This is a genomic window from Rathayibacter sp. AY1D1 (assembly GCF_002932635.1).
Lineage (GTDB): Bacteria > Actinomycetota > Actinomycetes > Actinomycetales > Microbacteriaceae > Rathayibacter.
Map to the genome: position 1 here is coordinate 1 of NZ_PSVY01000015.1, position 55415 is coordinate 55415.

A 55415-nucleotide genomic window follows, 5' to 3' on the forward strand; every position below is an offset into this window, starting at 1 on the left:
CCCCTAGAAATCGGAGAACACACCACATGACAACGACGTCAGCGACGTCGACGCGCGGTGGAGCGCGCGTCCACGTCCAGCGCTTCGGCACCTTCCTCTCGGGAATGGTCATGCCGAACATCGCGGCCTTCATCGCCTGGGGCTTCATCACGGCCCTCTTCATCCAGACCGGATGGCTCCCCCTCCTCGGCATCGACGCCACCTGGGTCCAGCAGTTCGGCGGCTGGAGCACGGATCCCGACGTCGTCAACACCGGCCTCGTCGCCCCGATGATCACCTACCTCCTCCCGCTCCTCATCGCGAACACCGGCGGCCGCATGGTCTACGGCGCCCGCGGAGGCGTGGTCGGCACCATCGCGACCATGGGCGTCATCGTCGGCGCCGGCATCCCGATGTTCATCGGCGCCATGATCATGGGCCCGCTGTCGGCGTGGCTCATGAAGAAGGTCGACTCGATCTGGGACGGCAAGATCAAGCCCGGCTTCGAGATGCTGGTCAACAACTTCTCCGCCGGAATCCTCGGCCTCCTCCTCGCGCTCCTCGCCTTCGCGGGCGTCGCGCCGCTCGTGGTCGGCCTCTCGACCGCCCTCGGTGCGGGCGTGGAGTTCCTGGTCAACGCGGGCCTGCTCCCGCTGACCTCGCTCTTCATCGAGCCGGCGAAGATCCTCTTCCTGAACAACGCCATCAACCACGGCATCCTCACGCCGCTGGGCGTCCAGCAGGCGGAGGAGGCGGGCAAGTCCTACCTCTTCCTCCTCGAGGCCAACCCCGGCCCCGGCATGGGCGTGCTCCTGGCCTTCGCGTTCTTCGGCGTCGGCGCGGCCCGCGCCTCCGCTCCCGGCGCGGCGATCATCCACTTCATCGGCGGCATCCACGAGATCTACTTCCCGTACGTGCTGATGAAGCCGGCGCTGCTCGCGGCCGTCATCCTCGGCGGTGCGACCGGTGTCGCGACGAACGTCGCGTTCAACTCCGGCCTCCGCGCCCCCGCCTCGCCCGGCTCGATCATCGCGGTGCTCCTGCAGACCGCGAACGACAGCTTCCTCGGCGTCATCCTCTCGGTGATCCTCGCGACCGCCGTGTCGTTCCTGGTGGCCTCGGTCATCATCCGGTCCGGCCGCAAGCGCGACCTGGCCGCGGAGCAGGAGGGCGACGACAAGCTCGCCGCCGCCGTCGCCGCCAACGAGGCGAACAAGGGCAAGGAGAGCGCCGTCGGCTCGCTCATCAACGCCCGCGGCGCCAACGCTCCGCAGGACTCGGCCGGCGCCTCGACCGCGGGGGCCACGGCCACCGCGACCCAGGTCCGGAACATCGTCTTCGCCTGCGACGCCGGCATGGGCTCGTCCGCGATGGGCGCCTCGGTGCTGCGGAACAAGATGAAGAAGGCGGGCTTCGAGGACGTCACGGTCACCAACAAGGCGATCGCCGCTCTCGAGGACGACGTGGACCTGGTCATCACCCAGGCCGAGCTCACGGAGCGCGCCCGCCAGCGCACCCCGGGCGCGATCCACGTCTCCGTGGACAACTTCATGAACAGCCCGAAGTACGACGAGGTCGTCTCGCTGGTCGCGGAGCAGCACCGCAAGTAGTACGCCAACCATTCGGAGGGAACCCGTAGGGTGCGACAGGGCGGACACGCTCCGCTCGCCCCTGCGGGTTCCCTCGCTGTCAGCACCTCCACGGAAGGACGCACCCCATGAGCGACGTGCTCACCATCGGACAGATCGACGCCTCCGGCACCGCCACCACGAAGGAGGCCGCCATCAAGGAGGCCGCCGACATGCTGGTCGGCGTCGGCGCGGTCACCCCCGCCTACTACGAGGCCATGCTCGCCCGCGAGGCGACCGTCTCGACCTACATGGGCAACCTGCTCGCCATCCCGCACGGCACCAACGACGCGAAGGACGAGATCCGCTCCTCCGCCCTCTCGTTCGTGCGCTATGCGCAGCCGATCGACTGGGACGGCAACGAGGTGCGCTTCGTCGTCGGCATCGCCGGCGTCGACAACGAGCACCTCGAGATCCTCTCCAAGATCGCGATCATCTTCTCGGAGGAGGACGAGGTGCAGAAGCTCCTCGACGCCCCGGACGCGCAGTCGCTCTACAGTCTGCTGGGCGAGGTCAACTCCTGATGCCCACCGCCGTCCACTTCGGCGCCGGCAACATCGGCCGCGGCTTCGTCGGCCTGATCCTGCACGGCGCCGGCTACGAGCTCGTCTTCGCCGACGTCAACTCCGAGCTGATCGGCCGCCTCGGCGCTGCCGACAGCTACGAGGTGCACGAGGTGGGGGAGGAGGCGGCCACGCACGTCGTCGACCGCTTCCGGGCGATCGACTCGGCCGCCGACGAGGAGGCTCTCGTCCGCGAGATCGCCGCCGCCGACATCGTCACCACGGCCGTCGGCCCGAACATCCTGCGCTTCGTCGCCCCCGTGATCGCGAAGGGCCTCGCCGCCCGCGACGAGTCGGCGCCGCGGCTGGCGGTCATGGCCTGCGAGAACGCGATCAACGCCACGCGCCTCCTGCAGACCGAGGTCGCCGCGAACCTCGGCGCGGACGAGTGGGAGCGCCTGCGCACCCGCGCCGTCTTCGCCGACACCGCGGTGGACCGCATCGTCCCGAACCAGGACCCGGGCCAGGGCCTGGACGTGACAGTGGAGAGCTTCTTCGAGTGGGTCGTCGACCGCACTCCGTTCGAGGGCGCCGAGCCGGAGATCCCGGGCGCGACCTGGGTCGACGACCTCGAGCCCTTCATCGAGCGGAAGCTCTTCACGGTGAACACCGGCCACGCGACGGCCGCCTACACCGGCTTCGCGGCCGGAGCGCACAAGCTCTCCGACGCGCTGGCGATGCCCGAGGTGCACGACGCGGTCAAGGCAGCGCTCGAGGACACCAAGGCGCTCATCGTGGCCAAGCACGGCTTCAGCGACGAGGAGCAGCAGGCCTACCTCGAGAAGACGCTGAAGCGCTTCGCGAATCCGTACCTGACCGACACGGTCGACCGGGTGGGACGCCAGCCGCTGCGGAAGCTGTCGCGGCACGAGCGCTTCATCGGACCGGCGGCCGAGCTCGCCGAGCGCGGGCGCACGCCGGAGGGACTGCTCGCCGCGATCGGCGCCGCGCTCCGCTTCGACGTGCCCGAGGACCCCCAGAGCGTGGAGCTCCACGAGAAGCTGACCGCGCTCAGCCCGGAGGAGTTCGTGGCGGAGATCACCGGCCTCACGCCCGAGCACCCGCTCTTCGACCGGGTCGTGGCGGTCGTCCGCGGCTAGTCCCGTGGCCGCACGGCGGTGAACGACGACGAGGTCCCCTGCTTCCGGCGGGGGACCTCGTCGTCTGCGGCGGCTCGGGTGGAGCGCTAGAACAGCCGCCAGCGGGTGAGCGGCCAGGCCACGGCGAAGACGCGTCCGGTGACCCTGTCGATCGGCACGGTCTTCACGCACGTGTCGATCGGCCCGCCGGCGCCGCGGCACTCGCCGAGCGAGTCGTTGGAGTTCGACCGGTGGTCGCCCAGGACGAAGAGGGAGCCCTCGGGGACGGTGTACTCGTCGAAGCAGCGGAGGGACGCGGGGCTCGTCGTGCAGTCGAGGGTCCCGGCGGTGAAGGGGAAGTCCTCGAACACGTAGGACTCGTCCAGCGGCTTCCCGTCGACCAGCACGTGCCCCTCGGCGTCGCAGCAGGAGACGGTGTGGCCCCCCTCGGCGATCAGCCTCTTGACGAGGAACTCCTCGTGCGAGGGGCCGATGCTGGTGACGTCGCCGAAGGTCTTCACGATCTCGGAGAGGGGGCTGCCGGCCTCGTCGCTCGCGCCCCAGTCGGCGTCGCGCGAGAAGACGACGATCTGCCCCTCCTCCGGCCCGCCCTGGAGGGCGAGGGTGCGGTCGACCAGGATGCGGTCGCCGAAGAACCCGCCGCCCTGGAGGGTGTTCTCCATCGAGCCGGTCGGCACCGTGTACACCTTCACGAAGAAGGTCTGCACCAGGGCGATGACCGCGATGGCCGCCAGGATCGTCACCACCGGGTGCGAGTACCAGCTCCGCCTCGCGGTCGCGGACCTCGTCGTGCGCGCCATGTGCTCTCCCTCCGGCTCGACGGAGCCAGCCTAGGCGGCGGCGGACGCGGGGCCCGGCAGGGGGCGCGCGTCGGGCGCGGAGGCGGAGGAGGGGGCGACACGCCCGAGGTGGCGGGACGGCCGCGATTCGCGTAGCATCGACCCTTGGTGTTTTGCGCGTGCTCCGGCATGCCCGCGAACCCCGATCCGGGCTCTCGCCCGGTGGTGGCTCGTCGCGGAAACATTCGCACGACCAGTACACACACTACTTCCGAACGACAGTGAGGCTATGGCCAAAAAAGACGGTGTCATCGAAATCGAAGGTGCGGTTGTCGAGGCGCTCCCCAACGCGATGTTCCGCGTGGAGCTGACCAACGGACACAAAGTTCTCGCCCATATCTCGGGCAAGATGCGTCAGCACTACATCCGGATCCTCCCCGAGGACCGGGTGATCGTGGAGCTGAGCCCCTACGACCTGACCCGCGGCCGGATCGTCTACCGCTACAAGTAGGCGTTCGCTCCGCTGACGTTCGCGACGTGCGTGTCCTGTAAGGAACGGCCCCGGCATCCGCCGGGAGCACGACGCCAGCGAAAACAAGGACAAGAACAATGAAGGTCAACCCCAGCGTCAAGCGCATCTGCGACCACTGCAAGATCATCCGCCGCCACGGCAACGTGATGGTCATCTGCAGCAGCAACCCCCGCCACAAGCAGCGCCAGGGCTAGTCCCGCTGCTTCCGCGAGGGAGCGCAGGGGCGGCGTGCCGCCCCCACTGCACAACTGAACACACCCGCAGCACCAGAAATCGCGCAGCACCCCGGCGACCCCGGGGTGGACGGCGAGGACACCTTCGGTCGGAGGCCGAGGCACCGGTGCTGCTTCACACCTCCACTCACTCACAGGAGAAGCCACAATGGCACGTCTGGCAGGAGTAGACATCCCGCGCGAGAAGCGCGTGGAGGTCGCACTGACCTACATCTACGGTGTCGGCCGCACTCGCGCGCTCAAGACCCTGAGCGACACCGGGATCGACGGCAACATCCGCGTCAAGGACCTCAGCGACGACCAGCTCGTCTCGCTCCGCGACTACATCGAGGGCAACTACAAGGTGGAGGGCGACCTCCGCCGCGAGGTCGCCGCCGACATCCGCCGCAAGGTCGAGATCGGCTCGTACGAGGGCCTCCGCCACCGTCGCGGCCTCCCGGTCCGTGGACAGCGCACCAAGACGAACGCGCGCACCCGCAAGGGACCCAAGCGCACCGTCGCCGGCAAGAAGAAGGCCGGCCGCAAGTAACGCGGGCGACACGGACCTAGAGGAGATACAGAATTGGCTACCCCCAAGTCGGCCGCGCGCAAGCCGCGCCGCAAGGAGAAGAAGAACATCGCTGTGGGCCAGGCCCACATCAAGTCGACGTTCAACAACACCATCGTCTCGATCACCGACCCCTCCGGGGCCGTCATCAGCTGGGCCTCGTCCGGCGGAGTCGGCTTCAAGGGCTCGCGCAAGTCGACGCCGTTCGCCGCCCAGCTCGCCGCCGAGTCGGCCGCGCGCCAGGCTCAGGAGCACGGCATGAAGAAGGTGGACGTCTTCGTGAAGGGCCCCGGCTCGGGTCGTGAGACCGCGATCCGCTCGCTCCAGGCCGCAGGCCTCGAGGTCGGCTCGATCAACGACGTCACCCCGCAGGCGCACAACGGCTGCCGCCCGCCCAAGCGTCGTCGCGTCTAAGCAGCACTCGCAGCCGTCGGTCGGCCGCACGAACCGCCTCCGGGCGGGGAGTGCGGCCGACCGGCGGATCGCGCATTTCTTTCACAACTCCACACCTCGCAAACGCACGTGTCATATAGCGGACACGTGATCGAAAGGAATCATCAGTGCTTATCGCACAGCGTCCGACGCTCACCGAGGAGAACATCTCGGAGTTCCGTTCCCGCTTCGTCATCGAGCCCCTCGAGCCCGGCTTCGGCTACACGCTCGGCAACTCGCTGCGTCGCACCCTGCTGTCCTCCATCCCCGGCGCTGCTGTCACCAGCATCCGGATCGACGGAGTCCTGCACGAGTTCACGACCGTCCCGGGCGTCCGCGAGGACGTCACCGAGATCATCCTGAACATCAAGGGACTCGTCGTCTCCTCCGAGCACGACGAGCCGATCACCGCCTACCTGCGCAAGCAGGGAGCCGGCCAGGTCACCGCCGCGGACATCTCGGCTCCGGCCGGTGTCGAGATCCACAACCCGGAGCTCGTCATCGCCACGCTGAACGACAAGGCGAAGTTCGAGCTCGAGCTCACGATCGAGCGCGGCCGCGGCTACGTCTCGGCGACCCAGAACCGCAGCGAGTTCTCCGAGGCCGGCCAGATCCCGGTCGACTCGATCTACTCGCCCGTGCTGAAGGTCACCTACCGCGTCGAGGCCACCCGTGCCGGCGAGCGCACCGACTTCGACCGCCTGGTCGTGGACGTGGAGACGAAGGCGGCGATCTCGCCGCGCGACGCCATCGCCTCCGCCGGACGCACGCTGACCGAGCTGTTCGGTCTCGCCCGCGAGCTGAACAACGCGGCCGAGGGCATCGAGATCGGCCCCGCGCCGGTCGACGCGGTCCTCTCGACCGAGCTGTCCATGCCCATCGAGGACCTCGACCTCTCGGTGCGCAGCTACAACTGCCTCAAGCGCGAGGGCATCAACAACGTCAATGAGCTCGTCGCCCTCTCGGAGACGCAGCTCATGAACATCCGCAACTTCGGTCAGAAGTCGGTGGATGAGGTCAAGGAGAAGCTGACGGAGCTCGGCCTGTCGCTCAAGGACTCGGTCCCCGGGTTCGACGGCGCCCACTTCTACAGCTACGACGACGAGAGCATCTAGGTCCTCCGCTCCGGAGCCCCGGCTCCTCGCGTCCGACCTGCTGACACCCCTTTAGTACTGGAGTAAACCCATGCCCAAGCCCACCAAGGGCCCCCGCCTCGGAGGCGGACCCGCACACGAGCGCCTGCTGCTGGCGAACCTGGCCGCGGCCCTGTTCACGCACAAGAGCATCAAGACGACCGAGACCAAGGCCAAGCGCCTTCGTCCGCTCGCCGAGCGCCTGGTGACCTTCGCCAAGCGCGGCGATCTGCACGCCCGCCGTCGCGTCCTCGCGACGATCGGCGACAAGTCGGTCGTCCACGAGCTCTTCACCGAGATCGCTCCGCTCGTCGCCGAGCGCGAGGGCGGCTACACCCGCATCACCAAGATCGGCCCCCGCAAGGGAGACAACGCGCCCATGGCCGTGATCGAGCTCGTCCTCGAGCCCGTCACGCCCAAGGCGAAGAAGTCGCGCACCGCCACGGCGCCCGTGTCCGCTCCGGTGGACGACGCCCCCGCCGAGGAGACCACTGCCGAGGAGACCCCCGTCGAGGAGGCGCCCGTGCAGGACGCTCCCGTCGAGGACGCCGCGCAGGACGCTCCTGTCGAGGAGACCGGCGCGACCAAGTAGTCACGCCCCCTCTCCCGAGAGCCCTCCGTCCCCTCCGGGGCGGGGGGCTCTCGTCGTTCCACGGGGCCGAGTGGCGCGAATGGTCGCTTACGATGGCACGGCTGCGCTCGTCGGGTGCGACCGCGTCACGACCGGCGCTCCCGGGGTCCGCCCCGACGATCCTCGGAGGACTCCTGTGCGACTGCCCTCCTCGGCTGCTGCGGCGCTCCTCGCCCTGGCACTCGCGGGCGGAGTGAGCGGCTGCGCCTCCGGCGAGGTGATCGACGTGCCGGAGTCGGCGGGTCTCGCGAGCACGACCCCCGTGCCGTCGGCCGCACCGACCGTGTCCTCCGTGCCCTCCGTGCCGCCGAGCGAGGGCGTGGACTGCGCGACCGCTCTCCCCGCCTCCCTGGTCGAGCAGGAGACCGGCTCGACGGCGGGCACCGTGTCGATCACCGCCGCGGGAGACACGTGCTCCTACGCCGTCGACGGCGGCGACCCGGTCGTCGTGCTGACGCTGCACCGCGGGCCCCTCGTCGAGACCTTCACCGGTGCGGGCGAGGCGCTCGGCGCCGTGCCGGTCTCGCTGGGCACGGCCGCCTACGGGGTGCAGGGCATCGCCTCCGCTCCCTCCGAGCTGGCCGTGCTCGCAGGCGGCTGGGAGGCGCGGATCGTCTCCTCGGTCGGCGAGCAGTCGACGCTGGTCGGCTAGGCGGTCTCGGCCCTGGCGGCCGTCGACGTCCCGCTCGCGGTCGCCTGAGCCGCGACCACGGCGCGCTCTAGACTCGTCTGATGCACCGCGTCCGCCTCGACCTGGCCTACGACGGCTCGCACTTCTCCGGGTGGGCCAAGCAGCCCGGCCTCCGCACCGTGCAGGGGGTGCTCGAGGAGTCGCTCGCCCTGGTGCTGCGCTCCGAGCAGCACCCGACCGTGACGGTCGCCGGGCGCACCGACGTCGGCGTGCACGCCAGCGCCCAGGTCGCCCACGTCGACCTCACCCCCGAGCAGTGGGGCCGCATCAGCACCGGCCGGCGCCGACCGGGGGAGGAGCCGTTCCCGCCCGCGTCGATCCTGGAGCGGCGGCTCCGCGGGATCCTCGGGCAGTACACCGACGTCTCGGTGCACCGGGTGACGGAGGCGCCGGAGGGGTTCGACGCGCGGTTCTCGGCGCGCTGGCGGCGGTACGAGTACCGGCTGGCCGACGCCTCCTCGATGCGCCACCCGCTCGACCGCACGTACACCACCTGGATCACCGACTCCCTCGACCTCGACGCGATGTCGGCCGCGGCCCGCTCGCTCCTGGGCCTGCACGACTACGCGTCGTTCTGCCGTGCCCGCGCAGGGGCCACCACCATCCGGAGCCTGCTCGACTTCACCTGGGAGCGAGACGCCGACGGAGTCCTGCACGCCCACCTGCGCGCGGACGCCTTCTGCCACAGCATGGTGCGGGCCCTCGTGGGGGCGTGCGTCGCGGTCGGCGCCGGGAAGCTCGAGGCGGGGGCGGTCCCGCTGCTCCGGGACGCCGCCAGACGGACCAACGCGTTCGCGGTGATGCCGGCCCGCGGCCTCATCCTCCGCGAGGTCGACTACCCCGAGGACGACGCACTCGCCGAGCGGGCCCTGCTCACCCGGGCGAAGCGCACCGTGCGGACCGAGGGGCCGGACCCGGAGGACTCGGAGTGAGGCGAGGGCGCGCGACCGCGCCCCGCGACCCGTGGCGGCTCGGGTCGCACCTCCCGCCGCCGGAGCCCCTGCCGCCACGATCCGTGCTTGGCCGCACGGGGGCTTTGCTGTAATGTCGACCCTTGGTGTTTTCGGCCGTGTGCCGAGCGCCCGAAGTTGAGCCCTCCACCGGATCGGTTCGGCCCCCTCGCGGGTCGAACGGCCACGGAGCGGGATCCACGAACACCTCACTCCGACCAGAAAGCAGCACTCACGTGACTCGCACTTTTTCTCCGAAGCCGGCTGACGTCCAGCACGACTGGATCGTCATCGACGCGTCCGACGTCGTGCTCGGCCGTCTCGCCACCCACGCCGCGGCGCTCCTGCGCGGCAAGCACAAGGCCACCTTCGCGCCGCACATGGACATGGGCGACTTCGTCATCATCGTCAACGCGGAGAAGGTCGCCCTCACCGGCCAGAAGCTCCTTCAGAAGAAGGCCTACCGCCACTCCGGCTACCCGGGCGGCCTCTCGGCCACCACGTACGCCGAGCTCCTCGAGAAGAACCCGGTCCGCGCCGTCGAGAAGGCCATCCGCGGCATGCTCCCCAAGAACTCCCTCGGCCGCGCCCAGCTGCGCAAGCTGAAGGTCTACACGGGATCCGAGCACCCCCACGCGGCCCAGCAGCCGCAGGCGTACGCCTTCACCCAGGTCGCCCAGTAGGCTCCGGCCCTCCCCGACACCCCAGACTTCGAAGACAAAGGATCACCTACACCGTGGCGAAGATCGCAGACCAGATCGACGTGGCTCCCGAGAGCTACTCCACCGAAAGCCCGGCCACCGAGGCGTCCACGACGCCCCGCGCCGTCCTCAACGTCTCCGGCGCAGCCGTGGGCCGACGCAAGCAGGCCATCGCCCGCGTGCGCCTCGTCCCCGGCAACGGCGGCATGACCGTCAACGCCCGCGAGTTCGCGGAGTACTTCCCCAACAAGCTGCACCAGCAGCTGATCACCGACCCCTTCAAGGTGCTCGACCTGATCGGCTCCTACGACGTGGTCGCCAAGATCACCGGCGGCGGCCCCTCCGGTCAGGCCGGCGCGCTGCGCCTCGCCATCGCCCGTGCACTCAACGAGATCGACCGCGAGAACAACCGCGCGATCCTGAAGAAGGCGGGCTTCCTGACCCGCGACGCCCGCGTCATCGAGCGCAAGAAGGCCGGTCTCAAGAAGGCCCGCAAGGCGTCCCAGTTCTCGAAGCGCTAGTCGACGCGGCCTGACGGCCGCACGACCAGCAGCTCGAGAAGGGACTGCGCACCATGCCGCGCCTGTTCGGAACAGACGGCGTCCGTGGCCTCGCGAATCGCGAGGTCACGGCCGACCTGGCTCTCGGCCTCGCCCAGGCGGCCGCCCGTGTACTCGGAGCGGCCGCCCGGGCAGAGGGCCGTCGGCCCGTCGCCGTGCTCGCCCGCGACCCCCGCATCTCCGGTCAGTTCATCGGAGCCGCGGTCGCGGCGGGTCTCGCGAGCGCGGGAGTCGACGTGCTCGACGCCGGCGTCATCCCGACGCCCGCCACCGCCTACCTCATCGCCGACGAGAACGCCGACTTCGGCGTGATGATCTCGGCCTCGCACAACCCCGCCGCCGACAACGGCATCAAGTTCTTCGCCGCCGGCGGACGCAAGCTCCCGGACGAGCTCGAGAACCGCATCGAAGCGGCCCTCGGAGTCCCCCCGCTCACGCCGACCGGAGCCGACGTCGGCCGCATCACCCGCTTCTCCGACGCGGAGGACCGCTACGTCCTCCACCTGCTCGGATCCCTCGAGGGCACCCGTCTCGACGGCCTGCACGTGGTCATCGACTGCGCGCACGGCGCCGCCGCCGGTATCTCGCCCCAGGTGTTCACCGACGCCGGAGCGACCGTCACCGTCATCGGCAACGACCCCGACGGCCTCAACATCAACGACGGAGTGGGCTCCACCCACCTCGACAACGTCGCCGACGCCGTCCGCGCAGCCGGCGCCGACATCGGCATCGCCCACGACGGCGACGCCGACCGCTGCCTCGCGGTGGACGCCGAGGGCCGCATCGTCGACGGCGACCAGATCATGGCGATCCTCGCGACAGCCATGGCCCGCCGCGGCGCCCTCCGCGACGACGTCCTCGTGGCCACCGTCATGAGCAACCTCGGCCTCAAGCTCGCCATGCGCGCCGCCGGCATCCGCGTCATCGAGACCGCGGTCGGCGACCGCTACGTCCTCGAGGCGATGAACGACGGCGGCTACTCGCTCGGCGGGGAGCAGTCCGGCCACGTCATCATGAGCCGCTACGCCACCACCGGCGACGGGGTGCTCACCGGCCTCCAGCTCGCGGCCGAGATGGCCCGGACCGGACGCACGATCGCCGACCTGGCCGCAGTCATGTCCGTCTTCCCGCAGACCCTCCTCAACGTGCGCGGCGTCGACCGCGAGGGCGTCCGCGACGACGAGGTCATCGCCTCCGCCGTCGCCGACGCCACCGCCGAGCTCGGCAGCGACGGCCGCGTGCTCCTGCGCCCCTCCGGCACCGAGCCGATGGTGCGCGTCATGGTCGAGGCGAAGACGCAGGAGACGGCCGACCGCCTCGCCGAATCGCTCGCCGCGGTCGTGCTCGAGCGGCTGCGTTCTTAAGGAGCCGCTCCCTGCGCGGCTCCTCGCGGTCGGCCTGGAGAGGTGGTCGCGATGGGTGGAGCGGGGGGCGTTCGCCGCGGGTGAATCGCTTGGCACGCGGCTGTGTTCGTTGCGGGGCCGCTCCCTGCGCGGCCCCTCGCGGTCGGCTTGGCGAGGTGGTTGCGATGGGTGGAGCGGGGCGCGTTCGCCGCGGGTGAATCGCTTGGCACGCGATTCCCACGACGGCGGTGTTCGTTGAGGGGCCGCTCCCTGCGCGGCCCCTCGCGGTCGGCTTCGCGAGGTGGTTGCGATGGGTGGAGCGGGGCGCGTTCGCCGCGGGTGAATCGCTTGGCACGCGATTCCCACGACGGCTCGTGGGTTGGGCCGCTCCCTGCGCGGCTCCTCGCGGTCGGCTTGGCGAGGTGGTCACGATGGGTGGAGCGGGGCGCGTTCGCCGCGTGGGAATCGCTTGGCACGCGGCGGTGCTTGTTGCGGGGCCGCTCCTTGCGCGGCACCTCGCGGTCGGCTTCGCGAGGTGGTTGCACGGGTGGAGCGGGTCGCGTTCGCCGCGCGTGAATCGCTTGGCACGCGATTCCCGCCGACGGCTCGTGGGTGGTCCCGAGCCTGCACCGATCCTGCGGTGGAGGGGTTCGAGGAGGTCGGTGGCTGCGCGGTGCGCGCGGCGGCGAACAGCGACCGGGGGCGCGGTCAGATCTTGCGGAGGAGGACCGAGGAGACCGTGTGATCGGCCTGCTTGCGGAGGACCAGGCTTGCGCGGGAGCGGGTGGGGCGCACGTTCTGCAGCAGGTTCGGCTCGTTGATCGCGGCCCAGATGCTCCGCGCGCGCTCACGGGCCTCGTCCGGACTGAGCGCCGCGTAGCGGTGGAAGTAGGAGTTCGGATTCGCGAACGCGCCCTGCTGCAGGGTGAGGAAGCGCTCCTCGTACCAGCGCGCGATGTCGCTGGTCCGGGCGTCGACGTAGACGGTGAAGTCGAACAGGTCGCTGACCGCCAGGCCGTGACCGGGCACCGGCGGCTGCAGCACGTTCAGGCCCTCGACGATCAGCACGTCCGGCCGCCGCACGACGATCTCGGCGTCGGGGACGATGTCGTAGGAGAGGTGCGAGTAGAACGGCGCGCGCACCTCCGCGGCCCCGCCCTTCACCTCCGAGACGAAGCGCAGCAGCGCCCGCCGGTCGTACGACTCGGGGAAGCCCTTGCGGCTCATCAGACCGCGGCGCTCCAGCTCGCGGTTGGGCAGCAGGAAGCCGTCGGTGGTCACCAGCTCGACGCGGGGCGTGTCCTCCCAGCGGGCGAGCAGCTCCCGCAGCAGGCGCGCGATCGTCGACTTGCCCACCGCGACCGACCCCGCGACGCCGATCACGAACGGAGTCGGCTGCGCGCGCTCCCCGAGGAACGTGCTCGTCGCGCGGTGCAGGTGCCGCGCGCCACCGGCGTACAGGCTCAGCAGGCGCGAGAGCGGCAGGTAGACCTCCGCGACCTCGGTGAGGCTCAGCCGGTCGCCCAGCCCCCGCAGCTGCACGACCTCGGTCTCCGACAGCGGCAGCTCCGTGGTGCGGGCGAGCTCGGCCCAGTCGGAGCGGACGATCTCGACGAAGGGGGAGGGGTGCGCGTCGCGTGCGGGATCGCGAGGAGACGACGGCATGGGGACCGATCCTAGCGTCCGCCCCGCCGGGTGCCCGACGCCGCGGGAGGCGCCTCCGCGCCGCTTAGAATCGAGCGCATGTGTGGAATCGTTGGATACGTCGGTGAGCGCGACAGCCTGGCCGTGCTGCTCGGGGGCCTGAAGCGTCTGGAGTACCGCGGCTACGACTCGGCCGGCGTGGCCGTGATCGACGCCGACGGGCAGCTCGACAGCCGCAAGCGCTCGGGCAAGCTCAGCGTCCTCGTCGACGACCTCGAAGCGCACCCGCTGGCCGAGGGCACCACGGGCATCGGCCACACCCGCTGGGCGACGCACGGCGGCCCGACCGACCGCAACGCCCACCCCCACCTCGCGGACGAGGGCAGGCTCGCCGTCATCCACAACGGCATCATCGAGAACTTCCAGCCGCTCAAGGAGCAGCTGCTCGCCGAGGGCGCCGTCTTCGAGAGCGAGACCGACACCGAGGTCGCCGCGCACCTGATCGCCCGCGAGTACCGCCGCACCGGCGACCTCGTGCTCGCCTTCCAGGCCGTCGTCGCGCACCTCGAGGGCGCGTTCACCCTGCTCGCCCTGCACCAGGACCAGCCCGGCGTGGTCGTCGGCGCGCGCCGCAACTCGCCGCTCGTGATCGGCCTGGGCGACGGGGAGAACTTCCTCGGCTCCGACGTCGCGGCGTTCGTCGAGTTCACCCGCCGCGCGGTCGCCATCGGCCAGGACCAGATCGTCACGATCACCCCGGAGCTCGTCACGGTGACCGACTTCTTCGGCAACCCCGTCGAGACCGAGCCGTTCGAGATCGCCTGGGACGCGTCGGCGTCCGAGAAGGGCGGCTGGTCGAGCTTCATGGCGAAGGAGATCACCGAGGGCCCCGAGGCCGTCGCGAACACGCTCCGCGGCCGCATCCACGAGGGCGCGATCACGCTGCCGGAGCTCGACGCGCTCGGCCCGGTGCTGACGGAGATCGACCGCATCACGATCATCGCCTGCGGCACGGCCGCCTACTCGGGCATGGTCGCCAAGTACGCGATCGAGAAGTGGGCGCGCGTCCCCGTCGAGGTCGAGCTCAGCCACGAGTTCCGCTACCGCGACCCGGTGCTCACCCCGCGCACCCTCGTCGTCTCGATCAGCCAGTCCGGCGAGACGATGGACACGCTGATGGCGGTCAAGTACGCCCGCGAGCACGGCGCCAAGACGCTCTCGGTCTGCAACACCCAGGGCGCGACGATCCCGCGCGAGTCGGACGCCGTGCTCTACACGCACGCGGGCCCGGAGGTGGCGGTCGCCTCGACCAAGGCCTTCGTCGCCCAGATCGCGGCGCTCTACCTCTTCGGGCTGCACCTGGCCGCGGTGCGCGGTGCCGCCTCCACCGAGCTCGTCGCCTCGCAGGCGGCTCAGCTCGCCGCGATCCCGGAGAAGCTCTCCCGCGTGCTCGACGCCTCCGACGACATCGCCCAGCTGGCCGGCTGGATGGCCGACACCCGTGCGGTGCTGTTCCTCGGCCGCCACGTCGGCTACCCGGTGGCGCTCGAGGGCGCGCTGAAGCTCAAGGAGCTCGCCTACATCCACGCCGAGGGCTTCGCGGCGGGCGAGCTCAAGCACGGCCCGATCGCACTGATCGAGCCTGGCCAGGTCGTCTTCGTGATCGTGCCGAGCCCGAGCGAGTCGTACGAGCTGCAACGCAAGGTGATCTCGAACATCCAGGAGATCAAGGCCCGCGGCGCCCGCGTCATCGCGATCGCGGAGCAGGGCGACACGGCCGCGATCCAGATCGCCGACGAGGTCGTGCCGATCCCGCTCGCCGACCCGCTGTTCGAGCCGCTGCTCGCCGTCACCCCGCTGCAGATGTTCGCAATGGAGCTCGCCGCCGCCAAGGGCCTCGACGTCGACCAGCCGCGCAATCTCGCCAAGTCGGTCACGGTCGAGTGATCGAGCCGTGATCGTGGGGATCGGGGTGGACGTCGTGGACCTCGCGCGCTTCGAGCGCTCGCTGACGCGCACGCCCCGGCTCCGCGACCGGCTGTTCGCCGAGAGCGAACGCTCGCTCCCCGTCGCCTCGCTGGCGGGCCGCTTCGCCGCCAAGGAGGCGCTGATCAAGGCGCTCGGCGACTCCGTGGGCGCCCGCTGGCACGACATGGTCGTCGTGCGGGACGAGCACGGGAATCCGTCCTTCGCGCTGCACGGCCCGGCCCGGGCGGCCGCGGAGGCGCGGGGGATCACGCGCGTGCACCTCTCGATGACGCACGACGCGGGCGTGGCCTGCGCGTTCGTGGTGGCCGAGTCGTGAGCGTCCCCGCGTCGTACCGCGAGGCGGTGATCGACGTCGACGCGATGGCGGCGAACGCCGCGCGTCTGCGCGAGCTCACCGGTGCCCGACGGCTCATGGCCGTCGTCAAGGCCAACGGCTACGGGCACGGCGCCCTGGCCGCGGCGCAGGCGGCGCTCGACGGCGGCGCGGACGCCCTCGGCACCGCGGAGCTGCGGGAGGCCGTGGCCCTGCGCGAGGCAGGCGTCGTCGCTCCGATCCTCTGCTGGCTGCACGACCCCGGCGAGGACTTCGACGCGGCGCTCGAGCACTCGATCGACGTCGCCGTCTCCTCCGTCGACCAGCTCGACACGCTCGCGCAGTCGGCGGAGGACCGCGGCGTGCGCGCGGCCGTGCAGCTCAAGGTCGACACGGGCCTCAGTCGCAACGGCGCCGCGGAGGAGGAGTGGCCGCACCTGGCGGAGGCGCTCGCCCGTCACAGCGCTCGCGGCACCGTCCACCTCACCGGGCTGTTCTCGCACCTGTCCAACACCTCGCGCGAGGACGACCTCGCCCAGCTCGCGCTCCTCCGCCGCGCCGAGGCCGTGCTGGCGGCGCACGGGGTGCAGGCGCCGGTCCTGCACCTCGCGGCGACGGCGGCGGCGCTGCGCCTCCCGGAGGCCCGCCTCGACATGGTGCGCAGCGGCATCGCCCTCTACGGACTCTCGCCGTTCGAGGACGAGACCTCGCTCCAGCTCGGGCTCGTCCCGGCGATGACGCTGCAGGGCCGCGTCGCCGGCGTCCGCCGGGTGCCCCACGGGACCGGCGTGAGCTACGACTACACCTGGCGGGCCGAGGGCGGGACGACCCTCGCGCTCGTGCCGTTCGGCTACGCGGACGGCATCCCGCGGAGCGCCTCCGGCGTCGCGGAGGTCTCGATCGGCGGCCGCCGCCACCGGATCGCCGGGCGGGTCGCGATGGACCAGTTCGTCGTCGACGTGGGGGATGCGAGCGTCGCGACGGGCGACCCGGTGACGCTCTGGGGCGACCCGACGACCGGCGTCCCCTCGGTAGACGAGTGGGCGCGGTGGTGCGGCACCATCAACTACGAGCTGGTCACCCGGCTCGGGCCGCGGGTCCAGCGGCGGCTGCTGAGCGCGGCGGACGGCCGTGCCTGAGCGCTCCTGGTTCGCGGACCGTGTCGTCGAGGTCGCCGATCCGGAGGCCATGGCGGAGCTCGGCCGCGAGCTCGGCCGAGTGCTGCGCGCCGGCGACCTGCTGGTGCTGACCGGGCCGCTCGGCGCGGGCAAGACGACCTTCACGCGCGGGCTCGGCGAGGGCCTCGACGTGCGGGGTCCCGTGACGAGCCCCACCTTCGTGATCGCGCGGACGCATCCGCCGCTGCACGACGGGCCGCCGCTCGTGCACGTCGACGCCTACCGCGTGGGCTCGCCGGTCGAGCTCGACGACCTCGACCTCGATCCGGCGCGCTCGGTGATCGTCGTGGAGTGGGGGGCCGGGATGCTGGACGGCGTCGCGGAGTCCTGGCTCGACGTGGTCATCGAGCGGCCGACCGCCGGCTCCGACGCCGAGGAGGGCGAGGAGCCGATCGAGCCGCGGACCGTCCGCTTCCGCGGCACCGGCTGGAGCTGAGCCCGCGGGTACCCTGGACGCGTGCTCCTCGCGATCGACACCTCCTCCGGAACCTCCGTCGCCGTCGTCGACTCCGCGGGCGCCGTGCGCTCGGAGCGCACCGAGACCGACACCATGCGCCACGCGGAGGTGGTCGGCCGGCTGATCCAGGAGGCGCTCGAGGCGGCGGACGTGGCTCCCGGGGGCATCGAGGCGGTCGCCGTGGGCATGGGCCCCGGCCCCTTCACCGGCCTCCGGGTCGGGATCGCCGCCGCCCGGGCTTTCGCGCTCGGCCGCGGCGTCCCCACCCTCCCCGTGGTCTCGCACGACGCGATCGCGCTCGCCGCGCTGCGGCACGGGCGCGCCGCCGGCTTCCTCGTCGTCACCGACGCCCGTCGTCGCGAGCTGTACTGGAGCGCCTACGACGGGCTCGACGATCAGGGACTCCCCGTCCGCCTCGCCGGCCCGGGCCTGGACAAGCCGCCGGCCCTCCCGCATCCGGAGCTCCCGCGCCTGGAGGCCGAGTCGGTCTCCGCCGGCGAGCTCGGAGTCGTGGCCGCCCGCCTGCGCGCGGCCGGTCGGCCCGGTGCCGCGGACGAGCCCCTCTACCTCCGCTCGCCCGACGTCACGCTGTCGGCCGGCCCCAAGCGGGTGACCGCATGAGCGAGGCCATGCTCCGCGACGCGCAGGCGGACGACCTCGACGCCGTCATGGCGATCGAGGAGTCCGAGTTCGCCGGCGACGCCTGGTCGCGCGGGATGATGGCGGAGGAGATCCGGAGCCGTCACACCCGGTACCTGGTCGCCGAGCAGGACGGCGAGGTGGTCGGCTACGCCGGGCTCCTCTGCCCCGTCGGCGCCCACGAGGGCGACGTGCAGACGATCGCGGTCGTCGCCCGGGTCCGCCGCACCGGCCTCGGCCGCCGACTGCTGCGCGCGCTCCTCGAGGCGGCCCGCGAGCGCGGCGCCCGCGAGGTCTTCCTCGAGGTCCGCGCCGACAACCCCGCCGCGCAGACCCTCTACCGCTCGGAGGGCTTCGAGGAGATCGGCGTCCGCCCCGCCTACTACCAGCCCGACGGAGTGGACGCGATCGTGATGCGCCTGCCGCCGACCCCGACCCAGGAGACCCCGTGAGCACCGGACCCCTCGTCCTCGGCATCGAGACCAGCTGCGACGAGACGGGGATCGGCATCGTCCGCGGCACGACGCTGCTCTCGAACACCATCGCCTCCTCGATGGAGGAGCACGCCCGCTACGGCGGCGTCGTGCCCGAGGTGGCCGCCCGGGCGCACCTGGAGGCGCTCGAGCCCGCCCTGCACGCGGCGCTCTCCGAGGCCGGTGTCGCGCTCGGCGACCTGGACGCGATCGCGGTCACCAGCGGACCGGGGCTCTCGGGCGCCCTCATGGTCGGCGTCGGAGCGGCGAAGGCGCTCGCCGTCTCGCTCGGCCTGCCGCTCTACGCCGTGAACCACCTCGTCGGCCACGTGGGAGCCGACGTCCTCCGGGCCGACGGCAGCGAGGGCAGCCCCGTCGAGCTGCCGACGATCGCGCTGCTGGTCTCGGGCGGGCACACCTCGCTCCTGCACGTGCGCGATCTGGTGTCGGATGTCGAGCTGCTCGGCGAGACCATCGACGACGCCGCCGGCGAGGCCTTCGACAAGGTGGCGCGCGTCCTGGGCCTGCCCTATCCCGGCGGACCGCAGATCGACCGGGTGGCGGCGGACGGGGACCCGAAGGCGATCCGCTTCCCCCGCGGGCTCAGCCTGCCGAAGGACCTCGAGCGCCACCGCTACGACTTCTCGTTCTCAGGGCTGAAGACCGCGGTCGCCCGCTGGGTCGAGAAGCGCCAGGACGCGGGGGAGGAGGTGCCCGTGTCCGACGTCGCGGCGAGCTTCCGCGAGGCGGTCGCCGACGTCCTGCTCACGAAGGCGCTCGCCGCCTGCCGCGACCGGGGCGTGCCGCGCCTCCTGCTCGGCGGCGGCGTGGTCGCCAACGCCCGGGTGCGCGCGCTGGCGGAGGAGCGGTGCGCGGCCGCGGGAGTGACCCTCCGGATCCCGGCGCTCTCGCTCTGCACCGACAACGGCGCGATGATCGCCGCACTGGCGGCGCAGCTGATCGAGGCGGGGCATCCGCCGTCGGGGCTCGGCTTCGGGGCCGACTCGACCCTCCCGGTCACCGAGATCCAGGTCCGCTGAGGCCTTTACCGGGCGGCGGCCGGGCCGCGCAAGCGCCGTCCAGCTTTTTGACAGGCGGATCGTGCCACTGCCACTCTTGGCCGCATCCGCTCGTTCCTGACCCTGGGGGATTCCATGACCACTCCGTACACGCCCGCGTCCGACCGCTACAACATCCTGGCGATCATCGGCTTCATCGCCTCGTTCTTCGTCTCCATCGTGGGCATCGTGCTGGGCTTCATCGCCCTGTCGCAGATCAAGCGCACGGGGGAGAAGGGCCGCGGCCTCGCCCTCGCCGCCGTCATCATCGGCTTCGTCGCGATCATCATCACCATCATCTCGTTCGTCGCGCTCTTCTCGATCGCGGCGACCATGCCCTCGACCGGGTACTGATCGACACGCCTCCGAGGCTCGGGGGCGCCCGCACCACCAGGAGGACACCGTGACCGACGACACCGCGCCCGGACCGCAGACCGGACCGGCGCCCGCGCCGTTCGCCCCTCCGCTCGGCGAGCCGTCGGCGGCCTACCCGCCGCCGACGGCCGCCGCCGATCCCTACCCCGGTCTCCCGCCCCGCCGCCCGCCGATGAATCCGCTCGCGGTCGCGGCTCTGGTGTGCGGACTGCTGGGGCTGGCGCCCGCCGCCATCGTCCTCGGCCACATCGGCTTCGCCCAGGCCCGACGCTCCGGACAGCGCGGCCGCGGTCTCGCGGTCGCCGGCTTCGTGCTGGGCTACCTCGCGATCGTCCTCGCGGTGATCGCCTACCTCGCCTGGACGGCCTTCGTCGGCGACCTGCGCGACGGCGGCTACCTGCCCGCGTGAGCGGACGGAACCCCTCCGCCGCCGCCCGGGTGCTGGCTAGACTCGCGCTATGAGCGACGACAGCACCCGTCCCGGCCCCGGCTCCGACGAGCAGCACGGCTCCGTCCCGGTCCCGCCGGCCCCGCCCGTCCCCCCGGCCCCGCCCGCTCCGCCCTCGGCCGCGTCGCAGCCGTCGGTGCCGCTCGCCGACTCCGCACCGCCGGCCTACGGGTCGCCGCCGCCGCCGCCCGCGTACCCCTCGGCGCCCGCGTACCCCTCGGCGCCCGGCCACCCCGCCGCCTACGCGGCCGCTCCGGCGCCCGTCGTCCCCCGCACGCTGAGCCTCGTCGGGATGATCCTCGGCATCGTCGGCCTGGTCATCACGCTCTTCGCCGCCGGTTTCGGCTTTTTGCTGTCGGCTCCGGCCGTCGTGCTCGGCTTCCTCGGACGCCGGCGCGAGCCGGCCGCGCGCGGCTTCGCGCTGACCGCGATCATCACCGGGTTCGCCGGCATCGCCGTCTCGCTGATCTACCTGGCGGTCTTCCTCGTCTTCGTCGTGGTCGCCCTCGCCGCCGGCACCTCCGGCTACTGAGCCGGCGCGGGCCGCTCGACGCGCTCCGCGAGCAGCGCGCGGTGGCGCCCGGCGATCCGCGTCAGGATCAGCACCGCGCTGCCGGTGCCGGAGAGGCCCAGCCGCTTGCGGAAGCGGGCGGGGTCGACGTCCACCCCGCGCTTCTTGATCTCGAGCACGCCGATGCCGCGGGTGCGCAGCTCTTTCGCCAGCGTGCGCTCGTCCAGCGGCAGCTCGGCGAGGACTCGGAAGCTGCGGAGGAAGGGCGAGGCGGCCGCATGGTCGCCGGTCAGGTAGGCGATGCCGGGCGAGAGCATCCGCGAGTCGCTGGAGCGCGCGAGCTCGCCTAGAAGGCGCGCGCGGATTGCGGAACCGTCCGGCTCGTGCACGAACGCGCCGAGGGGGCCGACCTCCTCGTCCTCGCTGTCGCCCGCCGCGGTGAGCTCGGAGGAGCCGGTCGCGCCGAGCAGCAGAGCGGAGCGGCGCACGCCCGGGCGCGCCAGAGAACCGAACCAGAGCCCGGTCTCGACCAGCTCCCCGTCGACCGAGACCCACTGCGCCTCGGCGTCCCGCGGCAGGCGCTCGCGGTCGAAGCCGGGACCCACCTTCACGCCCACGGGACGGTGCTCGGCCAGGCCGAACGCGAAGTCGAGCGAGGGGGAGTAGTCGTCCGGATCGTCGAGCCGGCGGGTCTCGCGGTGGCCGGCCGTGCGGCGTGCCGGGTCCAGGTAGACGGCGTCGAAGCCGTCGAGGTCGAAGGCCTCGGCCGTCGAGTGCACGGCGCTCGCCGCGGGGAACGGGGCGAGGTTGAAGCTGGCCAGGGTCGCGGTGACCTCGTCGGCCTCGACGGCGGTGACCGCCAGGTCGATCGCGGCCATCGCGAGGGCGTCGCCGCCGATCCCGCTGCCGAGGTCGGCGACGCGCGCCGCTCCCGCCGCGGCGAACCGGCCGGCGTGCAGGGCGGCGACGCGCAGCCGCGTCGCCTGCTCGAGTCCCGCGTCCGTGAAGAGCATCGAGCGGGCGAACTCGCCGAACTTCGCCTCCGCCTTCTGCCGGAGCCTCGCCTGGGTGAGCACCGCGGCGACGAGGACGGGGGAGTGGCCGGCGGCCCGGAGGCGTGCCACGGCCCGCACCAGGTCGTCGGACCGGTAGCCGTCGAGGGAGTCGAGGAGCCGGAGGCCCTCGGGGGAGAGGAGCTCGACCAGCTCGTCGCGTCGCATCCGGCCATGGTAGGCCACGGCCTCCCGGCGGGTCCGCCGCCCCACTTGGCACTCTGATTGCACGAGTGCCAGCGGAGCCCCTACGATGGATCTAGCACTCTCGGAGCGTGTGTGCCAGAACCGCGTTCCGCCCACATCGTCGTCAAGAAAGAGGTCAACCGTGTCGGTGTCCATCAAGCCGCTCGAAGATCGCATCGTCATCAAGCAGGTCGAGGCGGAGCAGGTGACCGCTTCCGGTCTCGTCATCCCCGATACCGCCAAGGAGAAGCCGCAGGAGGGCGAGGTCGTCGCCGTCGGACCCGGTCGCATCGACGACAACGGCAACCGCGTGCCGCTCGACGTCGCCGTCGGCGACAAGGTGATCTACTCCAAGTACGGCGGAACCGAGGTCAAGTTCGGTGGCGAGGACCTGCTGGTCCTCTCCGCTCGCGACGTCCTCGCGGTCGTCGTCCGCTAGGCAGCATCCCTCGGAAGGGCCCGTCGACCTCGGTCGGCGGGCCCTTCCGTCGTTCCCGGTCCTCTTCGCGGCCAGTGGCCTGATCCGCCCGCTACGGGGCCGTCTCCCCACCCCGCGGCTGCGTAGCATCGGGGGAGTGACCAGCTCCCGCACCCCTGCCGAGTCCGTCTCGCCGTCCCCTTCGGACGTGCCCGTCGGCGAAGGAGTGGAGGCGCTCGGAGCGGCGGGACGCCCGGGCGGGATGTCCGGCACGGGGCTGCTGTTCGCGTTCTCGGCCTACCTGCTCTGGGGTGCGATGCCCCTCTACTTCATCGCGATGGCGCCGGCCTCGCCGTTCGAGATCGTCGCGTTCCGGGTGCTCTTCTCGCTCGTCTTCTGCGTGATCCTGCTCACGGTCCTCCGCGGCTGGCGCTCCTTCGGCGCGCTGCTGCGCCGCCCCCGCCTGCTCGGCGTGATGGCGATCGCGGGCGTGCTCATCTACGTCAACTGGCAGGTCTACGTGATCGCCACGACCACGGGCCACGTCATCGAGGCGGCCCTGGGCTACTTCATGAACCCGCTGGTCACGGTGCTGCTGGGCGTCCTGGTGCTGCGCGAGCGCCTCCGGCCCCTGCAGTGGGCCGCGATGGGCGTCAGCGCGGTCGCGGTGCTGGTCATCGCGGTGGGCTACGGATCCTTCCCGTGGATCTCGCTCGCCCTCGCCTTCTCGTTCGGCCTCTACGGCCTGGTGAAGAGCCGCGTCGGCGGCACGGTGGACGCGGTCGGCGGGCTGACGCTCGAGACGCTCTGGCTGACGCCGCTCGCCGTGGTGCAGCTGGCGGTCGTCGGCTCCACGGTGGGGCTGACCCTGACGACGGAGGGGACGGGGCACGCCCTCATCCTCGCCTCGGCCGGGATCGTCACGGCCGTCCCGCTGCTCCTGTTCGCGGGCGCCGCCCGGCGCCTCCCGCTGTCGATCGTCGGCTTCGTGCAGTACCTGACGCCGTTCCTGCAGTTCCTCGTCGGGGCCTTCGTCCTGCACGAGGAGATGCCGCTCGAGCGCTGGATCGGCTTCGCGCTGGTGTGGGCCGCCCTGGCGATCTTCTCAGGCGACCTCGTCGCCGCGGAGCGCAGACGGCGCCGATCCTCCGTCTGATCTGCGGAACGCGTCGTCCTGGCGCGGCGCGACAGCGGAATGGTAACGATCCGGTCGCGAAACGTATTGGTAACACCCCTGTATTGTTCACGGCTGCTTCGAAGGTTAGGTTGGCCGAGCGGTTGCCACCGGCGCCGCTCCCACTGACACACACCTCTCAAGGAGCAACATGGGCGTTTACGCGAAGGCCGGCTCGGCCCGCGCGCGGTCCCTCCGGGCAACCCTCGGCGGCGTCGCCATTCTGGGCGCCAGCGCTCTCGTCCTCGCCGGCTGCGCCGGCGGCGGCGACAGCGGATCGAGCGGCGACAGCGGCTCGGGCGACCTGTCCCTCAAGATCGGCACGATCCTCCCGCAGACCGGCACCCTCGCCGTCCTCGGCCCGCCCGAGATCGCGGGCGTCGACCAGGCGGTCGTCGACATCAACGACGCCAAGGCCGGCATCACGATCGACGTGGAGCAGAAGGACTCGGGCGACACCACGACCGACATCGCGACGCAGTCGGCCACGTCCCTCATCGCCGACAACGTCTCCGCCATCATCGGCGCGGCGTCCTCGGGCGTCTCGAAGACCTTCATCGACCAGGTGACCCAGGCGGGCGTCGTCCAGATCTCGCCGGCCAACACCTCGCCGGACTTCACGACCTACGACGACGACGGCTACTACTGGCGCACCGCTCCCTCGGACGTGCTCCAGGGCCGAATCCTCGGCAACAAGATCCTCGGCGACGGCAAGACCAACGTCTCGATCCTGTACATGAACGACGCGTACGGCACCGGCCTCGAGAAGAACATCAAGGAGACCCTCGAGGCGGGCGGAGCATCCGTCGCGGCCGAGGAGATCTTCGAGCCGGCCTCGACCGACTTCAACTCGGCGCTGACCTCGGTCCTCGCCCCGAACCCCGACGCGCTGGTCGTCATCTCGTTCGACGAGATCAAGACCATCGCGGAGCAGCTCTCGGCCAAGGGCTTCGACTTCTCGAAGCTCTACGGCACGGACGGCAACTACGGCGTCATCGGCGAGTCCGACACCAACGTCGACATCGCCGGCGCCCAGTTCACCAACCCGGGCGTCCAGGCGTCCGAGGACTTCCAGGGCAAGCTGCAGTCGCTCGTCGAGTCGCAGGGCAACGACGCGCTGACCGTGTTCAGCTATGCGCCGGAGTCGTACGACGCCACGGTCCTGACCGCTCTCGCCGCGCTCCAGGGCAAGGCGACGGACGGTGCGACCATCCGCGACAACCTCATGTCGGTCTCGGAGGGCGGCACCAAGTGCACGACCTTCGCCGACTGCGCGAAGCTCATCGCCGACGGCGAGGACGTCGACTACGACGGCCTCTCCGGCCCGATCTCGTTCGACGAGAACGGCGACACCAGCGAGGCCTCGGTCTCGATCTACAAGTACGGCACGGGCAACACCACCTCCTTCGAGGAGACCGTCGAGGGTTCGCTGAACTGACGACGCGGTGACGCGGCTCCTGCCGCATCCCTGAGGGGCTCGGTCTTCGGACCGGGCCCCTCCGCCGTTCCCGGAGCGGAGAGCAGGAGACGCGCCGGTCGTGCGGACGCAGCGAGGCGCGGCGGTCGTCCGGGAGGGTGGCCGCTGTCGGGTGCGGGCGGACGGCTCCGCGGCGTCCAGGGCCCGGCGTGGCGTCGAGGAGCCACCCGGGAGGAGGAGCGGCTCTGACGGCCTGTACGCGCCTCCGAGCGCCTCTCCCGGCCTCGAGGGGGCGCCCTGCCGAACCGCGGGCGGGAGCGACGACGTCGAGCGGGAACGCAGAAGCGCGCGCCCTCCAGTGGGAGGACGCGCGCTCGTGGAGTACGGAGGGCCTAGGAGGCGCGGAGCAGCTCCGCCTCCTGCGCCAGGCGGTACGTGACGAAGGAACGGCTGTAGTTGCGGCGCTTGCCGCCGGTGGTCTCGGCGATGACGACCTGGGCGTAGACGCCGACGACGCGCCAGCGCTCGTAGTCGCCGATCGCACCGGTGCCGAAGCCGGCTCCGAGTTCCACAGGGGCGGGGGTGTATCTCTTCATGGTCGGCTCCTTCGAGGCGGACGACGCGGCGCTCGAGGCGCTGCAGGGAGGGGAGGAGATCGGCGGCCGATCGCGGTCCCTACCGGGGGAGAGGGGAGCGGGACGTCCCCCTGCAGGGCGGTCCCGTGTACCCAAAACTACGGCAGGCAGGGCGATATCCTGTCCCCCTCGTGGGTGTCGCTGGTGCGGAGAGACTCTCGCTGTCCTGCCCTCGTCCCGCGGACAGGAGACCGAGGGTCTGGCCCGCCGTTCCGCCGACTTCCCGGGGGTTCGGCGGGCATCGCGGAGAGACCGGTGAAGGCCTGTCCGCGCCGGGAGAGCGGCCCCCCCCCGCCTCCCTTCTGCGGCACCCCGTGCCGGCGCGTCTCCGGGCACCGAGCCGCCTGCCTTCCCGCCCTGCTCGGAGTGGTCTCCGAGCCGCCCGGCGCCCTGCGCGAGCGGCCCCGCCTCCGCCCCGGAGCCGCACCGGCCCCTCGGCCCGCTCGCGCCCGCTCCGCGCCCCGGCAACGACGAAGGGCCCGCCGTCCGGAGACGACGGGCCCTTCGCAGCGGGGGTCAGCCGCCGACGGTCGGGGTGCTCGTGGTGACCTCGTTGGTCGTCGCGAGCGTGCCCAGGTAGAGCTCGATGACCTTCGGATCGTTCATCAGCTCCCGGCCCGCGCCCTCGTAGGCGTCGCGGCCCTGGTCGAGGACGTAGCCGCGGTCGCAGATCTGCAGCGCCCGCCGCGCGTTCTGCTCGACGATCATGATCGAGACGCCCGCGCGGTTGATCCGCTGCACGTTGACGAAGGTCTCGTCCTGCCGCATCGGGGACAGGCCGGCGCTGGGCTCGTCGAGCAGCAGCATCGACGGGTCCATCATCAGAGCCCGCGACATCGCCACCATCTGGCGCTCACCGCCCGAGAGCGACCCCGAGCGCTGCTTGAGCCGCTTGCTGAGCTCCGGGAAGAGCTCGGTGACGAACTCGAGCCGCTCCTTGTACAGCTTCGGCTTCTGGTACATGCCCATCTCGAGGTTCTCCTCGATGGTGAGCGACGGGAAGACGTTGTTGTTCTGCGGCACGAAGCCCACGCCCTTGGACACCAGCTTGTCGGCCTTGAGGCCGGTGATGTCCTCGCCGTTCAGCAGGACGGTGCCCTGGCGGATGTTGACCAGGCCGAACATCGCCTTCAGCAGCGTCGACTTGCCTGCACCGTTCGGGCCGATGATCCCGACGAGCTCGCCGCGCTTCACGTAGACGTTCGAGCCGTTGAGGATGTTGACCCCCGGCACGTAGCCCGCGTGCAGGTCGTGCGTCTCGAGGGTGTTCGGAGTCGTCGTGTCGGCGGTCATCTCTCGTCCTTCTCGAATTCGACGGCCGGGGCGTCGGTCGTCGGGGCGACGCTCGTCGGCGCGGAGGCCGACGGGGACGCCGTTCCGGCGGCCGGAGCGTCGTGGCCGGGCGTCGGGACGCCGGCCTGCTCCGCCTGCCGCTCCACGTCCTCGCGGACGAGGTCGGAGTCCATCTCCTCGGCGATCTCGAGCTGGCCCTCGATCGTGCCCAGGTCGGTGTCGTGGTGCGCGCCCAGGTACGCGTCGATGACGGCCGGGTCGTTCATCACGGTCGAGGGCGGGCCCTCGGCGACGACCTTGCCCTCGGCCATCACGATCACCCAGTCGGCGATCGTGTTGACCATGTGCATGTCGTGCTCGACGAAGAGCACGGTCATGCCCTCGTCCTTCAGGTTCACGATGTGACCCAGGAGCGACTGCGTCAGCGCCGGGTTCACCCCGGCCATCGGCTCGTCGAGCATGACGAGCTCGGGCTCCGACATCAGCGCCCGCGCCATCTCGAGCAGCTTCTTCTGGCCGCCCGACAGGCTCGACGCGTAGTCGTCCCGCTTCGTGTCCAGCTTGAACTTCTCGAGCAGGCGGATCGCGCGCTGCTCGATCGAGTCCTCCTCCTTCGACCACAGCGGGCGGATGAGCGAGGTGAAGATGTTCTCGCCCTTCTGCCCCTTCGCGCCGAGCAGCATGTTCTCGAGCACCGTCATGCCGCCGAGCGCCTTGGTGAGCTGGAACGTGCGCACCATGCCCATCCGCGACACCCGGTAGGCCGGGACGTTGGCGAGGTTCTTGCCCTTGAAGTTCCACTTGCCGGTGTTGGGCTTGTCGAAGCCCGTCAGCAGGTTGAAGAACGTGGTCTTGCCGGCCCCGTTCGGGCCGATCAGGGCGGTGATGGATCCGCGGGGGATCTCGAGGTGCTCGACGTCGACCGCGGTCAGGCCGCCGAAGCGGCGGCTGACGTTGTCGGCGACGACGATGGGGTCCTTCTTCCTGACCCCGGGGACGATTGCTTCCTCGGTGATGTCCGAGACCGGCGTCTTAGGCAAAGTGCAGATCCTTCTTCTTGCCGAAGATCCCCTGGGGTCTGAAGATCACCAGGAGCATGAGGGCTACCCCCACCACGATGAACCGGATGGGTCCGGTCTGCACGGTGGTGAGGCGGATGAGGTCGTTGTTGAGGACCCCGGTGTCGATCCCGAGCGTGAGCAGTCCGTCGGTCAGACCGAGGACGACCCAGAAGATGATCGAGCCGACGACGGGTCCGAAGACCGTCGCGGCGCCGCCCAGCAGCATGATCGTGTAGAGGAAGAACGTGAGCTGGGTGCCGTAGTTGTCGGGCTGGAGCGAGCGGGGGAGGATGAACAGCGCTCCTGCGAGGCCTCCGAGCACGCCGCCCAGGATGAGCGCCTGGATCTTGTACGAGAAGACGTTCTTGCCGAGCGAGCGCACGGCGTCCTCGTCCTCGCGGATGCCCTTGATGACGCGGCCCCAGGGGCTGCGCATCAGGAGGAACACCAGGAGGCAGGCCAGGAGCACGAGGCCCCAGCCGACGATCCGCACCCACCACTGGTCCTGGCTGTAGGTGAGGACGCCGATGCCCCAGCGGCCCTCGGGGAGCGGGTTGAGGTCGTTGAACGCCTTCGCCGCGCCGTTGATGCCCTCCGAGCCGCCGGTGATCGCCGAGAACTCGGGGGTCTTGACCGAGAGCCGGATGATCTCCGCCGCCGCGATCGTCACGATCGAGAGGTAGTCGGCCCGCAGCCGGAGCGTCGGGATGCCCAGGATGAGCGCGAAGACGGTCGCCGCGACGATCGTCGCGAGGAAGGAGCCCCAGACGGGCCATTCGAACTTGACCGAGGTGATGGCGAAGGCGTAGCCGCCCACTGCCATGAAGCCGGCCTGTCCGAAGTTGAGCAGCCCCGTGAATCCGAAGTGGATGACCAGGCCGATGGTCGCCAGCGCGTACGCGGCGACAGTGGGATCGACGATCTGCCCGATCGCCAGCCAGATGAAGTTGAGGTTCATGGTGTCCTAGCCGATCCGTTCCTTGCGGCCCAGGATTCCCTGCGGCCTGACCAGGAGGATGATGATCATGAGAACGAGCGGAGCCACGTACTTGAGGTTCTCCGGGATCCAGATCGTCGAGATGTTCATCATCAGTCCGATGATGAGCGAGCCGACCAGCGCGCCGTAGGCGGAGCCGAGTCCGCCGAGCGTGATCGCCGCGAAGATCAGCAGCAGGATCGACGCTCCCGTGTCCCAGCGCAGCGACTGGTAGTAGCCGATGTAGACGCCCGCCAGCGCGGCGAGAGCGCCCGACATCACCCAGACGACGCGGATGACGCGCTCGACGTTGATGCCCGAGGCGGAGGCGAGGGCCCGGTTGTCCGAGACCGCCCGCATCGCCTTGCCGATCTTCGTCTTCGTGAGGACGTAGGCCACGGCGACGATGCAGACGACGCCGACGACGGCGCCGACGATGTCGGTGAACTTCAGGCTGATCCCGAGCTCCGGCACCGTGAAGAACGGAGCGGTGCTGTTGGGGAGCGAGAGGCGGTCGGCTCCGAAGAAGAAGACGAACACGTAGCGCAGCGCCAGCGAGAGGCCGATCGTCACGATCATCAGCGGGATGAGCTGGATGCCCTTCTTCCGCAGCGGCTTCCAGAGCAGTCCGTCCTGGACGAAGCCGAAGGCCCCGCCGAGGATCACCGCGATCGGGATGGCCAGCAGCGCCGGGAGTCCGAAGACCCCGGAGAAGAGGTACGCCATCAGTGCGCCGAAGGTGACCAGCTCGCCGTGGGCGAAGTTGTTCAGGCCGGTCACGCCGTAGATCAGCGAGGCGCCGATCGCCGCGAGGGCGATCAGGAGCCCGAAGATCAGTCCGGTGACGACCTTCGGCCAGAAGATGATCCAGAACGTGTCGGCCGACACCGGCTGGTTCACCGCGTTGGACGTCCCGTCGGGGTTCGTCGCGTCGTTGCCGGTCGTGCCCTCGGTCGCGGGGCTCGTCGGAGCCGCGGAGTCCGTCGGGACCGGGACGGTCGCTCCGGAGCCCTTCGGGTTGGCCGTCGAGACGATGAAGTTCACGATCTGGTTCTGCGAGGCGACGATCTTCACCTGCTTCGGGTTCTGACCCGCGGCGGGGTAGCCCTTGTCGGCGGGCAGGGACTCCTCGTCGACGGTCACCGTGTAGGTGCCCGCGGCGTCGAGGGGGAACGTGGCCCGGCCGTCCTCGCCGGTGGTCACGGTCGCGGAGGCGTCGCCGCCGATCTCGACGGTCACCCCCGTCAGGTTCTCGTTCGTCCCCTGCACGCGGACCCAGGCGATGATCGACTGGTCGGCGGTGGTGGCGGCGAGTGCGGCGGGGGCCGCCGCGGCGATCCCGGTGAGGGTCGCGGCGAGCAGACCCAGGGCCAGGAGCCGGTCTCGGAGCCTCGGGCGTCTCCTATCCACGGGGCGCCTCCCGGTCCGTCGGATGCAGGGTCGTCGAGCGCTGGCGGCGCATCGAACGGCTGGCTGTGAGCAAGACGTCTACCTCTCGTCAGGGTGCACAGACGGATGGGGTCTCCGGGCACGCCCGAATCGCCGTCGTCAAACAACGTTGGTTGACCATACGTTCCGCATATGTCGGCGGTGTTTCACCGTCCGCACTTACGCGTGACGACATTATGAGGGAGAGGAGAGCGCTCCAGCGCCCATCCGCGGCCCGGCGGCCGCGCCGTCGAGGAATACCGCGAGCCTCACGGCGCTTAAGATCGAACAACCGTGGCGCTCGTGAGCGGACTCCTCCCGTCCTCTCCGGGCTCCCGCACTCGACCTGCTAAGGGGCATTGATGGACCAGCCGGATCCCTTCGGATTCCTCGGACTCACCTACGACGACGTCATGCTCCTCCCGGGGCACACCGACGTCATCCCGAGCGAGGCCGACACGGCCTCCCGTCTCACCAAGCGCATCAGCGTGGCGACCCCGTTGCTCTCCGCGGCGATGGACACCGTCACCGAGGCGCGCATGGCGATCGCGATGGCCCGCCAGGGCGGCCTCGGCGTCCTGCACCGCAACCTCTCGATCGCCGACCAGGCCGACCAGGTCGACCGGGTGAAGCGGAGCGAGTCGGGCATGGTCTCGAACCCCGTCACCACCACCCCGGACGCCACCGTCGCCCAGGTCGACGACCTCTGCGGCCAGTACCGGATCAGCGGCCTCCCCGTCGTCGACTCCACCGGCGTGCTCGTGGGCATCATCACCAACCGCGACATGCGCTTCGTCTCGCCGTTCGAGAAGGCGACCACGCTCGTCCGCGACGTGATGACCAGAACCGGCCTGATCACGGGCCGCGTCGGCATCCCCGACAGCGAGGTCATCGCCCTCTTCGCGCAGCACAAGATCGAGAAGCTACCGCTCGTCGACGCGCAGGGCAAGCTCGCCGGCCTCATCACGGTCAAGGACTTCGACAAGTCGGAGCAGTACCCCAACGCCACGAAGGACGACGAGGGCCGCCTCCGGGTCGGCGCCGCGATCGGCTTCTTCGGCGACGCCTGGCAGCGCGCCACCGCCCTGCTCGACGCGGGCGTCGACGTGATCGTCGTCGACACCGCCAACGGCGACTCCGCCGGCGTGCTCGACATCATCCGCCGCCTGAAGTCCGACTCCGCCTTCGCCGGCGTCGACGTCATCGGCGGCAACGTCGCGACCCGCTCCGGGGCGCAGGCCCTCGTCGACGCGGGCGCCGACGCCATCAAGGTCGGCGTCGGCCCCGGCTCGATCTGCACCACCCGCGTCGTCGCCGGCGTCGGAGTCCCGCAGGTCACCGCGGTCTACGAGGCGTCCCTCGCCGCGCGCGAGTCCGGCGTGCCCGTGATCGCCGACGGCGGCCTCCAGTACTCCGGCGACATCGCCAAGGCGCTCGTCGCCGGCGCCGACACCGTGATGCTCGGCTCGCTCCTCGCGGGCTGCGAGGAGAGCCCCGGCGACCTCGTGTTCCAGAACGGCAAGCAGTTCAAGACCTACCGCGGGATGGGCTCCCTCGGCGCCCTGCAGACCCGCGGCGAGCGGACCTCCTACTCGAAGGACCGCTACTTCCAGTCCGACGTGCCCACCGACGACAAGCTGATCGCCGAGGGCATCGAGGGCCAGGTGCCCTATCGCGGCCCGCTCGCGAACGTGGCGTACCAGCTCGCCGGCGGGCTCCGCCAGTCGATGTTCTACGTCGGAGCGCGCACCATCCCCGAGCTGAAGGAGCGCGGGAAGTTCGTGCGCATCACGGCGGCCGGGCTGAAGGAGTCGCACCCGCACGATGTGCAGATGGTGGTGGAGGCGCCGAACTACCGGCGCTGAGAGGTCTGGTGGGGCCGGCGGCGGATCGGGATCGCGGCCCCTCTGCCCGATGGGCCTGCGGCCCATACGCCCACCACGCCGGAGGGGCCGCGATCCCGATCCGCCGCCTCCCTCCGGGAGACGAGCACCGGTCCTCGGCTGAGGAGCGGGAGGCGCAGCGCGAGCGGCGCGGGGCGCCGCCGCGACTGCGGGGGAGGGCTTCCGCCTTTGCCGACGCGGGGGAGTGGTCGTGTGCCGCGCGCGAGCGCGACGGAGTGGGGACGGGCTTCCCGCGTTGCAGCGAATCGTGGTGGCGGCCGCGCTGGCTCCACCTGCTGGTGGTGTGCGCCCGCTCGCGTCGATCGCGGCCTGGTGCGGAGCCCGGTGGGAGCGGTGACCGACGATCGTTCCGTCGGATCGTCGAGGCGCGGGCGTACGCCTCTGCGGAAAGTGGCCACTCGCCCGGGCCGATCGCGGGCAAGCGATCAGGGCGTCCCGTGCAAGGAGGGAGAGATGACCGGCTATCCGCTTTCCAGCGGATCGGCGTAGCGCGGACGCGACCCGCTTTGCGGAACGCGACCGCCCGCTCGGGCCGACCGCGGGCGAGCGGAGCGAGGAGCGAGCCACGGCTGACACCGCTCAGCGGTGACCGGCGATCCGCGTGCGAGCGGATCGTCGTAGCGCGGACGCGGGACGCTCTGCGGAACGGGACCGCCCGCTCGGGCCGACCGCGGGCGAGCGGCGAGCGGCGAGCGGAGCGAGGAGCGAGCCACGGCTGACGCCGCTCAGCGGTAACCGGCGATCCGCGTGCGAGCGGATCGTCGTAGCGCGGACGCGACCCGCTCCGCGGACCGCGACCATCCGCTCGGGCCGACCGCGGGCGAGCGACGAGCGGAGCGAGGAGCGAGCCACAGTAAACTCAGCGTCATGGAGATCGAGATCGGGCGCGCCAAGCGCGCCCGCCGCGCGTACGCCTTCGACGACATCGCCGTCGTCCCGAGCCGCCGGACGCGCGACCCCGAGGTCGTGTCGGTGAAGTGGTCGATCGACGCGTACCAGTTCGCGACGCCGATCCTCGCCGCGCCGATGGACTCGGTGGTGTCGCCGGCGACGGCGATCCGGCTCGGGCATCTGGGGGCGCTGGGCGTCCTCGACCTCGAGGGTCTGTGGACGCGGTACGAGGACCCGGAGCCGCTGCTCGAGGAGATCCGCCGGCTTCCGGCCGAGACCGCGACGCAGCGGATGCAGGAGATCTACTCCGCTCCGATCCGCCCCGAGCTGGTGACCGCGCGCCTGGCCGAGATCCGCGCCGCGGGCGTGACCGTCGCCGGGGCCCTGTCGCCCCAGCGGACCGCGGAGCTGTACCAGACCGTCGTCGACGCCGGGGTCGACGTGTTCGTCATCCGCGGCACGACCGTCTCGGCCGAGCACGTCTCGCGCGATACCGAGCCGCTGAACCTCAAGAAGTTCATTTACGAGCTCGATGTGCCCGTCATCGTCGGCGGCGCCTCCACCTACACCGCGGCCCTGCACCTCATGCGCACGGGCGCCGCGGGCGTCCTCGTCGGGTTCGGCGGCGGTGCCGCCTCCACCACTCGCACGACGCTCGGCATCCAGGCTCCGATGGCGACCGCGGTCGCCGATGTCGCCGGCGCTCGCCGCGACTACCTCGACGAGTCGGGCGGACGCTACGTGCACGTCATCGCGGACGGCGGCCTCGGCACCTCCGGCGACATCGTGAAGGCCGTCGCGGTGGGCGCGGACGCCGTGATGCTCGGCTCGGCGCTGGCGCGCGCGACCGACGCTCCCGGCGGTGGCTGGCACTGGGGCGCGGAGGCGCACCACCCGCAGCTGCCGCGCGGCCGCCGCGTCGAGGTCGGCACCGTCGGCACCCTCGAGCAGGTCCTCTACGGCCCGGCCACCGGCGCCGACGGCACGGCGAACCTCATCGGCGCCCTGCGCCGCTCGATGGCGACGACCGGCTACTCCGACCTCAAGGAGTTCCAGCGGGTCGAGGTCGTCGTCGCGCCGTACCAGCCCAGCTGACGCTCACCGACCGAGGCGATCCTGACCGTCGAGGCCGCCGCGAACAGCGGGCTCCCTCGACGGCCCGGGGGTCCCTGGACGCGGCGGACGCCGGCGCGGGTCGGCCGGACGGGCTGGCGTCGTAGGCCTCGCGCCAGCCCGGCGGACGACGCTACGGACCCGCGCGCGCGGATCCGGTCTTCCCGGCGAGAAGCACGTGCTCGGGCGAGCGGCCCCCGAGGAACGCCGGGTCGGTTCGGATCGACGGCGGTCTGCGCCATATCCGAGACGGCGCGTCCGTCGATCAGTGCGGGTGGGGGCGGACGCGCGCTCCGCGACGCCGTTCCACGTCCGGCTGCCCAGGTCCGTCGCCCCTCGACATGCACGGTCTCCGCGAGCGGCTCGACCAAGAGGAGTCCCGGACCGCCGCCGCCGACTCGCGGAGGACGAAGGGCGCGCTCCAGGTCGCGGCCACGGCGTCGATCCGCGCCCGCTGCCGCTCGTCCGCGGAGGCCCCCGCCCACTCGCCGGTCCGCGCGTACCGCGGCGCAGCCGCACGGACTCGTCCGACCGGCGGCACGCCCCGTCTCGATAGATCCCCACTGCTCGCTTCCGCCCCCCTTCCCTCCCTCCGCTCCCTCTGTGGAGACTCCCCCCACCACCTGTGGGCAGCGAGGGAACGCAGCACCGCCGAGCCCGCCGGGAACCGCGGGATCCCTCGACGGGTCGGGGTTCCCTCGGCAGGAGGGCTCCGCACGCGCCTAAGCTGGAAGTCCCGAGTGGGAGCGCCGCACGGCGCGGAGGGAGCACGCATGGTCGAGGTCCGCAGGGTCAAACTGCCCGGTGTCGGCGTTCTGCACACGTTCCTGACGGCCGACGGCGGCAAGGTCGGGGTCATCGCCCACCGCTCCGGCCACAGCGACCTGATCACGTTCGCCGAGGGCGACCAGGACGGCGCCAAGGTGTCCCTCCGCCTGAGCGACGACGAGGCGCACACCCTCGCCGAGCTCCTCGGCGGCACGCAGATCACGGAGTCGCTGACCGCGCTCGACCAGATCCCGGGCCTCTCGATCGACTGGTTCACCGTCGACTACGACGACCACATCGCCGGACAGCAGCTCGGCAAGCCCGCCGACCGAGGGATCGTCGGGCTGACCGTCGTCGCCGTGGTCCGGGGCGACGCCGCCAATCCGGCGCCGGCCCCCGACTTCCGCGTCTTCCCCGGCGACACCCTCGTGGTCGCCGGCAGCCCCGAGAAGGTCGCCAAGGCGTTCGCGTTCTTCCGCACCGGCAGCTTCGCCAAGACGGTCGACGCCCCGCCCGGAGCCTGAGGATGCACCACGGCGAAGACCTCATCGTCCTCGGCGTCCTGTTCGTCGTCGCCTACGTCCTCGGCCGGCTGGGGAGGACGATCGGGCTCCCGGCCATCCCGATCTACATGGTCGTCGGGCTCCTCGCGAGCCCGAACTTCCACCTCTTCCCACTCGACTTCGAGTCGAGCTACATCGAGCTGACCGCGGTCTTCGGGCTGATACTCCTGCTGTTCAACCTCGGCCTGGAGTTCGACCAGGACGAGTTCTTCGGGAACGCCGGCCGCCTGATCCTCTCCGGCGGCTCCTACATCGCGGTCAACATGGCCGTCGGCCTCGGCTTCGGCTTCGCGCTGGGCTGGGGGAGCCGCGAGGCGCTGATCATCGCCGGCATCACGGCGACGAGCTCGAGCGCGATCGTCACCAAGCTGCTGATCGAGCTCAAGCGCCTGGCGAACCCCGAGACGCCGATGATCCTGGGCGTCACGGTCGTCGAGGACATCTTCATCGCGGTCTACCTGGCGATCGTGTCCGTGGTGCTCTCGGGCGAGACGGAGCCGTGGCCGGTGGTGCTCAAGCTCGTCATCGCGTTCGCGTTCCTCGTGGTGATGTTCGCGATCGCCCGCTGGGGCGGGAAGGTCGTCTCCCGCTTCTTCCGCACCCGCGACGACGAGCTGTTCACGATCCTGTTCTTCGGTCTCGCCATCCTGTTCGGCGGCATCGGCGAGGTCCTCGGAGTGACGGACGCGATCGGCGCGTTCCTGATCGGACTGGTCATCGGAGCGACGCGGTTCCGGTCGAGGGTCGAGCACATCGCGATCCCGCTGCGCGACGTGTTCGGAGCCTTCTTCTTCGTCAACTTCGGTCTCGGGCTGGATCCCGGTGCGTTCCCGAGCGTCGTGGTCCCGGTGCTGATCGCCGCGGTGATGACCATCGTCCTGAACCTCGGCGCGGGGCAGTTCGTCGCGTGGCTCAACAAGCTCGGACCGCGCGCGGGCCTGAACGCGGCGTTCATCCTGCACAACCGCGGCGAGTTCGCGCTCATCCTGGCGACGCTCTCGCTCTCGGCGGGGCTCGACGAGCGGATCCAGCCCTTCGCCGGCCTCTACGTGCTGATCATGGCGATCGTCGGGCCGATCCTCGCCTCGCGCTCCGAGAGCATCGGCGCGTTCCTCTCGCGGCGGCGGCACCGCCCGGCACCCGCAGCGGCCACGGCGATGGACGAGGAGGACTTCGCGCTCGTGGAGGCGGCGATGGCCGCGCCCGCCGTCTCCGCGGAGGAGGCCCCCGCTCCTCCGAGGCGCCCCGCGGAGCCGGACGAGCTCGACGACGAGTTCCCCGATCCGATGCGCCAGGCGCTCATCGACCAGGCGATGCAGCAGTCCGACGGCGCCGACGACGCCCGGCCCCGCCGCCCGAGGGAGCCCGACTACTGATCCCACGGAGCTCCCACACTCACGGGTTAGGCTCGATCCGGCCCGCGGGACACCGCACGGATCGAGGGCGGACGAGGGACGAATGACGCAGAGCACGGTCGGGCAGGTGGCCCGGCGCCCGCGCTGGATCGCCGCGCTGGCGCTCGCACTCCTGATCGCCGGGCTCTTCGCCGCGCTCGGGCAGTGGCAGGTCGGCCGCGCGGTCGAAGCCGCCGCGCCCGACTCCGGAGTGTCGGAGACGACGCTCCCGCTCGCCGAGGTCGCGACCCCCTCCCGCTCGATCACGGCGACCGCCGACGGACAGCGCGTGGAGGGCTCGTCCGTCTTCGTGCCGGGCGGTGCCGAGATCCTCGGCGGCCGCCTGAACGGCGAGCAGCCGGGCTGGTGGGTCATCGCCCGTACCCGCACCGCCGACGCCGACCTGGTGCTCGCCTACGGCTGGACGCAGGACGAAACGCAGGCGCAGTCCGTCGCGGACGCGCTCAACAGCGGGAGCGAGCAGGCGCCCTCCTCCTTCACCGGCCGCCTCGTGGCCAACGAGGCCGCGGAGGCGCCGGCGGAGGGCCTGGACCCCGCCACCCTCACCGCGCTCTCCGTCCCCGCGCTGATCAACCGCTGGCCGGATCCGCCGCAGGACGTCTACCAGGGTTACGTCGTCGTCGACGAGCCGGTCGCCGGCCTCGGGGCCATCGACTCCCCGGCGCGCGTGAGCGACGTCTCGCTGAACTGGCTCAACGTCTTCTACGCGATCGAGTGGGTCGTCTTCGCCGGCTTCGCCCTCTACCTCTGGTTCCGCCTCGTCAAGGACGCGTGGGAGCGCGAGGCAGAGGAGGCGCTCGACGCCGAGGAGCGCGCCCGCGCCGACCTGGGCGACCGGGCCGAGACCCCCGCCCCCGCACCGTAAACTGGTCGTCATGCCCCTCGAGCCCAAGCCCGCGCAGTTCCCTGCGATCCGGAGCGCGCTGCGCTTCTACCGGGTGACCTCGATCATCACCGGCGTGATGCTGCTCCTGCTCTGCGCGGAGATGCTCCTCAAGTACGTCTTCCACCTCGAGCTGTTCGCCTTCGGCCAGCAGGGCGTCCTGCACTTCGCCCCGATGTACGAGGTGCCCGGAGGCGAGTTCACGTCGAGCGGCACCGGCGCGAACCTGTCCACCGGCATCCTGATCGCGCACGGCTGGTTCTACGTCGTCTACCTCTTCGCCGACTTCCGCCTGTGGAGCCTCATGCGCTGGCCGTTCACGCGCTTCGTGCTCATCGCGCTCGGCGGCGTGGTGCCCACCCTCTCCTTCTTCGTCGAGTCCCGCATCGCCCGCGAGGTCGAGCAGTACCTCGAGCGCCGGACCGCCGGCACCGACCCGAAGACCCCGACCGACTCCGTGGAGGCCCCCCATTAGCGAGCAGCCCACCGCTCCCCAGCCGCACCTGGCCGCGCAGCCCGTCCTCGTCGTCGACTTCGGCGCGCAGTACGCGCAGCTGATCGCCCGCCGGGTCCGCGAGGCGAACGTCTACTCCGAGATCGTGCCCTCCAACGCCACGGCCGCCGAGATCGCCGCGAAGTCGCCCGTCGGCATCATCCTCTCGGGCGGCCCCTCCAGCGTGTACGAGGAGGGCGCCCCGCAGCTCGACCCCGCGATCTTCGACCTCGGGATCCCGGTCCTGGGCATCTGCTACGGCTTCCAGGTGATGGCGAAGACGCTCGGCGGCGAGGTCGCCAACACAGGGCTGCGCGAGTACGGAGCGACGGACGCCGCCCTCTCGACCGACGGTGGCGTGCTCCTCGGCGAGCAGCCCGCCGACCAGACGGTGTGGATGAGCCACGGCGACTCGGTCGCACAGGCGCCCGAGGGCTTCGAGGTCCTCGCCTCCACGAGCTCCACACCGGTCGCCGCCTTCGGCAACGACGAGCGCCGCCTCTACGGCGTGCAGTGGCACCCGGAGGTCAAGCACTCCGCCTTCGGCCAGGCCGTCATCGAGAACTTCCTCCACCGCGCCGCGGGCATCCCGGCCGACTGGAACTCCTCCAACGTGATCGACGACCAGGTCGCCGTGATCCGCGAGCAGGTCGGCACCGGACGCGTCATCTGCGGCCTGTCCGGCGGAGTCGACTCCGCCGTCGCCGCTGCGATCGTGCACCGCGCCATCGGCGACCAGCTCACCTGCGTCTTCGTCGACCACGGACTCCTCCGCAAGGACGAGCGCCGCCAGGTCGAGGAGGACTACGTCGCCGCGACCGGCGTCCGCCTGGTCACCGTCGACGCGCGCGAGCAGTTCCTCGACGCGCTCGCCGGCGTCAGCGACCCGGAGCAGAAGCGCAAGATCATCGGCCGCGAGTTCATCCGCACCTTCGAGGCCGCCGCCGAAGCGCTCGTGCTCGAAGCCCAGGGCGAGGGCGAGACGATCGACTTCCTCGTCCAGGGCACGCTCTACCCCGACGTCGTCGAATCCGGCGGCGGCACCGGCACCGCCAACATCAAGTCCCACCACAACGTCGGCGGACTCCCCGAGGACCTGCAGTTCGCGCTCGTCGAGCCGCTCCGCACTCTCTTCAAGGACGAGGTCCGCGCGATCGGCCGCGAGCTCGGCCTCCCCGAGGTCATCGTCGGCCGCCAGCCCTTCCCCGGACCCGGCCTCGGCATCCGCATCGTCGGCGAGGTCACCCAGGAGCGGCTCGATCTCCTCCAGGACGCCGACGCCATCGTCCGCGCCGAGCTCACCGCCGCCGGCCTCGACACCGAGATCTGGCAGTGCCCCGTCGTCCTCCTCGCCGACGTCCGCTCCGTCGGAGTCCAGGGCGACGGCCGCACCTACGGCCACCCCATCGTCCTGCGCCCCGTCTCCTCGGAAGACGCGATGACCGCCGACTGGACCCGCCTGCCCTACGACCTCCTCGCCCGCATCTCCAACCGCATCACCAACGAGGTGAGCGGCGTGAACCGGGTGGTGCTGGATGTGACGTCCAAGCCCCCCGGCACCATCGAGTGGGAGTGATTCCGCGGGTCTCTGCACGGTCATCTGCGGCGTTGTCGGCCGTTGCGATACCTCCGGTATCGCGCCCTTCTCCGCCTTGCAGCTGACCGCGCGGAGACCCGCGGAACGTCAGGAACGGCTCCCTTCGAAGGGGGCCGTTTCTTGTTGAGGGGAGCGGGTGCGGAACGAGCCCCTGCGGGGCCGTTCCTGGGTGCAGGTAGAGGGGAACGAGCCCCTGCGGGGCCGTTCCTGGGTGCAGGTCGGGGAACGAGCTCAGGTGGCTGTTCAGGGAACGGGTGGCCGCGGTGCGGCCGGGGGATCGGTGAGGGGTGACCGGTGCCTGGCGAGGCATACCGAGTGGCGGTCAGGGGTTCGAGGCCCTGCGGGGACGTTCCGGGGGTGCCGATCGAGAGGCGGGCTTCTGCCGGGTGGTCGGGGAACGCGGGTCTGCGCTGGTCCGGGGGCCGTGGTGCAGGCGGAGGCGGCAGGCTCGCGAGCGCGGGTCAGGCGGGGGTGTCGAGCACGCCGATGAAGCGGGTGCCGATGCCGTCGTACTCGTCGCGGCGGTGGCCCTCGGGGTGGTGCGGCCAGGAGGCGGGGGAGTGGTCCTCGCAGACGAGGAACGTGAACTCGGGCCACCACTTCTTCGGGCGGGCGGCCTCGGAGCGGCCGCAGACGGCGCAGTCGAGGGTCACCCACACGGGACGCCTGCCGGTGCGGTTCGCGCGCGACTGGACGAGCCAGGCGGGCGGATCCTGCTCGAGGGCGGCGAGCTCCTCCTCCGACAGACGGGTGGGGATGCCGTGCCGCGTCGCCATCTCGAGGGGGATGTCGAGGCGCTGAGCGGCCTCGCGACGCGTGATCATCCGGCCACCCTAACCCAGCGCCGCGCGTGGACCCCGAGGTCGCAGCGACGCGCGCGCGAGCAGCCACTCCAGCGGGCCCTGCCCCACGAGCCGCCTCCAGAGGAGAGCGGCGACGATCGAGCCGACCACGAAGACGCCGAGCAGCGTCCAGCTGCGCCACGCCTCGAAGTCGAACGGCTCGTACGGGACCAGGTACACCGCCAGCGCCACGAGCTGCAGCGAGTAGATCGTCAGCGGCATCGCACCGACGGCCGCGATCGGAGTCGCCGCCCGTGCCAGGAGCGGCAGCCGCTGCAGCAGAGCCGTCAGCGCGCCGAGGACCACGCAGGCGACCCCGCCCGCCCCGAGGAGCTCGGCGGTGGTGCTGGCGTGCGCCTCCACCGCCTCCGGACCCCCGAGCAGCAGCCCGCCGCCGTAGCCGAGCACGGCCGAGACGGCGCCGCCGACGACGACCCAGCGCTGGGTGGTCGCGGACCGGACGTCGCAGCGCGCGATCAGGAGGCCGAGCACCACGTACGCCAGCCACGACGGCACCGGGTAGTACTGGGTGAGCCAGATGAGGGGCTGCGCGGCCAGGAGCGCCTCGTCGGGCGACAGGGTCGAGAGCCAGGAGCCGCCGGCGCTCGTCAGCGCGTCGACCGCGAGGGGCCCGGCGATCGCCGCGACCGCGACCAGCACGGCGAGGACCGCCCGCGGCAGGAAGAGCAGCAGCGCCGCGACGAGGAACATCACCCCGTAGTGCGGCAGAATCACCGCGATCGGCGTCCCGAGCAGGGTGAGGGCGACGCCGATGACGAGCAGGTACAGCCCGCGGAGCAGGATCGATCCCGTGTCGTGCCAGGGCCGCGAGGAGCGCTGTGATCCGCCCGTCATCAGCCCGATCGACACTCCCGCCAGCACGGCGAAGAGGACGGAGCTGCGGCCGTTCCAGAGCATCTCGCTCTCGACCGGGGCGAGGTGGGCGGCGAACATGCCGAGGACGGCCAGGCCGCGAGCGACGTCGAGGCCGACGATCCGGGAGTCTGCGGCGCTCATCCCTCCATCGTGCCAGGCGCTCCCGGCAGTGCACCGGGAACGACGCTGGGGCCGGGAACGACGACGGGCGCCCGACCCGGAGGTCGAGCGCCCGTCGGACGTGGTGCGCCGTGCTACTCGCGGAAGATCGCGACGAGGCGCAGGATCTCCACATACATCCAGACGACGGTGACCAGGATGCCGTAGGCGCCGGTCCAGCCGTAGATGCGGGGGAGGCGGTTGCGCACGCCCTGCTGGATGAACTCGAAGTCCATCACGAGCGAGTACGTGGCGAGCGCGACGGCGATGAGGCCGATCACGATGCCGATGAAGCCGGTGCGGAGACCGAAGCCGCCGCCGACGCCGAAGAGGCCGAGGCCCAGGTTCACCAGCGAGAACACCGCGTAGCTGATCATGCCGATGAAGAAGATCTTGTTGAGCTTCGGCGAGGTGCGGATCTTGCCGTTCATGAACAGCGCCAGGGTGACGCCGATCACGATGACGGTCGCCATGAGGGCCTGGACGACCGCTCCGGCGTACGCGCTCTCGAAGAACTTCGAGATCGCGCCGACCGCGATGCCCTGGGTCGCGGCGTAGCCGAGGATCAGGGCGGGCGACGGCTGCTTCTTGAAGGCGTTGACGATGCCCAGCACCAGCGCGACGAGCACGGCGGGGAGCATCAGGCCCGGGACGAACCAGCCGACGGCCGCACCCGCGAGGAGCACGACGAAGGCGAGGGCGGTCTTGGCGAGGGTGTCCTCGACGGTCATCCGGTCGGTCTCGACGGAGCCGGCGGCCGGACGGGAGTACATCTGGTCGAGCGTGCCGGGGGAGACGTCCGGGAGGTCCTGCACGCGGCCGGCGTAGCCGCGGTTGCTGAACTCCGGGCGTCCGAAGGCCGGATTGTTGCTTGCCATGGTTCCTCTTCTCTCAGGTGCGCTGGTCTCCGAGGGAACTCGCGGATCTGAGTCGCTGTGGGTGCGGGGTGCGCCGCGGATCCGAGAGGACTGCGACGATGGACACCACCATATCTGAGAGCACCTCTCAGAGTCTGGCTGTTCTCTTCGAGCGGACCTCGACTCCGCTGCGTGCCGCGCAGTGCCGCCCGTAGGATCGCGGCATGCCCGCGCGTCAGTCACCGCTCGTCATCGGCCACCGCGGAGCGAGCGGCTACCGACCGGAGCACACCCGCTCCGCCTATGAGCTGGCGATCGCGCTGGGCGCCGATGCGCTCGAGCCCGATCTGGTGGCGACCCGCGACGGCGTGCTCGTCCTCCGCCACGAGAACGAGATCTCCGGCACGACGGACGTCGAGAAGCGCCCGGAGTTCGCTGCGCGCCGCACCACCAAGCGGATCGACGGCCGCGAGATCACCGGCTGGTTCACCGAGGACTTCACCTGGGACGAGCTGTCGGAGCTGCGGGCCCGCGAGCGGCTGCCGGCGGTGCGCGGCTCCAGCGCCACGTTCGACGGCCAGTTCCCGCTGCTGCGCTTCAGCGAGCTGCTGGCGCTGCTGGACCGGGCGGCGGAGGACGATCCGCTCGCTCCGCCGGGGCTCGTCGCCGAGATCAAGCACGCGACGTACTTCGCCGGGATCGGGCTGCCGCTGGACGTGCTGCTGCGCGAGGAGCTCGCCGCCGCGGGCTGGGGTCCGCGCGACCCGCGGCTCACGATCGAGAGCTTCGAGAAGACCGTGCTGGAGCGGCTCGCGGTGAGCGGAGTCGGCACCCGCCGGATCTACCTGCTCGAGTCGCGCGGCGCCCCGCCCGACCTCGTGGCCGCCCACGGCGCCGACGCGGCCCCCTACTCCGCCTTCACCACGCCGGCGGGACTGCGGAACCTCGCCGGAGCCGTCGACGGGATCAGCGTCGACAAGAGCATGCTCTTCTCGCGGGACGCGGCCGGCCGGGCGACGGGGACCGGTCCGCTCGTCGAGGACGCTCACGCGGCCGGGCTCGAGGTCTACTGCTGGACGCTGCGCGCCGAGAACCGGTTCCTCGAGAAGGTGCACCGCCGCGGGAAGGACCCGGCGGGGTACGGCGGCTGGCAGGAGGAGTTCGCGATGATCCTCCGCTCGGGAGTGGACGGCGTCTTCGCCGACCAGCCGGATCTGGCGATCGAGGCGCGGGCGGCCGAGCAGGAGCGCCTGCTCCGCGGCTGACCGGTCCGCCGATCGGGTGCTCGTCCGGCGCGTGCCGAGCGGACGCGGAGGCTGCGCTGGCATCATCGGCTCACCACCGCCCGCCCGACCCTCGAGAGGAGGCCCCGTGTCCACCCGAGAGCGCATCACCCGCCGCTGGATCACCACCGCCGTCCTCGCCGTGATCGGCGTCGCCGTCGTCTACTGGCTCGCCGTGCTCACCCCTCAGGGCCAGGGCGTCGAGAACTCGGGGCTCCGGGGCGCCGACCTCGTCTTCGGCCGCGCCACCGGCGCCGCCGCGGGGGCGCTCGCGGACGTCACCCCGCTCTCCATGGTCGTCGGCGCCCTGCTCGTCGCGGCGATCGCGCTGATCCGGAGGCGCCCGGCGCTCGCCGTCGCCTCCGTCGGCTCGATCGTCGTCACGGCCGGGCTCACCCAGCTGCTCAAGAACGTGGTCCTCGAGCGGCCCGAGCTGGTCGACACCGACTCCTGGTACACCGGCGGCAGCTTCCCGAGTGGGCACACCGCGGCGGCCGTCTCGGTGGTCTTCGCCCTGGCGATGGTCGTCCCCGGGCGCGCGCGGACCGTCGTGCTCGCGCTGGGCGGCGCGGTCGTGGTGCTGGTCGGCAACCTGACGATGGCCGCCTCCTGGCACCGGGCGAGCGACGTCCTCGGGGCCGACCTCGTCGCGCTCGCCTCCGCCTCCGCCGCCTGCGCGTGGCTGACCACCAGGGCCCAGGTGGGCCGAGCGCCGAAGAGGCCCGCGCGGCGCGGGGTGCACCGGCTGCTCCTGGTGTGCTCGGTGATCGTGGTGGTGCTGCTCGCGGCTCTCGCCGTCCAGGGCATCCAGTACTACCCCGACGACACGAAGGACCTCACCGCCTTCGCGCTCCTACAGCTCCTGGCGGTGTCGACGTCGGCGCTCGCCGTGCTCGGCTTCTCCCTCGCGTGGCGCGGACTGGACGTCGGTGGGGCGCTCACCTCGCCCGCGCCGCGTCAGCGGACCGCCTGACCGCTCCCGGTGTCGGAGGGGCGATCTACACTCGGAGGGACATGAGCTTCCTCTTCGATCCGAGCGACTCCCGCGCCACCCCGGTCATCGTCGGTCCCCCCGGCGGCCCCGGGGACGCGCCCCGCACCGACCCGGCGCACGAGCAGCTCGTCGCGGGGCTGAACCCCCAGCAGCGCGAGGCGGTCGAGTACCGCGGAGACGCGCTGCTCATCGTCGCGGGTGCGGGCTCGGGCAAGACCAGCGTCCTCACCCGGCGCATCGCGAGCCTCCTGGGCAACGGCGAGGCCTGGCCGAGCCAGATCCTCGCGATCACGTTCACCAACAAGGCCGCGGCCGAGATGCGCGAGCGCGTCGAGAAGCTGGTGGGGCAGAGCGCCGAGGGGATGTGGATCTCGACCTTCCACTCCGCGTGCGTACGGATCCTGCGCCGCGAGGCCGAGAACTTCGGCATGACCAAGTCGTTCACGATCTACGACTCGGGCGATCAGCGCGCCCTGCTCAAGCGCATCGTGAAGGACCTCGAGGCCGACTCGCTCGGGATCACCGTCGCGAGCGCCTCCGCGAAGATCTCCAAGCTCAAGAACGAGCTCGCCGACGTCGACTCCTACGCCCGCACCGCGAACCTCAGCGACCCGAACGAGGAGATGTTCCTCCAGGTCTTCCGGGCCTACTCGCGGGCGCTCGAGGGGGCGAACGCGTTCGACTTCGACGACCTGATCGCGCAGACCGTCTACCTCTTCCGCGCCTTCCCGCACGTCGCCGCGAAGTACCAGCGGCGCTTCCGCCACGTGCTGGTCGACGAGTACCAGGACACGAACCACGCCCAGTACTCGCTGATCCACGAGCTGACCCGGCCCGTGCCGCCGGCGACGATGGCCGCGGCGCAGTTCGACCGCCCCTACCGCGGACCGGTCACGGCCGACGGCTCCATCCCGGGGGCCTCGCTCACCGTCGTCGGCGACTCGGACCAGTCCATCTACGCGTTCCGCGGCGCCGACATCCGCAACATCGTCGAGTTCGAGCGCGACTTCCCGGGCTGCCGCGTGATCTTGCTCGAGCAGAACTACCGCTCGACGCAGAACATCCTCTCGGCGGCCAACGCCGTCATCTCGAACAACTTCGACCGTCGCGCGAAGAACCTCTGGTCCTCCAGCGGCGACGGGGAGAAGATCGTCGGCTACACCGGTTACTCGGGTCACGACGAGGCGCAGTTCGTGGTCGACGAGATCGCCCGCCTGCACGCGGCGGGCACGGGCTACGACGAGATCGCGGTCTTCTACCGCACCAACGCGCAGACCCGCGCGCTGGAGGAGATCTTCATCCGCTCCGCGCTGCCCTACCGGATCCTGGGCGGCACGAAGTTCTACGAGCGCGCCGAGATCAAGGACGCCCTGGCGTACCTGATCACGGTGGCGAACCCGGCCGACGTGCTGGCGCTGCGGCGCATCATGAACACTCCGAAGCGGGGCATCGGCCCCGCGACGGAGGCGCAGCTGCAGTCGTTCGCCGACACCAACGCGGTGACCCTGCGCGAGGCGATGCGCAACGCCGGCTCACTCGGGATGGGCCCGAAGGTGACGAAGGCGATCGTCGACCTCGCGACCCTCCTCGACGAGTGCGCGCTGATGCTCGATCCCGCGCGGGAGGGCGGCGAGGCGAAGGTGCACGAGGTGCTGACGGCGCTCCTCACCCGCAGCGGCTACCTCGACATGCTCCGCGCCAGCCGCGACCCGCAGGACGAGGCCCGCGCCGAGAACGTCGACGAGCTCATCGCCGTCACCAAGGAGTTCGCGCGCAACAACCCGGACGGCGGGCTCGTGGACTTCCTCACCGAGGTCTCGCTGGTCGCCGCGGCCGACGACCTCGACGACGACTCCGGCACCGTCTCGCTGATGACGCTGCACACGGCGAAGGGCCTCGAGTACGACGCCGTGTTCCTCACCGGCATCGAGGAGGACCTGCTCCCGCACCGCATCTCGGCGAACGAGCCCGGCGGCCCGGCCGAGGAGCGGCGGCTGTTCTACGTGGGGATCACCCGGGCCCGCAAGCGCCTCTACCTCTCGCTCGCGATGACCCGCGCGCAGTACGGCGAGACGTCGGTCGCGATGCCGAGCCGGTTCCTGCAGGAGATCCCGGGAGAGCTGATCCAGTGGCGCCAGTCGCCCGGCGCGGCGACCTCGCGCGGCGGTACGCAGCCCCGGGCCCTGAACGCTCAGCGGCCCGGCTTCGGCAAGTCGCGATCGAACACCGAGTTCCGGGAGGCGCTTGCCGCGGCGCCGAAGGCCAAGGGCGAGTTCCCGAACCGGATCACCGGCATGGTGCGCGACAACGGCGACCTCGAGCTGATCGCGGGCGACCGCATCCGGCACACCGACTTCGGTGAGGGGCGCGTGAACGCGGTGACGGGCGAGGGCTCGAAGCGCGTCGCACACGTGCTCTTCGACCAGGTGGGCGCGAAGAAGCTGCTGATCAAGGTCGCGCCGATCGAGAAGATCTAGTCCGGTGGCGGCCGGATCGGCGGCCGCGCGGCTCGCGACGGAGGCGTTCTCCCCGGCGGTCCTCGCGGTGCTCGTGCCGGTCGTGGTCGGCGCGCGCGTCGCGGATCCGCCCCTGCTCGGTGTCGCCTGGGGAGCGCTCGCAGCTCTCTTCGTCGGGGTGGTGCCCTACCTCGTCATCCGCCTGCTGATGCGCACCGGCCGGATCCACGGCGACCATCACGTCCCCGACCGGCGCGAGCGGGCGCTGCCGATCGCGCTGGCGCTGGTGTCGATAGCGGCCGGCCTGGTACTGCTCGCCGTGCTCGGCGCTCCTGCCGCGGTGACCACGTTCGGCGTGGTGACGGTGGCCGTGGTGCTCGCCGTCGGCGTGGTCAACCTGGTCTGGAAGCTGTCCGGGCACGCGGCGGTGGTCGCCACCTGCGCCGTCGTCGTGCTGATCGCCTACGGACCGCTCTCCCTGCTGATCAGCGTGCCCATCGTCCTCTGGGTGCTCTGGTCGCGGGTGCGCCTCGGCGCGCACACCCCCGCCCAGGTCCTCGCGGGCGCCGCCGTCGGCACCGTCCTCGCCGGGACCGTCTGGTCCCTGCTCGGCTGACGTCCGTCCCTTCCCGTGTGCCCTCTGGTCGCCGTCCGCGAGATTCCACTCGAGTGGGAGGCACGCCGTGGCGGGCTCACCCGAGTGGCATCTCGCGGAAGGGGTCAGCCGGCGTAGCGCGCGACGAGCTCCCGCTTGAGGATCTTGCCGCTGGGCCCGAGCGGAAGGGCGTCGACGAACTCGACGCGGCGGGGGAACTTGAAGGCGGCGAGATGCTCGTTCGCGTAGGCGATCAGCTCCTCCGCGGTGGCGGTCGCCGACGGGGCGAGGATCACCGCGGCCATCACCTCCTGGCCGTGGCGCTCGTCCGGGATCCCGAAGACCGCCGCGTTCTGCACGGCCGGGTGCCCGATCAGCACCTCCTCGACCTCGCGCGGGTACACGTTGTAGCCGTTGCGGATGATCATGTCCTTCGTGCGGTCGAGGATGCGGATGTAGTCCTCCTCGTCCTTCGTGCCCAGGTCGCCGGTGCGGAACCAGCCGTCGATCACCGCCTCCGCGGTCGCCGCCGGGTTGCCGAGGTACCCCTTCATCAGGTTGTGCCCGCGCACCACGATCTCGCCGAGCTCGCCCCGGGGGAGCAGCTCGACGCGGTCGGTCACGTCGGGGCGGGCGACCTCGACCTCGACGCCCCAGATCGGCGTGCCGACCGTGCCCGGCCGCGGCGGGACTCCGACGTGGTTGAAGGTGGCGACCGGGGAGGTCTCGGTGAGCCCGTAGCCCTCGTAGATCTCGACGCCGAACACCTCGCGGAAGCGCTCGATCACGGCGACGGGCAGGGCGGCGCCTCCCGAGACCGCGTAGCGCAGCGGCGGCCGGTCCTCGCGCCGGGTCGCGGCGTCGAGCAGGGCGACGTACATCGTGGGCACGCCCTCGAAGACCGTGCAGCCGTGGGCGATCATCGCCTCGAGCGCGGCGTCGCCGTCGAACTTCGGCACCAGGACGACCGTCGCGGCGGTGCGGAAGGCCGTGTTCATCGCGCAGACCTGCCCGAAGGTGTGGAAGAGCGGCAGCGCCCCGAGCACCACGTCGCCGCGGTGCAGGTCGAACGTGTTCATCAGCAGCACGTCCGACTGCGAGACGATCGCGAAGTGCGTCCCCTCCGCCCCCTTCGGGCGGCCGGTGGTGCCGCTGGTGTAGAGGATCGTCGCCGTGTCGGAGGGGGAGCGGGGCACGTAGCCGTCGATCGGGGTCGCCTCCGCGGCGAGGTCCTCCAGGCGCGGGAGGGGCGAGGCGGTGCCGTCGGGCACCATCACGCTCAGCACGGGAACGTCGGCGAGGTCCGCTCCGGCGGCCCCCTCGGCGAGCAGCGGAGCGGCGCACACGAGCGCGACGGCTCCGGAGTCGCGCAGGACGTAGGCGATCTCGTCGTGCTTGAGCAGGGCGTGCACGGGGACCACCACGGCGCCGAGCGCGAGGACGGCGAAGTAGCCGCGGGGGAAGTCGGGGACGTTCGGGACGAGCAGGGCCACGCGGTCGCCCGGTCCGATTCCCTGGGCGCGCAGGGCTCCGGCGTAGGCACGGGTCTGCCGCCAGAGGGTCGTGTAGTCGACGGCCTGCTCGCCGACGCGGACGGCGATCGTGTCGGGGGTGCGCCGCGCCGCCTCCGCCAGGATGGCCGCGACGGAGAGGGTGCCGAAGCCGGCGGCGGGCGGGGGAGCGGCGGGGGCCTCGGCCGTGCGGGGTTCGGTGATGCTCATCAAGGCTCCAGTCGTCGTTGACCGCCGCGGCGGATGCCGGGTGCTTCACCGTAGATCCGCCGGGCGGCCGCGTCGAGCGATCCGCACCGGATGTTCAGCACGGACGGGCGGGGAGTTCGCATCCCGGCGCCGAGCGGAAGGGGGTGCGGGAGGCGCGGGCGGCTGCCTACAGTCGGACTGCTGCGGCCCGGTCCCGCGGGTCGGACGACGGGAGGCGCGATGCGCGGCGAGGCGTCGCTCTACACGGATGCGGTGGTGACGGCTCCGTTCGCCCTCGCGGTGATCGCGGAGGCGACCGGCTCGCGAGTGGTCGGCGCGCGGACTGCGGACGCGCACGTTCCGCTCTACAGCGGCCCGACGAGCGCGCGGGTCGAGATCGCGGGGTTCGGCGACAGCGTGCCGGTCACCGTCGACGTGCGCGACGAGCGCGGGATCGACGAGGCGCGCGCGGCCGCGCAGGCGCTCGGGCTGGAGCTCGCCGCCTACGCGGGCTGGGAGGTCGTGGCCGGCTTCTGAGCGTCGCGTCGGACCCGGGCGAGGTAGTAGCGGCTGGGCGCCGTCCTCACGATCGCGGGCAGCAGGCGGTAGACGGCGAAGGTGCGCGAGAGCGCCTGCTCGAACCGCGCCTCCTGCCGTGCGGTCCAGTGGAAGCCGAAGGGCTCGCGGAGCGCAGCCGGGAGCAGGCCGGCGGTGATCAGGCGGAGGTAGGGGCCGAGCGGGCGCAGGTACCAGGCGGCGATGCTCGGGCCCAGCAGGTCGTGGGCGACGCGGCGGGCCGCGGGCGTGACCTCGAGGCGCTCCAGCTCCCGCTCCCAGTAGGCGTCGAACGCGGTGCGGGAGTCGGGCCAGAGGTCCGCGGGCATCTGCAGGGCCGCACCGACGACGACGGAGCGGCGCACGATGTCGTCCGCCTCCTCCTCGCTCAGCGCACCGAAGGCGCCCTCGTAGAGCTGCAGCATCGACTGGGTGAGCGTCGCCGCGACCCAGCGCTGCAGCTCCGGGTCGAAGGCCGTGTAGCCGGGGCCGCGCACGGGCACGTGCGCCCTGTTCACGCGGCGGCGGACGGCGCGCACGTCCTCGGGAGTGCCGTAGTGCAGGACGTAGAGGTAGGAGAGCGTCCCGTGCAGGCGGTTCACGGCCCGGTGCACGAAGTCGGAGTGGTCGGCGACGCCCTGCCCGACCGCCGGGTGCGCGATCTGGAGGAGGATCGCGCGCGCGCCCGCCAGCAGGAACACGCCCTCGCGGAAGACGTCCGGGGTGCGGGAGGCCGACGACATGGCTCCACGCTACGCGGGAGCGGCCGGCGGAGGAGGAGCCGGTGCCCCCGGCGGGCGTCCGGCGGGCGCGGAGCGACCGCACGGGAAGCCCCCGGCGGGTGCGGAGTAGACTCGGCGCGGCCCAGGGACAGTGCCGAGACTCCGGCGTCGTCCGGGCCACCTCGAACTCGAAACGCAAGCGCGCTCGGCGCGGAATGGGAATGCAGCGTGGATCTCTTCGAATACCAGGCCCGTGATCTGTTCGAGAAGTACGGCGTCCCCGTGCTCCCGGGCATCGTCGCCGACACGCCGGAGGAGGTGCGCGCCGCGGCGGAGAAGCTGGGCGGCGTCACCGTCGTCAAGGCGCAGGTCAAGATCGGCGGCCGCGGCAAGGCGGGCGGCGTGAAGGTCGCGAAGACCCCCGAGGACGCGTTCGCCGCGGCGCAGTCGATCCTCGGCCTCGATATCAAGGGCCACGTCGTCAAGCGCGTCATGGTCGCCGGCGGTGCGCGCATCGACCGCGAGTTCTACTTCTCGGTGCTGCTGGACCGGGCCAACCGCTCCTACCTCTCGCTCACCTCCTACGAGGGCGGCATGGAGATCGAGCAGCTCGCCGTCGAGCGCCCCGACGCCCTCGCGCGCGTCGAGGTCGTCCCCGGCCAGGGCATCGACCAGGCCAAGGCCGAGGAGATCGCCCGCGCGGCGAAGTTCCCGGAGGAGCTGATCGCCAAGGTCGCGCCCGTCCTGGTGAAGCTCTACGACGTCTACACCGGCGAGGACGCCACGCTCGTCGAGGTGAACCCGCTCGTGCTCACCGAGGAGGGCGACATCGTCGCGCTCGACGGCAAGGTCTCGCTCGACGAGAACGCCGGCTTCCGCCACGCGGACCACGCCGCGCTCGAGGACAAGGACGCCGCCGACCCGCTCGAGGCGAAGGCCAAGGAGAACGACCTCAACTACGTGAAGCTCGACGGCGAGGTCGGCATCATCGGCAACGGCGCGGGCCTGGTCATGTCGACGCTCGACGTCGTCGCCTACGCCGGAGAGAGGCACAACGGCGTGAAGCCGGCCAACTTCCTCGACATCGGCGGCGGAGCCTCCGCCCAGGTGATGGCGAACGGCCTCGACGTGATCCTCGGCGACGAGCAGGTCAAGAGCGTCTTCGTCAACGTCTTCGGCGGCATCACTGCGTGCGACGCGGTCGCCAACGGCATCCTCCAGGCGCTCGAGATCCTCGGCGACTCGGCCACGAAGCCGCTCGTCGTCCGCCTCGACGGCAACAAGGTCGAGGAGGGCCGCGCGATCCTCCAGGCCGCCGCCAACCCGCTCATCACGCTCGCCGCGACCATGGACGAGGGCGCCGACAAGGCCGCCGAACTCGCCGCCGCGTAACGGACCCGACGACTCAAGGAATCAGAGAACAAGCATGTCGATCTTCCTCACCAAGGACTCCAAGGTCATCGTCCAGGGCATCACCGGCGGCGAGGGCACCAAGCACACCGCGCTGATGCTCAAGGCCGGCACGAACGTGGTCGGCGGCGTCAACGCCCGCAAGGCCGGCACGACCGTCACCCACGGCGACGTCGAGCTCCCCGTCTTCGGCACCGTGAAGGAGGCGATGGAGGCCACCGGCGCCGACGTCTCCATCGCGTTCGTGCCGCCCGCCTTCTCGAAGGACGCCGTCATCGAGGCGATCGACGCCGAGATCGGCCTCCTCGTCGTCATCACCGAGGGCATACCGGTGCAGGACTCCGCGGAGTTCTGGGCGTACGCGCAGGAGAAGGGGAACAAGACGCGGATCATCGGCCCCAACTGCCCCGGCATCATCACGCCGGGCGAGTCGCTCGTGGGCATCACCCCCGCGACGATCACCGGCAAGGGCCCGATCGGCCTCGTCTCGAAGTCGGGCACCCTGACCTACCAGATGATGTACGAGCTGCGCGACCTGGGCTTCTCGACCGCCATCGGCATCGGCGGCGACCCGATCATCGGCACGACCCACATCGACGCGCTCGCCGCGTTCGAGGCCGACCCCGAGACGAAGGCGATCGTGATGATCGGCGAGATCGGCGGCGACGCCGAGGAGCGCGCCGCGGACTTCATCAAGGCGAACGTCACGAAGCCCGTCGTCGGCTACGTCGCGGGCTTCACCGCCCCCGAGGGCAAGACGATGGGCCATGCCGGCGCCATCGTCTCCGGCTCGGCCGGGACCGCGCAGGCCAAGAAGGAGGCCCTCGAGGCCGCGGGCGTGAAGGTCGGCAAGACGCCGTCCGAGACGGCCGCCCTGCTCCGCGAGGTCTACGCGGCGCTCTAGCGCCCGTCCTCCCCGCACCACCGTCGGAACGGACGGTGCCCCTGCTCCGGCGGGCGGCGCCGTCCGTTCCGTCGTCGGGGCGGGTCTGGCCGGAGTAGCGTCGCAGCGTGACCCGCCGCCTCGGACTCGACCTGCTGACCTTCGTGCCGTACCCGGAGGGCCCCGAGCGGCCCGGCGACGCCGCGCGGAGCCTCGAGGACGGGCTGGCCCTGCTCGAGCTCGCCGAGGAGCTCGGCTACGGCACCGGCTGGGTCCGCGTGCGGCACTTCGAGCGCTACCTCGCGTCTCCGATGACCTTCTTCGCGGCCGCCTCCCAGCGGACCCGCCGCCTCCGCCTCGGTACCGCGGTCATCGGCGCCCGCTACGAGTCGCCCGTGCGCCTCGCCGAGGACGCCGCGACCGTGGACCTGCTCTCGGGCGGACGCCTCGACCTCGGCGTCAGCAGCGGCTTCGCGCATCTCTCCTCCGTCTTCGACGGGGTGTTCGGGCAGGCCGAGCGCGACTTCCGCGAGGAGGCGCAGGAGCGCATCGCGCGACTCCGCGAGGCGCTCTCGGGCGCCGTGCTCGGCGTCGCGGAGTCGGCCCTGATGTCGGTCCCGGTCGGCGCTCCGCTCGTCCAGCAGCCGCACGCGCCCGGCCTCGCCGACCGGCTCTGGTACGGGGCGGGAACGGTGTCCTCCGCGGTCCGGGCAGGCGAGCAGGGCATGCACATGCAGGTGTCCACGCTCAACACGGAGGAGACGGGCCTGCCGTTCGCCGAGCAGCAGGCGGTGCAGATCCGCGCCTACCGCGAGGCCTTCGCCGCAGCGCACCCGGGGCGCACGTCGAGGGTGACGGCGGGCCGGATCGTGCTGCCGCTGCTCGACGCCGCCGACGAGGAGGCGCACCGCCCCTTCATCGAGGGCTACCTCGCGCGGATGGACGACGAGGGCCGCCCCCGCACGGCCGACCGGTCGATCATCGCCGCCCCGATGCGCTTCAGCCCCCTCCACGTCGGGAGCCCGGAGCGGATCGTCGCATCGCTCGCCGCGGATCCGGCGCTCGCGGAGGCGGACGCGCTCACGGTGACGCTCCCGGCGGTCGGCGGGGTGGAGTCGCACCGGCGCATCCTGCGCGCCGTCGCCGAGCGCATCGCCCCTCAGCTGGGCTGGACGCCCGGGGCTTGAGGATCAGCGCCGCGCGAGCAGTGCCCGGACGGGCCGCTGCAGAAGGAGCAGAAGCAGCCACCAGAGCCCGACCGACGGGACCAGCAGCGCCAGCGCCAGTGCGACGAGGAGCAGCGCGAAGGGCAGCAGGGCGGGCGCGAGCGGCAGGGGCCCTGCGCCGGGCCGCCTGAGCTCCGGGTGCCGGGAGAGGCGCAGCTCGATCAGGACCAGCGCCCCGCTCATCGCGGCCATCGTGCCGATGTAGAGCCCGATCGTCGCCCGGGAGTCCGGGAACAGCGCCAGCGCGCTCGTCGAGAACGGGAAGAACGCCAGCGCGGCCAGCCAGAGCAGGTCCAGCCATACCAGGGCGCCGTCGTAGTCCCCGGCGATCTCGAAGACGCGGTGGTGGGGGATCCAGAAGACGGCGATGACCGCGAAGGAGAGCGCGAAGGCGAGGACCGAGTCCAGGTGCTCCGCGAGCAGCGCCGGGACTCCGCCGCCCTCCCGGGCGACCTCGGGAGCCAGCTGCACCAGCGGCAGGACGAGGACGGTGATGGCGATGGCGGCGGTCGCGTCCGAGAAGTTGACGAGCCGGTCGAGCCCGCGCTCCGTCCGGCGGTGGGCCGCGCGTCCCCCGGGGCGCCCGCGGTGCACCAGGCGCTCGATCGGACCCGAGAGCAGGAGCAGCAGGAGCGCGAACATGTTGACGGCCGGCACCGCGACGGCGAGCACGAGGGCCGCGAGGAGGACGCCGATCACGATC

Annotated in this window: 57 protein-coding genes (1 of these 57 running past the window's edge); 42 read left to right on the forward strand and 15 right to left on the reverse strand. The window is 71.5% G+C overall.

What is annotated here, in order from left to right:
• Positions 1 to 26 precede the first annotated feature (26 nt).
• The 3 genes from C5C56_RS10695 (at position 27) to C5C56_RS10705 (ending at position 3270) form a co-directional block, all read left to right on the forward strand.
• The gene (locus C5C56_RS10695; RefSeq protein ID WP_104319576.1) at positions 27 to 1589 is read left to right on the forward strand and encodes a PTS mannitol transporter subunit IICB; all 1563 of its coding nucleotides are present in this window, start codon (positions 27 to 29) and stop codon (positions 1587 to 1589) included.
• 107 nt (positions 1590 to 1696) lie between these two features.
• Entirely contained in the window at positions 1697 to 2131 is a 435-nt protein-coding gene (locus C5C56_RS10700; RefSeq protein ID WP_104224996.1) for a PTS sugar transporter subunit IIA, read from the forward strand.
• Positions 2131 to 3270, forward strand: a complete 1140-nt coding sequence (locus C5C56_RS10705) for a mannitol-1-phosphate 5-dehydrogenase (RefSeq protein WP_104319577.1) — start codon at positions 2131 to 2133, stop codon at positions 3268 to 3270. The genes C5C56_RS10700 and C5C56_RS10705 overlap by 1 nt, the downstream gene beginning before the upstream one ends.
• Positions 3271 to 3356: 86 nt before the next feature.
• On the opposite strand, the gene lepB is transcribed toward C5C56_RS10705, so the two are convergent.
• Positions 3357 to 4070 carry a signal peptidase I gene (lepB, locus tag C5C56_RS10710; RefSeq protein WP_104269409.1) on the reverse strand — a complete coding sequence of 238 codons (714 nt, stop codon included), beginning with the start codon at positions 4068 to 4070 and terminating at the stop codon, positions 3357 to 3359.
• Positions 4071 to 4338: 268 nt separating this feature from the next.
• On the opposite strand from lepB, the gene infA reads away from it, so the two are divergent.
• The 11 genes from infA to glmM all read left to right on the forward strand — a co-directional run bounded on the left by infA (position 4339) and on the right by glmM (position 11823).
• Entirely contained in the window at positions 4339 to 4560 is a 222-nt protein-coding gene (gene infA / locus C5C56_RS10715; protein ID WP_022883252.1) for a translation initiation factor IF-1, read from the forward strand.
• Between the two features lie 98 nt (positions 4561 to 4658).
• Positions 4659 to 4775 carry a 50S ribosomal protein L36 gene (gene rpmJ, locus C5C56_RS10720; RefSeq protein WP_055787164.1) on the forward strand — a complete coding sequence of 39 codons (117 nt, stop codon included), beginning with the start codon at positions 4659 to 4661 and terminating at the stop codon, positions 4773 to 4775.
• A 187-nt stretch (positions 4776 to 4962) separates the two neighbouring features.
• On the forward strand, positions 4963 to 5343 hold the full coding sequence (rpsM, locus tag C5C56_RS10725) for a 30S ribosomal protein S13 (RefSeq protein WP_068251511.1): 381 nt from the start codon (positions 4963 to 4965) through the stop codon (positions 5341 to 5343).
• 33 nt (positions 5344 to 5376) lie between these two features.
• Positions 5377 to 5775 carry a 30S ribosomal protein S11 gene (rpsK, locus tag C5C56_RS10730; RefSeq protein ID WP_055787170.1) on the forward strand — a complete coding sequence of 133 codons (399 nt, stop codon included), beginning with the start codon at positions 5377 to 5379 and terminating at the stop codon, positions 5773 to 5775.
• Between the two features lie 146 nt (positions 5776 to 5921).
• On the forward strand, positions 5922 to 6908 hold the full coding sequence (locus C5C56_RS10735) for a DNA-directed RNA polymerase subunit alpha (RefSeq protein ID WP_104224999.1): 987 nt from the start codon (positions 5922 to 5924) through the stop codon (positions 6906 to 6908).
• Between the two features lie 70 nt (positions 6909 to 6978).
• Positions 6979 to 7518 (forward strand): 50S ribosomal protein L17, encoded by a 540-nt coding sequence (rplQ, locus tag C5C56_RS10740; protein WP_104319578.1) that lies wholly within the window; start codon positions 6979 to 6981, stop codon positions 7516 to 7518.
• A 175-nt stretch (positions 7519 to 7693) separates the two neighbouring features.
• On the forward strand, positions 7694 to 8209 hold the full coding sequence (locus C5C56_RS10745; protein WP_104319579.1) for a hypothetical protein: 516 nt from the start codon (positions 7694 to 7696) through the stop codon (positions 8207 to 8209).
• 80 nt (positions 8210 to 8289) lie between these two features.
• Entirely contained in the window at positions 8290 to 9180 is an 891-nt protein-coding gene (locus tag C5C56_RS10750; RefSeq protein ID WP_104225002.1) for a tRNA pseudouridine(38-40) synthase TruA, read from the forward strand.
• Between the two features lie 254 nt (positions 9181 to 9434).
• Positions 9435 to 9881, forward strand: coding sequence for a 50S ribosomal protein L13 (gene rplM, locus C5C56_RS10755; RefSeq protein ID WP_104225003.1), 447 nt, complete (start codon positions 9435 to 9437; stop codon positions 9879 to 9881).
• Positions 9882 to 9934: 53 nt separating this feature from the next.
• The gene (rpsI, locus tag C5C56_RS10760) at positions 9935 to 10420 is read left to right on the forward strand and encodes a 30S ribosomal protein S9 (RefSeq protein WP_104225004.1); all 486 of its coding nucleotides are present in this window, start codon (positions 9935 to 9937) and stop codon (positions 10418 to 10420) included.
• 53 nt (positions 10421 to 10473) lie between these two features.
• Complete coding sequence (gene glmM, locus C5C56_RS10765) at positions 10474 to 11823, forward strand: phosphoglucosamine mutase (RefSeq protein WP_104248196.1); 1350 nt, start codon at positions 10474 to 10476, stop codon at positions 11821 to 11823.
• A gap of 687 nt (positions 11824 to 12510) precedes the next feature.
• Here the strand turns inward: glmM and coaA are convergent.
• Positions 12511 to 13467 carry a type I pantothenate kinase gene (coaA, locus tag C5C56_RS10770; RefSeq protein WP_104234153.1) on the reverse strand — a complete coding sequence of 319 codons (957 nt, stop codon included), beginning with the start codon at positions 13465 to 13467 and terminating at the stop codon, positions 12511 to 12513.
• A gap of 78 nt (positions 13468 to 13545) precedes the next feature.
• Here coaA and glmS point away from each other — a divergent pair, with 78 nt between their 5' ends.
• The 10 genes from glmS to C5C56_RS10820 all read left to right on the forward strand — a co-directional run bounded on the left by glmS (position 13546) and on the right by C5C56_RS10820 (position 20908).
• Positions 13546 to 15393, forward strand: a complete 1848-nt coding sequence (gene glmS / locus C5C56_RS10775) for a glutamine--fructose-6-phosphate transaminase (isomerizing) (protein WP_104227413.1) — start codon at positions 13546 to 13548, stop codon at positions 15391 to 15393.
• 7 nt (positions 15394 to 15400) lie between these two features.
• Positions 15401 to 15751: a holo-ACP synthase gene (locus C5C56_RS10780; protein ID WP_104319580.1), complete on the forward strand. Its 351-nt coding sequence runs from the start codon at positions 15401 to 15403 to the stop codon at positions 15749 to 15751.
• On the forward strand, positions 15748 to 16887 hold the full coding sequence (gene alr, locus C5C56_RS10785; RefSeq protein ID WP_104225010.1) for an alanine racemase: 1140 nt from the start codon (positions 15748 to 15750) through the stop codon (positions 16885 to 16887). Before C5C56_RS10780 ends, alr begins: the two co-directional genes overlap by 4 nt.
• A gap of 49 nt (positions 16888 to 16936) precedes the next feature.
• Positions 16937 to 17362: a tRNA (adenosine(37)-N6)-threonylcarbamoyltransferase complex ATPase subunit type 1 TsaE gene (gene tsaE / locus C5C56_RS10790; RefSeq protein ID WP_104227417.1), complete on the forward strand. Its 426-nt coding sequence runs from the start codon at positions 16937 to 16939 to the stop codon at positions 17360 to 17362.
• Between the two features lie 21 nt (positions 17363 to 17383).
• Complete coding sequence (tsaB, locus tag C5C56_RS10795; protein ID WP_104225011.1) at positions 17384 to 18004, forward strand: tRNA (adenosine(37)-N6)-threonylcarbamoyltransferase complex dimerization subunit type 1 TsaB; 621 nt, start codon at positions 17384 to 17386, stop codon at positions 18002 to 18004.
• On the forward strand, positions 18001 to 18474 hold the full coding sequence (rimI, locus tag C5C56_RS10800) for a ribosomal protein S18-alanine N-acetyltransferase (protein WP_104319581.1): 474 nt from the start codon (positions 18001 to 18003) through the stop codon (positions 18472 to 18474). The genes tsaB and rimI overlap by 4 nt, the downstream gene beginning before the upstream one ends.
• A complete protein-coding gene (gene tsaD / locus C5C56_RS10805) occupies positions 18471 to 19535 on the forward strand; it encodes a tRNA (adenosine(37)-N6)-threonylcarbamoyltransferase complex transferase subunit TsaD (RefSeq protein WP_104263586.1) in 1065 nt (354 codons plus the stop codon). The genes rimI and tsaD overlap by 4 nt, the downstream gene beginning before the upstream one ends.
• Before the next feature lie 114 nt (positions 19536 to 19649).
• Positions 19650 to 19907 carry a DUF4190 domain-containing protein gene (locus C5C56_RS10810; RefSeq protein ID WP_104225014.1) on the forward strand — a complete coding sequence of 86 codons (258 nt, stop codon included), beginning with the start codon at positions 19650 to 19652 and terminating at the stop codon, positions 19905 to 19907.
• A gap of 49 nt (positions 19908 to 19956) precedes the next feature.
• Complete coding sequence (locus C5C56_RS10815) at positions 19957 to 20337, forward strand: DUF4190 domain-containing protein (protein WP_104234159.1); 381 nt, start codon at positions 19957 to 19959, stop codon at positions 20335 to 20337.
• A gap of 49 nt (positions 20338 to 20386) precedes the next feature.
• Entirely contained in the window at positions 20387 to 20908 is a 522-nt protein-coding gene (locus C5C56_RS10820) for a DUF4190 domain-containing protein (protein ID WP_258065662.1), read from the forward strand.
• Here C5C56_RS10820 and C5C56_RS10825 read toward each other — a convergent pair.
• Positions 20902 to 22107, reverse strand: a complete 1206-nt coding sequence (locus C5C56_RS10825) for an SAM-dependent methyltransferase (RefSeq protein ID WP_104263473.1) — start codon at positions 22105 to 22107, stop codon at positions 20902 to 20904. The two genes, C5C56_RS10820 and C5C56_RS10825, sit on opposite strands and share 7 nt — an antisense overlap.
• A 160-nt stretch (positions 22108 to 22267) precedes the next feature.
• Between C5C56_RS10825 and groES the strand changes: the two genes are divergently transcribed.
• The 3 genes from groES to C5C56_RS10840 all read left to right on the forward strand — a co-directional run bounded on the left by groES (position 22268) and on the right by C5C56_RS10840 (position 25155).
• Positions 22268 to 22564: a co-chaperone GroES gene (groES, locus tag C5C56_RS10830; protein WP_097167691.1), complete on the forward strand. Its 297-nt coding sequence runs from the start codon at positions 22268 to 22270 to the stop codon at positions 22562 to 22564.
• A 241-nt stretch (positions 22565 to 22805) separates the two neighbouring features.
• Positions 22806 to 23699 (forward strand): EamA family transporter RarD, encoded by an 894-nt coding sequence (gene rarD, locus C5C56_RS10835; RefSeq protein WP_104224726.1) that lies wholly within the window; start codon positions 22806 to 22808, stop codon positions 23697 to 23699.
• A 169-nt stretch (positions 23700 to 23868) separates the two neighbouring features.
• Positions 23869 to 25155, forward strand: a complete 1287-nt coding sequence (locus tag C5C56_RS10840; RefSeq protein ID WP_104234163.1) for an ABC transporter substrate-binding protein — start codon at positions 23869 to 23871, stop codon at positions 25153 to 25155.
• A gap of 371 nt (positions 25156 to 25526) precedes the next feature.
• Here the strand turns inward: C5C56_RS10840 and C5C56_RS10845 are convergent, their stop codons facing one another.
• The 5 genes from C5C56_RS10845 to C5C56_RS10865 all read right to left on the reverse strand — a co-directional run bounded on the left by C5C56_RS10845 (position 25527) and on the right by C5C56_RS10865 (position 30509).
• Positions 25527 to 25730: a hypothetical protein gene (locus C5C56_RS10845; RefSeq protein WP_146076626.1), complete on the reverse strand. Its 204-nt coding sequence runs from the start codon at positions 25728 to 25730 to the stop codon at positions 25527 to 25529.
• A gap of 555 nt (positions 25731 to 26285) precedes the next feature.
• Positions 26286 to 27062, reverse strand: coding sequence for an ABC transporter ATP-binding protein (locus C5C56_RS10850; RefSeq protein WP_104224729.1), 777 nt, complete (start codon positions 27060 to 27062; stop codon positions 26286 to 26288).
• Complete coding sequence (locus C5C56_RS10855) at positions 27059 to 28102, reverse strand: ABC transporter ATP-binding protein (protein ID WP_104224730.1); 1044 nt, start codon at positions 28100 to 28102, stop codon at positions 27059 to 27061. The genes C5C56_RS10850 and C5C56_RS10855 overlap by 4 nt, the downstream gene beginning before the upstream one ends.
• Positions 28095 to 29081: a branched-chain amino acid ABC transporter permease gene (locus C5C56_RS10860; protein WP_104224731.1), complete on the reverse strand. Its 987-nt coding sequence runs from the start codon at positions 29079 to 29081 to the stop codon at positions 28095 to 28097. The genes C5C56_RS10855 and C5C56_RS10860 overlap by 8 nt, the downstream gene beginning before the upstream one ends.
• A 6-nt stretch (positions 29082 to 29087) precedes the next feature.
• Positions 29088 to 30509 carry a branched-chain amino acid ABC transporter permease gene (locus C5C56_RS10865; protein ID WP_104224732.1) on the reverse strand — a complete coding sequence of 474 codons (1422 nt, stop codon included), beginning with the start codon at positions 30507 to 30509 and terminating at the stop codon, positions 29088 to 29090.
• Between the two features lie 380 nt (positions 30510 to 30889).
• Between C5C56_RS10865 and guaB the strand changes: the two genes are divergently transcribed.
• The 7 genes from guaB to guaA all read left to right on the forward strand — a co-directional run bounded on the left by guaB (position 30890) and on the right by guaA (position 40133).
• Positions 30890 to 32392: an IMP dehydrogenase gene (gene guaB / locus C5C56_RS10870; RefSeq protein ID WP_104319582.1), complete on the forward strand. Its 1503-nt coding sequence runs from the start codon at positions 30890 to 30892 to the stop codon at positions 32390 to 32392.
• 906 nt (positions 32393 to 33298) lie between these two features.
• Positions 33299 to 34417, forward strand: a complete 1119-nt coding sequence (locus tag C5C56_RS10875; RefSeq protein WP_104224734.1) for a GuaB3 family IMP dehydrogenase-related protein — start codon at positions 33299 to 33301, stop codon at positions 34415 to 34417.
• A gap of 791 nt (positions 34418 to 35208) precedes the next feature.
• Positions 35209 to 35727, forward strand: a complete 519-nt coding sequence (locus C5C56_RS10880; RefSeq protein ID WP_068256939.1) for a cation:proton antiporter regulatory subunit — start codon at positions 35209 to 35211, stop codon at positions 35725 to 35727.
• A gap of 2 nt (positions 35728 to 35729) precedes the next feature.
• Positions 35730 to 37142 carry a cation:proton antiporter gene (locus C5C56_RS10885; protein WP_104234167.1) on the forward strand — a complete coding sequence of 471 codons (1413 nt, stop codon included), beginning with the start codon at positions 35730 to 35732 and terminating at the stop codon, positions 37140 to 37142.
• Positions 37143 to 37224: 82 nt separating this feature from the next.
• Positions 37225 to 38046, forward strand: a complete 822-nt coding sequence (locus C5C56_RS10890; protein ID WP_104319583.1) for an SURF1 family cytochrome oxidase biogenesis protein — start codon at positions 37225 to 37227, stop codon at positions 38044 to 38046.
• Positions 38047 to 38056: 10 nt separating this feature from the next.
• On the forward strand, positions 38057 to 38539 hold the full coding sequence (locus C5C56_RS10895) for a DUF3817 domain-containing protein (protein WP_104224737.1): 483 nt from the start codon (positions 38057 to 38059) through the stop codon (positions 38537 to 38539).
• Between the two features lie 28 nt (positions 38540 to 38567).
• Complete coding sequence (gene guaA, locus C5C56_RS10900) at positions 38568 to 40133, forward strand: glutamine-hydrolyzing GMP synthase (protein WP_104224738.1); 1566 nt, start codon at positions 38568 to 38570, stop codon at positions 40131 to 40133.
• 482 nt (positions 40134 to 40615) lie between these two features.
• On the opposite strand, the gene C5C56_RS10905 is transcribed toward guaA, so the two are convergent.
• The 3 genes from C5C56_RS10905 to C5C56_RS10915 all read right to left on the reverse strand — a co-directional run bounded on the left by C5C56_RS10905 (position 40616) and on the right by C5C56_RS10915 (position 42909).
• Positions 40616 to 40978 (reverse strand): DUF5997 family protein, encoded by a 363-nt coding sequence (locus C5C56_RS10905; protein WP_104224739.1) that lies wholly within the window; start codon positions 40976 to 40978, stop codon positions 40616 to 40618.
• A 9-nt stretch (positions 40979 to 40987) separates the two neighbouring features.
• Entirely contained in the window at positions 40988 to 42013 is a 1026-nt protein-coding gene (locus C5C56_RS10910) for a DUF418 domain-containing protein (RefSeq protein ID WP_104273405.1), read from the reverse strand.
• 113 nt (positions 42014 to 42126) lie between these two features.
• Positions 42127 to 42909, reverse strand: coding sequence for a Bax inhibitor-1/YccA family protein (locus tag C5C56_RS10915; RefSeq protein ID WP_104319584.1), 783 nt, complete (start codon positions 42907 to 42909; stop codon positions 42127 to 42129).
• Between the two features lie 203 nt (positions 42910 to 43112).
• Here C5C56_RS10915 and C5C56_RS10920 point away from each other — a divergent pair, with 203 nt between their 5' ends.
• From C5C56_RS10920 to C5C56_RS10935, 4 genes are all read left to right on the forward strand, one after another.
• Entirely contained in the window at positions 43113 to 44153 is a 1041-nt protein-coding gene (locus C5C56_RS10920; protein ID WP_104319585.1) for a glycerophosphodiester phosphodiesterase family protein, read from the forward strand.
• Between the two features lie 106 nt (positions 44154 to 44259).
• On the forward strand, positions 44260 to 45144 hold the full coding sequence (locus tag C5C56_RS10925) for a phosphatase PAP2 family protein (protein WP_104319586.1): 885 nt from the start codon (positions 44260 to 44262) through the stop codon (positions 45142 to 45144).
• Positions 45145 to 45185: 41 nt separating this feature from the next.
• Positions 45186 to 47642 (forward strand): ATP-dependent helicase, encoded by a 2457-nt coding sequence (locus C5C56_RS10930; RefSeq protein WP_104261607.1) that lies wholly within the window; start codon positions 45186 to 45188, stop codon positions 47640 to 47642.
• Positions 47643 to 47646: 4 nt separating this feature from the next.
• Positions 47647 to 48237 (forward strand): phosphatase PAP2 family protein, encoded by a 591-nt coding sequence (locus C5C56_RS10935; RefSeq protein WP_104267785.1) that lies wholly within the window; start codon positions 47647 to 47649, stop codon positions 48235 to 48237.
• Between the two features lie 104 nt (positions 48238 to 48341).
• Here C5C56_RS10935 and C5C56_RS10940 read toward each other — a convergent pair whose 3' ends face one another.
• Positions 48342 to 49937: a long-chain fatty acid--CoA ligase gene (locus C5C56_RS10940; protein WP_104319587.1), complete on the reverse strand. Its 1596-nt coding sequence runs from the start codon at positions 49935 to 49937 to the stop codon at positions 48342 to 48344.
• 219 nt (positions 49938 to 50156) lie between these two features.
• Here C5C56_RS10940 and C5C56_RS10945 point away from each other — a divergent pair, with 219 nt between their 5' ends.
• The gene (locus C5C56_RS10945) at positions 50157 to 50453 is read left to right on the forward strand and encodes a hypothetical protein (RefSeq protein ID WP_104319588.1); all 297 of its coding nucleotides are present in this window, start codon (positions 50157 to 50159) and stop codon (positions 50451 to 50453) included.
• Here C5C56_RS10945 and C5C56_RS10950 read toward each other — a convergent pair.
• Entirely contained in the window at positions 50420 to 51214 is a 795-nt protein-coding gene (locus C5C56_RS10950; protein ID WP_104319589.1) for an oxygenase MpaB family protein, read from the reverse strand. The genes C5C56_RS10945 and C5C56_RS10950 overlap by 34 nt on opposite strands.
• 207 nt (positions 51215 to 51421) lie before the next feature.
• Between C5C56_RS10950 and sucC the strand changes: the two genes are divergently transcribed.
• From sucC to C5C56_RS10965, 3 genes are all read left to right on the forward strand, one after another.
• The gene (gene sucC, locus C5C56_RS10955) at positions 51422 to 52585 is read left to right on the forward strand and encodes an ADP-forming succinate--CoA ligase subunit beta (protein WP_104224928.1); all 1164 of its coding nucleotides are present in this window, start codon (positions 51422 to 51424) and stop codon (positions 52583 to 52585) included.
• Positions 52586 to 52619: 34 nt separating this feature from the next.
• The gene (sucD, locus tag C5C56_RS10960) at positions 52620 to 53507 is read left to right on the forward strand and encodes a succinate--CoA ligase subunit alpha (protein ID WP_104224929.1); all 888 of its coding nucleotides are present in this window, start codon (positions 52620 to 52622) and stop codon (positions 53505 to 53507) included.
• Between the two features lie 107 nt (positions 53508 to 53614).
• The gene (locus C5C56_RS10965; RefSeq protein ID WP_104319590.1) at positions 53615 to 54673 is read left to right on the forward strand and encodes an LLM class flavin-dependent oxidoreductase; all 1059 of its coding nucleotides are present in this window, start codon (positions 53615 to 53617) and stop codon (positions 54671 to 54673) included.
• A 3-nt stretch (positions 54674 to 54676) separates the two neighbouring features.
• Here C5C56_RS10965 and C5C56_RS10970 read toward each other — a convergent pair whose 3' ends face one another.
• Both C5C56_RS10970 and C5C56_RS10975 read right to left on the reverse strand, forming a co-directional pair.
• Positions 54677 to 55411: a TMEM175 family protein gene (locus tag C5C56_RS10970; RefSeq protein ID WP_104261611.1), complete on the reverse strand. Its 735-nt coding sequence runs from the start codon at positions 55409 to 55411 to the stop codon at positions 54677 to 54679.
• Positions 55412 to 55413: 2 nt separating this feature from the next.
• On the reverse strand, positions 55414 to 55415 hold a 2-nt sliver of the coding sequence (locus tag C5C56_RS10975) for a hypothetical protein (protein ID WP_104261612.1). Its footprint extends 244 nt past the window's final position; a 2-nt sliver of its 246-nt coding sequence is all that appears in the window; its start codon lies beyond the right edge, outside the window; the stop codon is cut by the window's right edge — 2 of its three bases fall inside, at positions 55414 to 55415.

Bases quoted from the DNA above. Each gene is read 5' to 3' on its own strand.
- C5C56_RS10695 (WP_104319576.1), top strand. From the start codon at position 27: ATGACAACGACGTCAGCGACGTCGACGCGCGGTGGAGCGCGCGTCCAC.
- C5C56_RS10700 (WP_104224996.1), top strand. From the start codon at position 1,697: ATGAGCGACGTGCTCACCATCGGACAGATCGACGCCTCCGGCACCGCC.
- C5C56_RS10705 (WP_104319577.1), top strand. From the start codon at position 2,131: ATGCCCACCGCCGTCCACTTCGGCGCCGGCAACATCGGCCGCGGCTTC.
- lepB (WP_104269409.1), bottom strand. From the start codon at position 4,070: ATGGCGCGCACGACGAGGTCCGCGACCGCGAGGCGGAGCTGGTACTCG.
- infA (WP_022883252.1), top strand. From the start codon at position 4,339: ATGGCCAAAAAAGACGGTGTCATCGAAATCGAAGGTGCGGTTGTCGAG.
- rpmJ (WP_055787164.1), top strand. From the start codon at position 4,659: ATGAAGGTCAACCCCAGCGTCAAGCGCATCTGCGACCACTGCAAGATC.
- rpsM (WP_068251511.1), top strand. From the start codon at position 4,963: ATGGCACGTCTGGCAGGAGTAGACATCCCGCGCGAGAAGCGCGTGGAG.
- rplQ (WP_104319578.1), top strand. From the start codon at position 6,979: ATGCCCAAGCCCACCAAGGGCCCCCGCCTCGGAGGCGGACCCGCACAC.
- C5C56_RS10750 (WP_104225002.1), top strand. From the start codon at position 8,290: ATGCACCGCGTCCGCCTCGACCTGGCCTACGACGGCTCGCACTTCTCC.
- glmM (WP_104248196.1), top strand. From the start codon at position 10,474: ATGCCGCGCCTGTTCGGAACAGACGGCGTCCGTGGCCTCGCGAATCGC.
- coaA (WP_104234153.1), bottom strand. From the start codon at position 13,467: ATGCCGTCGTCTCCTCGCGATCCCGCACGCGACGCGCACCCCTCCCCC.
- glmS (WP_104227413.1), top strand. From the start codon at position 13,546: ATGTGTGGAATCGTTGGATACGTCGGTGAGCGCGACAGCCTGGCCGTG.
- tsaE (WP_104227417.1), top strand. From the start codon at position 16,937: ATGGCGGAGCTCGGCCGCGAGCTCGGCCGAGTGCTGCGCGCCGGCGAC.
- rimI (WP_104319581.1), top strand. From the start codon at position 18,001: ATGAGCGAGGCCATGCTCCGCGACGCGCAGGCGGACGACCTCGACGCC.
- C5C56_RS10810 (WP_104225014.1), top strand. From the start codon at position 19,650: ATGACCACTCCGTACACGCCCGCGTCCGACCGCTACAACATCCTGGCG.
- C5C56_RS10820 (WP_258065662.1), top strand. From the start codon at position 20,387: ATGAGCGACGACAGCACCCGTCCCGGCCCCGGCTCCGACGAGCAGCAC.
- C5C56_RS10825 (WP_104263473.1), bottom strand. From the start codon at position 22,107: ATGCGACGCGACGAGCTGGTCGAGCTCCTCTCCCCCGAGGGCCTCCGG.
- rarD (WP_104224726.1), top strand. From the start codon at position 22,806: ATGTCCGGCACGGGGCTGCTGTTCGCGTTCTCGGCCTACCTGCTCTGG.
- C5C56_RS10840 (WP_104234163.1), top strand. From the start codon at position 23,869: ATGGGCGTTTACGCGAAGGCCGGCTCGGCCCGCGCGCGGTCCCTCCGG.
- C5C56_RS10845 (WP_146076626.1), bottom strand. From the start codon at position 25,730: ATGAAGAGATACACCCCCGCCCCTGTGGAACTCGGAGCCGGCTTCGGC.
- C5C56_RS10850 (WP_104224729.1), bottom strand. From the start codon at position 27,062: ATGACCGCCGACACGACGACTCCGAACACCCTCGAGACGCACGACCTG.
- C5C56_RS10860 (WP_104224731.1), bottom strand. From the start codon at position 29,081: ATGAACCTCAACTTCATCTGGCTGGCGATCGGGCAGATCGTCGATCCC.
- guaB (WP_104319582.1), top strand. From the start codon at position 30,890: ATGGACCAGCCGGATCCCTTCGGATTCCTCGGACTCACCTACGACGAC.
- C5C56_RS10875 (WP_104224734.1), top strand. From the start codon at position 33,299: ATGGAGATCGAGATCGGGCGCGCCAAGCGCGCCCGCCGCGCGTACGCC.
- C5C56_RS10880 (WP_068256939.1), top strand. From the start codon at position 35,209: ATGGTCGAGGTCCGCAGGGTCAAACTGCCCGGTGTCGGCGTTCTGCAC.
- C5C56_RS10885 (WP_104234167.1), top strand. From the start codon at position 35,730: ATGCACCACGGCGAAGACCTCATCGTCCTCGGCGTCCTGTTCGTCGTC.
- C5C56_RS10890 (WP_104319583.1), top strand. From the start codon at position 37,225: ATGACGCAGAGCACGGTCGGGCAGGTGGCCCGGCGCCCGCGCTGGATC.
- C5C56_RS10895 (WP_104224737.1), top strand. From the start codon at position 38,057: ATGCCCCTCGAGCCCAAGCCCGCGCAGTTCCCTGCGATCCGGAGCGCG.
- C5C56_RS10905 (WP_104224739.1), bottom strand. From the start codon at position 40,978: ATGATCACGCGTCGCGAGGCCGCTCAGCGCCTCGACATCCCCCTCGAG.
- C5C56_RS10910 (WP_104273405.1), bottom strand. From the start codon at position 42,013: ATGAGCGCCGCAGACTCCCGGATCGTCGGCCTCGACGTCGCTCGCGGC.
- C5C56_RS10915 (WP_104319584.1), bottom strand. From the start codon at position 42,909: ATGGCAAGCAACAATCCGGCCTTCGGACGCCCGGAGTTCAGCAACCGC.
- C5C56_RS10920 (WP_104319585.1), top strand. From the start codon at position 43,113: ATGCCCGCGCGTCAGTCACCGCTCGTCATCGGCCACCGCGGAGCGAGC.
- C5C56_RS10930 (WP_104261607.1), top strand. From the start codon at position 45,186: ATGAGCTTCCTCTTCGATCCGAGCGACTCCCGCGCCACCCCGGTCATC.
- C5C56_RS10940 (WP_104319587.1), bottom strand. From the start codon at position 49,937: ATGAGCATCACCGAACCCCGCACGGCCGAGGCCCCCGCCGCTCCCCCG.
- C5C56_RS10945 (WP_104319588.1), top strand. From the start codon at position 50,157: ATGCGCGGCGAGGCGTCGCTCTACACGGATGCGGTGGTGACGGCTCCG.
- C5C56_RS10950 (WP_104319589.1), bottom strand. From the start codon at position 51,214: ATGTCGTCGGCCTCCCGCACCCCGGACGTCTTCCGCGAGGGCGTGTTC.
- sucD (WP_104224929.1), top strand. From the start codon at position 52,620: ATGTCGATCTTCCTCACCAAGGACTCCAAGGTCATCGTCCAGGGCATC.